Here is a 56,110-nt window from a genome sequence, read left to right as displayed (position 1 = left end):
AGACCGCATCGGTCGGGTGCGCACCGTTGCCTTGGGTGTCGGTGTCACCGGTCTCGCCAGCCTCGCCGTGGCGTTCTCCGGCGGCATCGAGACGTTCTCCGCCTTCCGCTTCCTGCAGGGACTCGGTATCGGCGGGGTCGTCCCGGTCGCGGCCACGTACATCAACGAGATCGCCCGGTCCGACAAGCGGGGCCGCTTCGTCCTGCTGTACGAGATGATCTTCCCGGCCGGACTCGCGGCCGCCACGCTCCTCGCGGTCTGGGTGGTCCCCGCTTTCGGCTGGCGCGCGATGTTCCTCGTGGGCGCCCTGCCGGTGGCGATCGCCGCGATGCTGCCGCGCCACGTCGAGGAGTCCCCGCGCTGGCTGCTGTCCCGTGGCCGTACGGCCGAGGCCGAGGCGGCCATCGCCCGGATCGAGGCGGAGGTCGCCCGCGCGACCGCCGAGGAGCTTCCCGCGCCGGCTCCGTCCGTGGACACGCCGAACGAACCCAGGGGCACCCTGAAGGACCTGTTCCGCGGCCGCTACCTGCGGCGCACGGCGGTGCTGTCCGGGCTGTGGTTCGTGGCGTACTACGTGAACCACGGCATCTCCACCTGGCTGCCGTCGCTCTACACGAAGGAGTTCGGCCTGGATCTCACGACGGCGCTGGTCTTCACCCTGCTCAGCAACGTCACCGGGCTGTTCGGCACCTTCATCATGGCCATGCTGATCGACCGTATCGGCCGCAGGCCCGCCCTCATCGGCGCGTTCGTCGGGACCACGCTCTCGCTCGCCGTCCTGGCGGTCGCGGGCGCGACCTCGGGCGGCCAGGTCGCCGTCTTCGCCTCCTGCACGACCTTCTTCCTCTATGCGATCAACGCGGGCCTCTACCTGTACTCCCCCGAGCTGTACCCCACCTCCAACCGGGCCAGGGGCGCGGCGTTCGGCGGCCTGTGGAACAGGCTCGGCGTCATTCTCGGCCCGGTGGCCGTCGGCGCGGTCATCGGAGCAGGCGGCGGCCTGGCCCTGGTGTTCGCACAGCTCGCCGTGATCGCCACCGTGGGTGCGCTGATCGCCTGGTTCGCCGTCGAGACCAAAGGCAGGACGCTGGAGGAGCTCAACGCCTGACCGTGCCGGTTCGGGGCCGGTGGCCGGGAGCAGCGCTCAGTGCTCCGGGCCCTCGGCCCCGAGCGTGTGCGCCAGGGTCCCGAGGAGCGCGGTGAGCCGCCGGCGTTCCGCGGGGCCCAGTCCCGCGAGCAGTTCCCGCTCCTGGCCGGAGCGAGCGGCCGAGACGCGATCGGTCAGATCGACTCCTCCGGGCGTGAGGCACAGCCGCACGATCCTGCGGTCGTCGGTGTCGCGCTCCCTGCGGATCAGACCGGCCTCCGCCAGCCGGTCCGCCTGCTGGGTGAGCCCGCCGGCCCGGACCGGGCCCGCCGCCGCCACCTCGCCCATCGTCAGCCGGTACGGGGAACCCGCCTCGCGCAGGGTGGCCAGTACGTCGTAGGCGGGCAGGCTGATGCCGTAGGCGCGCACGGCCCTTCCGACGACGAGCCGACGGCGCGCGGCGCACTCGTCGAGCAGGGCGAACAGGGACCCGGGAGAGTCGTCGGCCGGGGCAACCGTCTCCTCCCGTGCGCGCCGAGGCGAGGGTTCCGTCGGTTGCGACCCGTCTTCACCGGGCTCACTCGCACAGCGCGGGGACTCACCGAACGCCGTGGCGAGCACGTCGCTCAGCGCCGGGGCGAGCTCCTCGGTCGGCACCGACGCCGCCGGTTCGTGCGCGAACACGTAACGCTCCATGATCACGCCGAAGAGGACGCTGCGGATCACCGCGGCTCGCACCTCGGCACCGGCGCCGGTGCCGAGCACCTGGGCGAGGGGTTCCCCCACCTGCGCGTCGAGGATCGTGCGCAGCAGGTCCGCGCTCGGCGGATGGCTCACCGCCGAGCGGATCAGCGCCGGCCAGGGGTCGTCGGCGGGCAGCCGGTCCCACCGGTCGAGATACGCGCGGGCGAGCGCCCCCGGGAGGTCGCCCGCATCGCCCACGGAAGCCGCGAGCACATCACCGCTGACACCGGCTCCGCTGCCGACCGCCGCGCGGAAGAGGCCGTCCTTGGTACCGAAGTACGCCATCACCAGCCCCGGAGTCACCCCGGCCTCGGCCGCGATGGCGCGCACCCCCACCCCCTTGTAGCCATGCGCGCCGAAGAGGCGGCGCGCCGCGTCCAGGACCGCCCTGCGGTTCCCCTCGGGGTCGTGCGAGCCGGGGCGGCGGGGCGCGGCCGGCTGTGGCACGGCTGCGCCGTCCGCCTGTCGTCGGCGGCTCGTGTTCGTGCTGTTCGGGTCCACGTGATCCAGATTAAACGGGCGTTCATAAAAACAGGCGTTCAAAAAAGGTCACGTGTTGTGCACCGGTCCCCTGCCGGCGGTGAGCGGCGCACCGCTGCCACCGCGTCGTACGGCGATGATCTCGGCCAGCACCGAGAGGGCGGTCTCCTCGGGCCCCCGGCCGCCCAGGTCGAGACCGATCGGCGACCGCAGACGGCTGAGCCGCGCCTCGGTCACGCCCGCCTCCCGCAGCCGCGCCACCCGGTCCTCGTGCGTGCGGCGGCTGCCCATGGCGCCCACATACCCCGCCGCACCGCCCAGGGCGCGGGCGAGGACCGGGACGTCGAAGCGGGGTTCATGGGTCAGGACGCAGACCGCGGTCGTCGGGCCGACCAGCTCCTCATGGTCACGGAACCAGCGGTCCGGCCGGTCGACGACCACCTCGTCGGCGCCCGGGAAGCGCGCGGGATCCGCGAACGCGGGCCTGGCGTCGCAGACGGTCACGTGGTGACCGAGGGCCGAGCCGAAGGCCACCAGCGGCCGGGCGAATTCGGCGGCTCCGAAGATCAGCAGTCTCGGCCGGGCGGCGAAGGACTGCACCAGCAGCTCGCGTTCCGGGGCGCAGTCCGGTCCGCCGGACCCCGGCTCCCCCACGGTCACCGGCCCGCTCTCGCCACGGCCGAGCATGCCCTCGGCCGCCAGGCCGGCCATCCGGTCGAGGGCCGCTCCGCCCAGTGTCCCGCTCACCGCTCCCCGACCCACGGCCAGCTGGCCGTGCCCGTCCAGCGGCGTGACCAGCGCGACCGGGATCCCGGCCGCCAGGTCCGCCGCGACCCGGCCGAGCGGCTCCCCGGCGCCCACTTCACGGATCAGCACCTCGATCGTCCCGCCGCAGGTCAGCCCCACGGCGAAGGCGTCCTCGTCACCGGTCCCCCAGCGCTCCACGACCGGCGGGCCACCCGCGAACACCTCCTCCGCGGCCGCGATCACGGCGGCCTCCACGCATCCGCCGGACACGCTGCCGACGATGCGGCCGTCCAGCGTCACCAGCATGGAGGCACCGGGTCCGTGCGGAGCGGAGCCCCAGGTCCGCACCACCGTCGCCATGACACAGCGGATTCCGGATCTCTGCCAGGCAGCCGCCTGGTCGATGACGTGTCCCATGTCGCTCACCTCGGGCCGAAAAATCTGCGGAGACTCTTGCCAACGAGAAACTTTAGTGTAAATCATTTCAGCTACTAGATACATCTGTTCGTATCGATCGCACGCGGGGCGTCCCGAGCGCCACCGCGTGACGACCGTCCGAGAGGCCCGGTGGCAGCAGATTGAAACCCACACCCTTCGACTACACCGCTCCCCGAACCGTCGCCGAGGCGGTCACGCTCCTCGCCGATCCCGCCCGGGACGCCAAGGTCGTGGCGGGCGGCCAGTCCCTGATCCCGATGCTGAACATGCGCCTGGCGCGCCCGGAACTCCTCGTGGACATCACCCGCATCCCCGAGCTGGCCCGACTGGCGGTCGACGGCTCCGGCGCTCTGCGCATCGGCGCCGCGGTCCGGCAGGCGAGGGCGGCGGCCGATCCCGCCCTCCGGCGCGGATGGCCGCTGCTGGCCGCGGCGATCACCCGCATCGGCCACCCGCAGATCCGCAACCGCGGCACCGTCTGCGGCAGCCTCGCCCACCACGATCCGGCTGCCGAACTGCCCACCGCGGCACGGGCCCTGGACGCGCGCTTCGTCATCACGGGGCCGCGCGGCACCCGTACGGTCCCCGCCGAGGACTTCTTCGTCGCCACGTTCTCGACGGCGGTCGAGCCCGACGAGCTCCTCTGCGAGGTCGTCGTCCCCCCGCCCCCGGACCGGTCGGGCTGGGCCTTCGAAGAGCTCACCCGCAGGCACGGCGACTTCGCCACCGTCGGGGTGGCCGTGCTGCTGGAGCGGGACGCGGCGACGGGCACCGTCCGCGGCGCCCGCGTCGTCTTCAGCGGGGCCGGCCCCGCCCCCGTACGCCTGCCCGCCGCGGAGGAGGCGCTCGTCGGCACCGAGGTGGGCGCGGAGGCGCTGGCTGCCGCGCGGCTCGCCGCCCTCTCCGGCCTCACCCCCTCCGACGACGTCCACGCGAGCGCCGCCCACCGGCGCGAGACCGCCGCCCACCTTCTCGTCCACGCCTGCACCACCGCCTGGGAGCGCTGCTGATGACCCCCTCCGCACCTGTCCCCCTCCCCGTCCGCACCCCGCCGCTCGCCGAACCCTCAGGCTGGCACCGGGTCGCACTCACCGTGAACGGGGAGCGGATCACCGCCGAGGTCGAGTCCCGGCTGCTGCTCAGCGACTTCCTGCGCGACCGGCTCGGTCTCACCGGCACCCATGTCGGCTGCGAGCACGGTGTGTGCGGCGCGTGCACGGTGCTGCTCGACGACGAACCGGCCCGCACCTGCCTGACCCTTGCGGTGCAGTGCGACGGCGTCGCGATCCGCACGGTCGAGAGCCTCGCCCCCGACGACGCCCCGCTGACACCCGTCCAGCGGGCGTTCCACGAGTGCCACGGCATGCAGTGCGGATTCTGCACCCCCGGATTCGTCATGACCGCGACCGCCCTGACCGAACTGCCCGAGCGCCCCGGTACGGAGGACGTCGCCGACGCGCTCAGCGGCCACCTCTGCCGGTGCACCGGCTACCGCAACATCCGCCGTGCCGTCTGCCAGGCACTCGACGAGCGCTTCGGGGAGTGACCCGTATGTCCCACGATTCCGACCGGAGCCCGCAGGACGGGGGCGGCTGGACAGGCCGGTCCGTCCCCCGCGTCGAGGACGACCGGCTGCTGCGTGGCAGGGGCCGCTACGTCGACGACATCGCCCTGCCCGGTGGCGTCGAGGCCGCGTTCCTGCGCAGCCCGCACGCCCACGCACGCATCGAGTCCGTCGACGTGAAGGCGGCGCTCGAAGCACCCGGTGTCGTCGCCGTGTGGACCGGCGAGGACGTCGCGGACCTGCCGCCGCTGCTCAACAAGGAGGAGCTGCGCACTCCTGCGGGCCTCGCCGAACTCCTGGACCCGACGGTCCGGATGACGCCCATGCCGCTGCTCGCGGGCGGCACGGTGCTCTACGTCGGCCAGCCCGTCGCCGTCGTCCTGGCCGAGAACCGGTATCTCGCCGAGGACGCGCTCGAACTCGTCGATGTCCGCTACGCCCCGCTGCCCGTGCTGGTGGATCCCGAGGACGCCCTCTCGGAGGGCGCGCCCCTGCTGCACGAGGACCTGCCGGACAACCTCGCGGTGGACGTGGCGACACGCGTCGGCGACCCGGACGCGGCCTTCGCCTCCGCGCACACCGTGGTCTCCGAGCGGTTCGAGGCGCACCGATACGTGGCCTCACCGATCGAGACGCGCGCGGTCTCCGCCCAGGTGGATCCCTACAGCGGCCGGCTGACCGTCTGGTCGGGGACCCAGACTCCCCACCGGCTTCGGGACGCTGTCGCGCACACGCTCGGACTCGCGGCCGGCTCGGTCCGCGTCATCGCGGCCGACGTGGGCGGCGGCTTCGGGCAGAAGGGCATCCTCTACGTCGAGGAGCTCCTGGTCCCGCACGCCGCCCGCAGGCTCGGCCGGCCCGTGCTGTGGCGCGAGGACCGCAACGAGAATCTCACCGCCTCCTCGCACGCCCGCGAGCAGATCCACCGCATCGAGCTGGCCGCGGACGCCGAGGGACGCATCCTCGGCGTGCGCGACCGGATCACGGTGAACTTCGGCGCCTACAACATGACCGGCCTCGTCGTGCCCTACAACTCGCTCTGCCATCTGCTCGGTCCGTACCGCATCCCCCATGTGGAGATCGGCGTCACGGGGGTCCTCACCAACACCACGTTCGCCACGCCGTACCGCGGGGCGGGCCGGCCGGAGACGGTGTTCGCGATGGAGCGCGCGATGGACCGGCTGGCCGCCGATCTGGGCATCGCCCCGGAGGAGCTGAGGGCACGCAACCTCGTCGGGCCGGACGAGATGCCGTACGCGACGGGACTGGTGGACCGCTCCGGCAGCCCGCAGTCCTACGACTCCGGCGACTTCCCCGAACTCCTGCGCCGCGCCGTGGCGAAGGCCGACGTGGAGGGCGTGCGTGCCCGGCAGCGCGAGGGGGCGCGTGACGGCAGGCACCTCGGCGTCGGCTTCGCGATGTACATCGAGGCGACCGGCCTCGGACCGTTCGAGACGGCCCGCGTCGACATCGCCCCCAGCGGGCGCGTACGGCTCGCCATAGGCGCGCCCTCCCAGGGCCAGGGGCACCGCACGTCCATGGCCCAGATCGCCGCGGACGCGATCGGGGTACCGCTCGGCATCATCGACGTGACCGGGGGCGACACCGACGCCACCCCGTTCGGCTTGGGCACCATCGCCAGCCGCGCCCTGGTCAACGCGGGCAACGCCACCCACCGGGCCGGCAAGCTGGTCCGCGAGAAGATCATCGAAGCGGCGGCGCGCCGCCTCGGCGTACCGGCGGACCGTCTCGGCCTGAGTGACGGGGTGGTCTCCGCCGGGGAACCGGGCGGGCCTTCGATCGGCCTGGCGGAACTGGCGGGCGGTGCCCCCATGCCCGGGACACCGGAACCCACCGACGGCCGGCACGGCACCGAGCTGAGCGAGACCGTGCACTTCCGTCCGCCCGGATTCGCCGTCGCGAGCGGGGCGCACGCTGCCGTCGTCGAGGTGGACGAGCACACCGGCGCCGTCGAGATCCTGCACTACGTCGTCGTCCACGACGCCGGCGTCATCGTCAACCCGATGATCGCGGAGGGCCAGGTCACCGGCGGCATCGCGCAGGGCATCGGCGGTGCGCTGTACGAGGAGATGGTCTACGGGCCCGACGGGCAGCCCCGGACCGGCACCTACATGGACTACCTGGTGCCGACCTCCTCGGAGATCCCCGACCTCGACATGGACGAGCTCCACACCCCGAGCCCCATGAACGACCTCGGCGTCAAGGGGCTCGGGGAGGGCGGCGCGATCGCCCCGCAGGCGGTCCTCGCCAACGCCGTGGAGGACGCGCTGCGCCCCTTCGGCGTCGTCGTACGCCGCGGCCCCCTCTCCCCGAGCCGGGTACGCGACCTGATCCGCCCGGCGCCCGGCCGCGACTGACCGGCCGGACGTCCACCTCCGAACCCAGGATGGGAAACCCATGCAGCTCGACCACACCTTCTCCGTTCCGGCCGGCCCCGACGACGCGTGGAAGCTCTTCCACGACCTCGGCCGGGTCGCGCCCTGTATGCCCGGCGCCGTCCTCGACACGCTCGACGGCGACGTGTTCACCGGGCGGGTCAAGGTCAAGATCGGCGCGGTGCAGATGAGTTACCGGGGCGAGGGCACCGTCACCCGTGACGAGGCCGCCCGCTCCATGCGCCTCGCCCTCAGCGGCAGTGAGACCCGGGGCGCGGGAACCGCCTCGGCCACGGTCACCGCGACGCTGAGCCCGGGTGCCGACGGCACCCGGGTGCACGTGCACACCGACCTCGACATCACCGGCCGTCCGGCGCAGTTCGGCCGCGGGATCATGACCGAGGTCGGGGACCGGCTGGTGCGGCAGTTCGCGGGCCGCCTCGAGAACCTGCTGCGGGAGACGGGCACCGGTGCCTCCGCCCCCACCGCGCCGGCCGAGCCGGAGGCCGTGGACCTCGGCGCGGCAGCACTGCCCGTGCTGCTCAGGAGGGCGGCCGTCCCCGCGGCCGCCGTACTGTTCGCCCTCGTACTGGCCGGGGTGGTGAGGCGAAGGTCCCGCGGCTGAGCCACCCGTCGCCTCAGCGGTAAGATTCTCAGTGCCGTGAGAAGCCGGGGGGACGCCGGCGCGAGCCGTACGGAGGGGATGAGGATGGCAGCATCAAGGCCCGCTGACCACGATGCCGTGGCGAAGGTGGTCGAGGACTGGGCGCGTGAGCGCCCGGAGCTGGACACCAGTCCCCTGGAGGTCCTCGCCCGGCTGCACCGCTCCTTCCTGCGCTACAGCACCGGGCTCACCGAGTCCATCGAGCGGCACGGTCTGTCCGTGGCGGGCTTCGACGTCCTGACCGCGCTGCGCAGGTCGGGCGCGCCCTACCGGCTGACGGCCGGGCAGCTCGCCGACTCCGGGCTGGTGTCGTCCGCGGGGGTGACCCTGCGGATCGACCGCTTGGAGAAGGACGGGCTCATCGTCCGCGAGCGGGACACCCAGGACCGCAGGGTCGTCTACTCACGCCTCACGGACAAGGGACTCGCCACGGTGGACACGGCGTTCACCGAACACCTCGACAACGAGAACCGGATGCTCGGAGGGCTGTCCCCCTCGGAGCGCCGGCAGCTCGCGCGGCTGCTGCGCAAGCTGGAGATCTCGATCCTCGACGCCGACGGGGACGGGAACGCGCAGTAGCCGCCCGCGGGGGTCCACTCCCTTCGGGCGGGCCCCGGTTCCGCCCGGCGCCGGCCTATCGGCTCATCGGACGCCCGGGCGGGAACGGTTCGGACCGTCCGCTCAGGAGACGGCCCCCGGAAGAGTCCCCAGGTGGCAGGGTCCGGCCGTCATTCGCTCGTATGCGGGCACCGCGCGCCCTCGGCCTGCCTCGGGACCCGCATCCGGCGCAGGAGATCGCGCGTCACACGGCGATCGAGCGTGGTGTGCCAGACAATTCCCGGATACCGGGCTCGCAGGTGGGAGAGGGCCCTGGTCCCGAGCCCGCTGCGATGGAACCGCTTCTCGATCATCACATCGGTGATGACTGCCTCCTCACAGGAAGCGCAGAGGCGGAACTCCACGTGGCCGACCACCTTGCGCACAAGCACCAGGAGTAGGCACCGTTCACCGGTGCCCCGCCCCGGAGCCTGCACCAACTCGACCTGGCTGTAGGCGAGTACACGCCGGTGCCAGGCACCCTTGCGGTGCCGGCGCAGTCGATGGCGGCCTCCGCCGCCGTGGTGCGCGGGGGCATCCGCGGTGGCCCCGGCACGAAGAGGCGGAGTGCCGAGTGTGTACGTCACGGGTTGTGCGTAGCTTCCCTGCATGTCTCGCGACTGCCCGCCCTGCGGCGGCCGATGCCTCCCCGACCCGCCGGGCCCGGGGCGCCGCAGGGCGGGCAGTCGCGGCCCGAAGCCGCGGCGCATACCGGTCGCCGGCCAGGGCACACGGCAGGTCACATCGACCTCGGGAGTACTTCATGATAATCGTCGGCATCGTCGCCGTCTGTGTCGTTCTGGCCGTCCTCGCGTTCTTCGTGCCCCGCCTGTCCCGCCATCCCGAACGTGGCACCCAGCGGACCCTCGGGGTCGGATCGCGCGTCGGCGGCAAGGCTCCCGGCGTGCTCGGCCGGGTCTTCAGCAAGCCGTTCCGCAGCAGCTCCAAGGCCGTGGGCAGCAGCGGCTCCGCCGGCCGTCGGGCCCGCAGCCGCTTTCCGTTCTGACCTCCGGTCCACCGAACCGGGGTACACACGCCAGGCGTTGTGGCGGACCGATCCGCGTCCGGACGTAGCGGCACGGTCCGCCGATGCCGGGGCCGGGCGAGGCGGCGCGCGGGTTCCGCTGCCCGCCCCTCACCCCCGCCCTTCACCCCCCGGCCTCCCGCTCGATGGTCGCCAAGGGCCCCCTGAAGAGCGGGTTCAGCACGATCGTGCCGGCCGCCACCGGCAGCGCGGCCGTCCCGGCAAGCGGGCTGACGATGCGTTCGGGATCGCCGCATACGTGGCAGACGCCGACCGCGGCTCCACGGATCTCCTCCAGGAACTCGGAATCGAGCAGGCCGGCGTGTTCCGTGACCACGACCAGGTCGGGGTCGAGGACGTCGAGGAACAGGGCCCCCGCTCTGCCTACCGCGCTCGCCCGCTCACGCAGCAGCCCGTCCGCGTAACGGTCCCCGGCCGCCGCCGCGTGCACCACCAGAAGGACATCCGCTCGGGCACGATGCCACGGCGCACCGCGGCCAGCGCGATCACCGTGTTCGACGCCGTCGCCTCCAGGCGTCCTGATCTCCCGCAGGGGCAGGGGACCGTGGAGCCCGGCACAGGCAGATGGGCCACGTCACCGGCGCCGGACCCGGGCCCCTGGGCCACGGCCCGGGCGTGGTTGTCGATCCGCAACCGCGAGTCCGCCCGGATCGAGCACCGTACGCAACGCCGTGGCGGCGTTCGCCCCACGGCGGCCGTCACCGGCCGTACGGGAGAACTGTGGGGCGCCTGTCATGGGGACATCCTCCGGTCCTGCGACGCGGTCGCGACATTAAGGCGGCATGAAATGAGTCCGGCCCTCGTGGCCGGCTTCCCGGCAGGGTGCGCGGCCTGCCCGCGAACGTAGGGAGAACCGCAGGCCAGGGGCAGTTTTCCGGGCCGTCACCAGGGGCGGGGGAAGCGTCGCGCGAGCGCCGGTTCGACCACCGCCGGGCGCCCTTCGAAGGGCTGGTGGGTGCTTGACGTCCCCGGCGGGGCGCTGGAAGTCTCCGGGACATGTTCGCGACGGCCGCCTCCTCCGCCCGGCCCGCACCCGCCGGCCGCCCCACCACGCCGATGGCGTGTCCGGGCCGCTGTCCCGCTGCCTGAACCGGCACCTCCGGCCCGTGCCGCAGGCGGCTCCGCACCGCGGTTCAGCCACTCCCCCGCGCTCCACGCCTCTCTCGCGCCCATCGCTCGGCTGATTGATTCCTCTCCCGGGATTGATCAATCCCGGTCCTGGACGATCCCGCATCCCGAAGGGAATCCCTCATGTCCTCAGCAACCACCGCCCCCGCCTCCACCGTCACCGTCCGGAAGATCGGTGGCCGGATCGGCGCCGTCATCTCCGGCGTACGCCTCGGCGGGGACCTCGCCCCCGCCACCGTGGCGGAGATCCGGGGCGCGCTCCTGGCCAACAAGGTCGTGTTCTTCCGCGGCCAGGACCACCTGGACGAGGACAGCCACGAGGCGTTCGGCCGGCTGCTCGGCACCCCGGTCGCCCACCCCACCGTCCCGTCCGCCGACGGCCGCTACTCGCTCGGCATCGACTCCGACCACGGCGGCCGGGCCAACCAGTGGCACACGGACGTGACCTTCGTACCTGCCTATCCGGCCTTCTCCATCCTGCGCGCCGTCGTCATCCCGCCGTACGGCGGCAACACCCTGTGGTCCAGCACCGGCGCGGCGTACGCCGACCTGCCCGAGCCCCTGCGCGTACTCGCCGACAGCCTGCGCGCGGTGCACTCCAACGACTACGACTACGTGGCGCTGCGCCCCGAGGCCAGGCCCGAGGCCCTCGCCCAGTACCGGAAGGTGTTCACCTCGACGAAGTTCCTCACCGAGCACCCGGTGGTGCGCGTCCACCCCGAGACCGGCGAACGCGTCCTGCTCCTCGGCAACTTCGTCCAGCGCATCAGTGGCCTGACCGGCCGCGACTCCCGCGCGCTGCTCGACCTGTTCCAGTCCCACATCGAGCGCCCGGAGAACACCGTGCGCTGGCAGTGGCAGACCGGCGACGTCGCCATCTGGGACAACCGTGCCACCCAGCACTACGGCGTGGACGACTCGGACGCCCACGAGCGCAAGCTGCGTCGCGTCACCATCGACGGCGACATCCCGGTCGGCGTCGACGGCCGCTCCTCGACGCTGATCAGCCCCGAGGAGGTGCCCGACCCCTCGTTCGGCATCGCCTCGGGAGCCTCGGCCGCGGAGGTGGCGGAGGCCGCCGGGAAGTCCCTCGTCTGAGTCGGTGGGTGACACAGCGCCCCGGCGGTCGGTGCCCGTGCGGCACCGGCGCCGGGGCGCGCCCGCGCTGCGGCGTGCGGGAGACCTCGGCGTTCTTCGCGGGGTGAGGCCGCGGGGTGCGCGAGGCGAGGACGCGGTGAAGGGCGGTGACGCCGCGGTGGCGGGCGGTGACGCCGCGTGGAGGCGGTGTTGTCGTCGGCACAGGCACCGGCACCGGCACCGGCACCGGCTGCACGGTCGGAATCCAGTGCGGTTAACATATGAGCACCGCCTAGCTCGAAAGATGGACTTGTGACTTTCACCGAGGACTCGTTCACCAATTGGAAGACCCGCGAGGAGATCGCGGAGTCGATGATCCCGATCATCGGGAAGCTGCACCGGGAGCAGGACGTCACGATCCTGATCCACAGCCGCTCCCTGGTGAACAAGTCGGTGGTCAGCATCCTCAAGACCCACCGGTTCGCCCGGCAGATAGCCGGCGAGGAGCTCTCGGTCACCGAGACCCTCCCGTTCCTGCGCGCTCTCGCCGCACTCGACCTCGGCCCGTCGCAGATCGACCTCGGCATGCTCGCCGCGACCTACCGCAACGACGACCGCGGACTGTCCGTCGACGCCTTCACCGCCGAGGCCGTGGCCGGCGCGACGGGCGACAACAAGACCGAGCGCCGCGAGGCGCGCGACGTCGTCCTCTACGGCTTCGGCCGCATCGGCCGCCTCCTGGCCCGGCTGCTGATCGAGAAGACCGGTTCCGGCAACGGCCTCCGGCTGCGCGCCATCGTCGTGCGCCAGGGCGCCGGCCAGGACATCGTGAAGCGCGCCTCCCTGCTGCGCCGTGACTCCATCCACGGCCAGTTCCAGGGCACGATCACTGTCGACGAGGCGAACAGCAGGATCATCGCCAACGGCAACGAGATCCAGGTGATCTACTCCGACGACCCCACGGCGGTGGACTACACGGCGCACGGCATCAAGGACGCCATCCTCATCGACAACACGGGCCGCTGGCGCGACCGTGAAGGTCTCTCCAGGCACCTGCGCCCCGGCATCGCGAAGGTGGTCCTGACCGCGCCCGGCAAGGGTGACGTCCCCAACATCGTGCACGGCGTCAACCACGACACGATCAAGCCGGACGAGCAGATCATCTCGTGCGCCTCCTGCACGACCAACGCGATCGTCCCGCCGCTGAAGGCGATGGCGGACGAGTACGGTGTGCTGCGCGGACACGTGGAGACCGTCCACTCGTTCACGAACGACCAGAACCTGCTGGACAACTACCACAACTCGGACCGTCGTGGCCGTTCGGCGCCGCTCAACATGGTCATCACCGAGACGGGTGCCGCCTCCGCCGTCACCAAGGCGCTGCCGGACCTCCAGGCGAAGATCACCGGCAGCTCGATCCGCGTTCCGGTCCCGGACGTCTCCATCGCGATCCTCAACCTGCAGCTCGCGCGCGGCACCAGCCGCGAGGAGGTCCTCGACTACCTCCGCAACGTGTCGCTGACCTCGCCGCTCAGGCGCCAGATCGACTTCATCACGGCTCCCGACGCGGTCTCGAGCGACTTCATCGGCTCCCGTCACGCGTCGATCGTCGACGCCGGCGCCACCAAGGTCGAGGGTGACAACGCCATCCTCTACCTCTGGTACGACAACGAGTTCGGCTACTCCTCCCAGGTCATCCGGGTGGTGCAGCACGTCTCCGGCGTCGAGTACCCCACGTACCCGGCCCCCGCCGTCTGACCGCCCCGCGTCCGGCGGCTCCCGGTACCACCCGGAGCCGCCGGACGCGGGCGCCCGGTGCGCGCCCCACCGCCGCCGTCCCGCCGCGCGGTGCCAGGGGCCGGCGCCGTGACAGACACCGTTGCCGGTGCAGGACGACACCGTCCGGGCATGAGCGACGGATCCTTCGTCCGGGCAGAGTTCCCGCCTCGTCGGCAGAGGACACCATGCGCCGGGTGTACCCCGCGGGGCTCTGCCGGATCAGGCCACCGGGCGGCCACCGCCCCGAAACCGGCTCGACCTGGCGCCTTCGCGAAGGGATGCTCCGGGTATGGAGTTTCTCTGCTATCACCGCGACCGTCCCGGCTCGATGCCGCTGCGTGACGAGCTCCTGGAGGAGCACTGGTCCTACATGGACCGATACGCGAAGGAGTTGATCGCCCGCGGCCCGACCCTCGCCGGCGACACACCCACCGGCAGCCTGCACATCGTCGACCTGCCCGATCCCGTCGCCGCCCGGGCGTTCGCCTTCGCCGAACCGAACTACCAGGCAGGCGTCTACCGGGACGTGCTGCTGCGACGGTGGCACAACACCCTGGGGCGCACCATGTGGGACTTCCCCGGCGGTGGGACCGAGGGCAGCCGGTACCTGGTGCTCGGCCTCGGCGCCGGGGAAGCCGCCGACCTCGCGGTGCCGCCCGAGCGGGACGAACTGATCGCCTACGGCCCGTTGCTGTCCGACGACGGCGCCGCGTGGCTGGGTACTGCGGCGCTGGTCCGGGCGCCCGACCCGGACACGGCACGCGGCATCCTGACCCCGGACCGGTACGCCGACATCGAGGTGCACAACTGGCAGTTCGGAGGACGCCGGTCATGAGGACGACCGGCCCGCCGGCCGGTCGAAGAGGAGCAGGAGTCCTCGTGTCCACCACCTGCGGCGCACATCCGCCTGCTCGTGTCATCTGCCCCTCAGGGCGCGGAAGTCGACGTACATGCGGATGAGGGACTCGCGGCTGTTCCTCACGTCGAGGAAGTCGAGACACGGGTGAACACGTGGTCCAGGGCCCGCTGATCCTGCTCCGGTGTCAGGGGTCCGCGCCATGCACGCAGATCCACCTCGGGAACGGCTTCGCGGAAGGTCTCCTTGTACCAGGCGAAACCGGAGAGCTCCTGCCTCTGGGCACAGAGCCACTCCTCGAAGCCACGGAAAAGTCCTCGGGACCTGGCGGCGCAAGGGTCCCCTACTGTGTCACGTCATGAGGATCCTGATCATCGGCGGCAGCGGTTTCCTGGGCGCTGAGCTGGTCCGCCGGGCGGCAGCGGCCGGGCACGCGACGGCCGCGACCTTCGCCAGCAGGCCCGGAAGCACTGCGGGCGTCCAGTGGCACGCCCTGGACCTGCGGGATCCCGTGCGTGTCGACACGGTCCTGGCCGAGGCCGCCCCGTGCCTGGTCGTCAACGCGACGAGCGGCGGATCCGACTGGGCGGTCACGGCCGAAGGCCCTGTCCGCCTCGCGATGGCGACGGCGAGGTACGGCCTCCGCATGGTCCACGTCTCCAGCGACGCGGTGTTCTCCGGCGCACGCGTCCACTACGACGAATCCTGCCCACCCGATCCCGTCACCCCGTACGGCGCGGCCAAGGCCGCAGCGGAGACGGGCATTCGCTTCGTACATCCGGATGCCGTGATCGCTCGCACCTCACTGATCATCGGCGACCAGCGGTCCACACACGTACGCGCGGTGCACGACCTCGCGGCCGGTACCCGGGACGGTGTCCTCTTCACCGACGACGTCCGCTGTCCCGTGCACGTCGCCGACCTGGCCGCCGCCCTGCTGGAACTCGCGTCCGGCGAGGCGAGGGGCGTGCATCATCTGGCAGGGGCCGACGCCGTGAGCCGTCATGAACTCGGATGCCTCATCGCCGGGCGGGACGGGCTCGACGCCTCCCGTCTGCCTGCGGGTCTGCGGGCCGGCAGTGCGCTCCCCGGAGCGCTCGACGTCCGCCTCGACAGCCGCGCCACCCAGCGCAAGCTGCGCACCACACTGCGCGGCGCCCGCCAGTTCCTCGTCCCGAGTGTTTGAGCCCGGTCCACAGGTCGACGGTCCACGCGGGCCGCCCCGAAACGACGGGATGCCGGGAGCCGGTGCAGTCCGGCGGCTGGTCCCTGCCCCGAACCGGCGGCTCCCACCGGATCGCCTCACGCCCTGCCGGCGCGCACCATCAGATCATCAGCCGGTGGATCCGGGGGCGGACCCGGCCGCGCGTTCATCGATGAGCGGCCAGCACTGCCGCGAGACCTGCCTGCAGATCCTTGACGAAGTACTCGGGAACCTCCAGCGACGGGAAATGCCCTCCGGCCTCGGGCGACCTCCATCGGACGATCTGCCGGTACCGCTCCTGCGCCCAGGCGCGCGGACACTTCTCGATGTCGCGGGGATACATGCTGATGGCCGAGGGGACGTCGACCCGGAGTTCGGGGTCGAGCGACTGATGGCTCTCGTAGTAGATGCGGGCCGCCGATGCCCCGGTCCGCGTCAGCCAGTACAGGGTGACGTCGTCGAGGATCCTGTCCCTGGAGATCGTCTCGAACGGGCTGTCCTCGGTGTCTGTCCACTCGGCGAACTTGTCGAGGATCCAGGCGAGAAGCCCGACCGGTGAGTCGACGAGGGAGTAGCCGATGGTCTGCGGCCGGGTCGCCTGCTGCTTCGCGTACGCCGCGCGATGGCTCCAGAAATCGCGGGTGTCCTCGGCCCATGTGCGCTCGGCCGCCGTCAGCCCGTCCGTCGTCAACCCGGGCGGTGCCTCCGCGAACGTCGTGTGGATGCCGAGAACGTGTGCCGGGAACCTGCCCCCCAGGACCGTGGTGATCACACCTCCCCAGTCACCCCCGTGGGCCAGGAACTGGTGGTAGCCGAGCCTTCCCATCAGTTCCACCCACGCGGCGGCGATCTTCTCGATTCCCCATCCGGTGGTGGCCGGCTTGTCGCTGTAGCCGAAGCCCGGCAACGACGGGACCACGACGTGGAACGCCGGCGTGTCCGCGTCCTGCGGATCTGCCAGCTCGTCCACCACATCGACGAACTCGGCAACGCTGCCCGGCCAGCCGTGCGTCAAGATCAGAGGAGTGGCATCCGCGCGCGTGGACCGGCGGTGCAGGAAGTGGATTCCCAGACCGTCGACGGTCGTGCGGAACTGGCCGATCCGGTTGAGACGCGCTTCGAACGACCGCCAGTCGTACCCGGTGCGCCAGTAGTTCACGACATCGACGAGGTCGGTGAGGGGAACGCCCTGTTCCCATCGGCTGGGGCCGGGCGCGGCGCGATGGACCGTCTCAGCTTCCGGCAGCCGCGCCGCGGCCAGTCGCGCACGCAGATCGTCGAGGTCCGCGTCCGTCGCGTGGGCTTCAAACTCTTGCACGCCTCTGGGCATGAGACCTCCTGGTCATCGTGGAACCGGCTTGGCCGTTCGAGAACCGGCTAAGACGGTTCTAGCGCGCCGCGATGCCGGCGCGCAACCCGCTAAGGTGGTTCCATGCATGTCCGGTTCCCCGACTTCCGCCTCGGCAAGGTGCTGGCGACCAGCTTCACGGCGACCCTGACGGAGCGTCGCGGCGACGCCGTGGAACGCATTCCCGTGCCGCAGCGCCTCGTCGACTGGCTGGCGGTGAACGGCCTCACCGTGGAGTCCTGCACGACCGCTCAGCTCGAACTCGCCCGGGAACTGAGGGAATCGATTCACGCCGCCCTGACAGCGGCCGCGATCCTGGAATCTCCTCCCGCGACTGCTGTCCAGGTCATCAATGACCGCAGCACTCAGGGTCGGGCCGCGGCCGTCCTGACGCCCGAGAGCCATCGGCAATGGCGCCTCAGCCCGGATTCCCGCGTGGAGGACGCGCTGAGTGTCGTCGCCGCCGACTCGATCAGCATCATCGCGGGCGAACGAGACGGAAAACTGGCCTTGTGCGCATCGCCGACCTGCCGGGCCGCCTTCTTCGACACCAGCCAGAGCCGCACCCGTAAATGGTGCGACATGAACACGTGCGGGAATCGCCAGAAGAAGGCACGCTTCAATGCCAACAAGCACAAGGACCCCGGATGAGCACGTAGGCGCACGGTGGCCCAGGCCCTGGGCCCGCGGCAGCCGGACGTCGGGGTCGCGTCACGCGGGACGTCGGCACTGATCGTGCTCGCGGAGCCTCACCCACCGCAGCCGTACGGCCTCGGACTCACCCACACGGGACATGATCGCCGTTTGCGGCTGGTGACAGCGCTATTGCCGGCACCCCGCAGATGGGCTGAACGGACCAACGATCTCGGCCGCATCTGCCGGTCTGCCTCGGCAGGTCAGCTGACCGGGCGGTCCAGCGGGTTCGCCCGGACGCGCTCGGCGAGGCCACCCCGGACGGCCGCGGCCGGCGAGCTCTCCGGCTTGCGGGCGGCCTGGTCGTGGAAGCAGGCCAGGAACTCGTCCGAGAGTCCTGCGCGCGGATAGCATGCCAGCACCTTCGCCTGGAACCCGGCGGTGAAATCGTCCAGGTTCCGGCCCGAGATGTCCACGCCCGTGGCCCGCTCCAGCAAGTGGCCCTCCGGGTCCTCCCGCACGTCTACCGCGTCCCACATATGCCGGACGATGACCTCCGACAGCCGCTGTCGGCGTTCTGTCGGCCACCCGGCACCCGCCGCGAACACCCAGGCCACGTGCCCGCCAGCCACGTCGAAGTCAGTCGTGTGGCTATCGAACTCTGCCACCAGGCCGATGTCGTGGAGCAGCGCGGACACGTACAGCAACTCGGCGTCGTGCTCGATGCCGCGCTGCGCTGCATACGCGGAGGCCCACACGTAGGACCGCACCGAATGGTTCAGCAGCGCGGGAGAGCAGTAGGCGGTGGCGACTTCGAGAGCGGCGGCGCAAGCAGCCGTGTCGGGGGCGGCGGGTACAGTCGAGGTTCCGTGGCCGCTGTGAACAGTCATGCTGCTGATTATCCCTCCCCGTCCCGATCACCCTCCAGCCGCCATCGGCGACTTCTGGACGCGCTGGGACCACTCTTCACCGCCGTGCGCGCCCGGTGCGGGCATGCCAAGATCGCGTGCCCCGGACAAGATCCGCCGGACAGGCCCCAGACCTTTCCTCTTAATCACCTCCCGCAGGGGCTGGTGTCAGTGCGGCATGGGAAAGTCCTGGGCGTGACGATGCCGGAGAACCTTGAGCGAATGCTGCCCGAGGTCGGACGTGACTTGTTCGACGTGGTCGTCATCAGGACCGACTTCAGCGACGACGAGTCGTGGAACGCGGCGGTGGTTGGGGAGTTGGGACGGCCGTGGGGGCCAGGTGGTGAGTTTCCCGCGAGAGTGCAGCTGGTCGATGCGTCTGCTTGGTCAGGGGCAACCGCTGTCCAGGTTCTGGCCGCTGCGGTGAATGAGGATCTGAGTGTCCTCTTCCTCGCTGACCGCGAGACGATGCGGTCGCCGGAGCGGGCGTTGCCGGCTCTGTCGACCAACTGGGAGGACGAGAGCGAGCTCGACCCCGTCTACTACCAGGTACTCATCGAGTCAGGTGCTGCGGCCCATCTGACCGGACCAGCGAGCGGCACGCGGCCGGTGCCCGCGAAAGGGGGCCCTCGTCGAGGAGCCGGACCATCATGCGCTCGACCCGCTTGACGGGCGCTCAGCGCCTCGTCTCGTACCTGGTCAGGATCACGCCGCAGGGAAGCGTCCGCGTCTCCACCAGGTTCAGGTTCACCCAGTTGTCCAGCACGGTGAAGAACGGCGTGCCGCTGCCCACCAGGACCGGCGCGGTGGCCAGCACGTACTCGTCGATCAGCCCGGCCCGCATGGCCGCCCCGGCGAGCGTCGCGCCGCCGATGTCCATCGGGCCACCGTCCTCGGTCTTGAGCCGGGTGATCTCGGCGACCACGTCGCCAGTGACCAGGCGGGTGTTCCAGTCGACCGTGTCGGTCGTCGAGGAGAACACCACCTTCGACATGTCCCGCCAGCGACGGGCGAACTCGATCTCGGCCCGGGTGGCGTCGGGCTGCTGGTCTGCGGTGGGCCAGTAGGAGCTCATCGTCTGCCACAGCTTGCGCCCGTACAGCGACAGGTCGGTCGCCTCCAACTGGTCGGACCAGAACTGGAACAGCTCGTCGCTCGGCACGCTCCAGCCGATGTCGTCGCCGGGCGCGGCGATGTAGCCGTCCAGAGTCAGGTTCATGCCGTAGATCAGTTTCCGCATGGTGCCAGCCTTCCGTGGATCGGTCTCCAGTGTGCAGACCGGCGCGCCGCAGGAATCTCATCGGTGCGCGATCCGAGCCCGCATGTTCGGCCGGGCCTGCTTCCGTCTCCAGCGCAGTCGCGTCCTGCTGAGCCGGAACCCGAGTTGCGACGGCATCCTGCGGGAGCTGTGCGTCGGCGTGCGTACTTCTCCCGGCGGCGACCTCCGGCCGAGCTCGACGGATACCCAACCCAGCGGAGCAGCCGTCATCCGTCCGACGACTGCCTCAGCTGGCCAGGTACGGCACAGATCTCGACCGTGGCCTCAGGCCAGGTCCGCCTCCTCCGCTCCCGGCAGAGGCTGTTCGGCCCAGATGGTCTTGCCCGTGCCGGTGTAGCGGGTGCCCCAGCGCCCGGTGAGGCTCGCGACGAGCAGCAGGCCGCGTCCGCCCTCGTCGAAGATCCGGGCGCGGCGCAGATGGGGGGCTGTGCTGCTGCCGTCCGTGACCTCGCAGATGAGCGCGGTGTCCCGGATGAGCCGGAGCCGGATGGGGTCCCCGCCGTAGCGGATGGCGTTGGTGACCAGCTCGCTGACGACCAGCTCCGTGGTGAACACCGCGTCGTCCAGGCCCCATGCCACGAGTTGCGCCGAGGCCCGCTTGCGGGCGTTCGAGACGACGGCCGGATCCGCGGCGAGGTCCCACGAGGCGTAGTGGCCCGCGTCGAGCCGCCGTGTGCGGGCCAGGAGGAGGGCGACGTCGTCGTCCGGCTGCTCGGGGACGAGTGCGTCCATGACGGTGTCGCAGGCTTCTTCGAGCGTGCTCGCGGGACGGCCGAGAAGGTCGCGCAGCTCGGCGAGTGCGGCGTCGATGTCCCCGCCGGCCGTCTCGATCAGGCCGTCCGTGTACAGGGCGAGCCGGCTGCCCTCGGGCAGTTCGAACTCGGCCGCTTCGAAGGCGATGCCGCCCACTCCGAGCGGCGGCCCGGCGGGCAGCGGCAGTTGCTCGACCGTGCCGTCCGGGCGTGCCACCACCGGCTCCGGGTGGCCCGCCCTGGCCATCGTGCAGTGTCCCGTCGCCGGGTCGTACACGGCGTAGAGGCAGGTCGCGCCGGCGACGGGTGCGTTCTCGGAGCTGTCGGCCGGCTGTTCGCGGTCGAGCGTGAGCACCAGGTCGTCGAGCTGGGTGAGCAGTTCCTCGGGTGCGAGGTCGACGTCGGCGAGCGTCCGTACGGCGGTGCGGAGCCTGCCCATGGTGGCCGAGGCGTGGAGGCCGTGGCCGACGACGTCGCCCACCACCAGGGCGACCCGGGCGCCGGAGAGCGGGATGACGTCGAACCAGTCCCCTCCGATGCCGGCCCCGCTGGTGTTCGGGAGGTAGCGCGCGGTGACCTCGACGGCCTTCTGCCGGGCGGCCCGGCGGGGCAGCAGGCTGCGCTGAAGGGCGAGTGCGGTGGCCCGCTCGCGGGTGTAGCGACGGGCGTTGTCCACACAGACGGCCGCCCGTGAGACGAGCTCGGCGGCGAGCTGCAGATCGGCGGCACCGAATGCCCCGGGCATCCGGTGCCGGCAGAACAGCGTGGTGCCGAGCGTCACGCCACGGGCCCGCAGCGGCACCACCATCACCGAATGGATCCTGTTCTCACGCATGCTCTGCGACCGGTCGGGCTCGTCCGCCGCCCAGTGCCGCAGAGCCTCGTCGTCGACGGCGACACGCACCGGCTCCCCGAGGACCAGAGCGCGGCCCACCACGGAGTCCCGGTCGTAGGAATGGATCTCGCCGAGGGGCACGACCGACTCGGGGCAGCCTTCGAGCACGGACCGCTGGGCCACCCGGTGGAAGCTGATCGTGTCCCTGTGGAGCACGGAACGTGCCTCGTCACCCGTCAGCACCTCGGAGAGGAGGTCGACCGTGACGAAGTCGGCGAAGTCCTCGATGGCGAGCTCCGCCAGTTCCTCGGCGGTACGGCCCACGTCCAGGGTGCTGCCGATCCGCTTGCTGGCCTTGTTCAGCACGGCCAGGCGTCTCCGCGCCCAGAACTGGTCGGTCGTATCGAGTGTCACGACGGATACGCCCTCGACCTCACCGGCGGCGTCGCGTACCGGCGACATCGCCGCCTGCCAGACGTGCTCGCTGCCCTCCACCATGAGGTGCGACTCGTACGGCTCGCCCTCGCCCGTCCGCAGCACGCGGGCGATCGCTTCGGCGAGCCCGGCCCCGCCCTCCAGGAACAGTCCTGGCTCCACCTCACCGGGTCTCAGTCCGAGCATCGACGCCTCGGTCCTGCTGACGGAATCGGCCGCCGCCCCGTTGGCCATGGAAAGGAGCTGGTCCCGGCCGAAATAGGCCACCGGCACAGGCAGCTGGGCCAGGATCCGACAGCGCGCCTCGTCGGACGGCACGCCGGCGGGTTGCCTGACGCCGACCGCTTCCGGGGTGGGCCCGGCCGTGTCCGAAGGCGTGTCTGCGGGGCCCGTCTCGCCCGTGTTCATGGGCCCATCACTCGTCCTCCCCGCCTCGGCAGGCCGCTCACGAGCACGCATGTACGGCCTCTGTCCAAGAATGCTCTTGTACGTCCGGGCTCTCAACCGCCCCTCGGCCGGTCCCGGCGCGTTCGACCGGGCTCCGCCCGTGCCCGGCGCCCCTGCGCACCGGGCACGAACCGCGACCACGGGCGGCCCGGCCGTCGTAGGCACGCCCGTGGACACCTCTGCGCGCGGAACGGGTCAGCGGCGTGGTCCGTCCGCTCCGAGCGGGCCGTCGGCGCGGAACGCCAGTCGCGCGAAGCGTTCGCCGATCCGGCGGTGCGTGGCCGCGTCGGGGTGCAGGGCGTCGGGAAGCGGCAGCTCGGCGGAGTCCGCCTCGCCGTAGAGTGCGCGGCCGTCGAGGTAGTACAGGTTCGGGTCCTCGGAGGCCCGCTGCTCGACGATACGGGCGAGCTCGCGCCTGATGACGTTCAGCGTCAGCTTGCCGGCAGCGGTTTCAGCAGGGTCCCCCGCGGCCCGGAAGCTCAGCCTCCCCTCGCTCATGGCGCTGTGGTCCGGCGCGCTGGGACCCGGGGTGTCCTCGTGGATGGGGCACAGGATGGGCGAGACGACCAGCAGCGGCGTGTCGGGGTGGCCCTCGCGGATGGTGTCGAGGAAGCCGTGGACGGCCGGGGTGAAGGCCCGCAGGCGCATCACGTCGGTGTTGACCAGGTTGATGCCGGCCTTGACGCTTATCCTGTCCGCCGGCGTGTCACGCAGGGCGCGCGCGGTGAACGGATCGAGCAGGGCGCCGCCGCCGTAACTCAGGTTGACCAGTTCGACCCCGCCGAGTGCCGCGGCCAGCGCCGGCCAGGTCGTGGTGGGGCTCGCGGCGTCGGAACCGTGGCTGATGGAGCTGCCGTGATGCAGCCACACCGGCCGCCCCCGGTCCGGGACGGCTTCGACCGGGGCATCGGTGCGCAGGGCGACCAGTTCGGTGGTCTCGTTGTGCGGCAGCCAGATCTCGACGTCCTTCGGCTCGGCCGGCAGACCGCTGAAGCGGACGGTGCCCACCGGCCCCGGCCTGACCTCCGCGGATCCCGCGGCCATGTCGATGATGAGGGTGTTGCCACCGTCGGCGCAGGCCCGGCCGGCCGGGTGGCCGTCCACGAGCAGCTCGTAGACACCGTCCGGGCGGGGCGGGGCTCCCACGTACGTCCGCTTGGTGGGCAGCGTGTCCAGCTCCACGAGGGTGGCCCGGGTCCGGAGGAGGAGCCGCACCCCGGAGGGCTGGGCCTCCGCCATGGCCAGCTGCCCGTCGGTGTTCTGGGCGCGGGCGCGGGCGGGCAGCCGGTGGGGCAGCAGCCCGTGCTCGGTGCGCTCCAGGTCGAGGGCGCCGCGCAGCAGGTCCTCGGTGAGGGGGGTGGTCATCAGCTGGGGCTGGGGGCTCATCGTCTCCGCCGTCCGTACGGGTGTGTGTATCCGGTCCGTGGCGCCGGCCCGGTCAGGGCGCGGGCCAGTTGCGCAGCAGGGCGTCGAGTGCGTCCAGGACCCGCGACCAGGTCTCCTGCGTGCCGGGGGCGCTGTGGCTGAAGCTTCCGCCCGACTCCAGGCTGATGTAGCCGTGGAACACGCTGCCCAGCAGCCGGACCGCGTGCGTCTGGTCCGGCTCCGTCAGGTCGTAGCCGCGCAGGATCGCCCGCGTCATCTGGGCGTGCCTGCCTCCGGCACTGGCGGCAGCCGCGTCCGGGTCCAGCCTGAGCTGCGCGGCGGCGTAACGGCCCGGGTGCTCCCTGGCGTAGTCGCGGTAGGCGTTCGCGAACGCCTCCAGCGCGTCCTTCCCCGCTCGCCCGGCCAGTGCCGCGGCGACGCGGTCGGCGAGTTCGGCCAGGGCCAGCAGGGCGATCCTGGTCTTGAGGTCGTGCGAGCTCTTCACGTGCGAGTAGAGACTCGCGTCCTTCACACCGAACTGCCGGGCGAGTGCCGCGACGGTCACCTTGTCGAAGCCGACCTCGTCGGCCAGCACCGCTCCGGCCTGCGTGAGGCGTTCTGCGGTCAGTCCTGCTCTTGCCATGGCCACCATCCCCTCGGGCAGGTTCGATTATGCATTTTCCTAACCCTACTAGGCAAATACCGAAACCAATAAGGTCGAAGCCCACTCCGGGCGGGTCTCGGCCTACGGTCGGCGACCGTCGGCCTTCCACCTCAGCCACATCGGCGATCGGAACGGTGCGGGCCCCGGCCCGGTGGCCGCACCGGACCGCTCGCCCGGCACGGCGCCTCGTCGGCACGCGCCCGACGAGGCGCCCTTAAGGTGGGGCTTCCTCGTCAGCTGTCGCGGGAAGCGGGAAGCTGGAAGCGGGAAGCTGGAAGGGCGTGCAACAGATGGCCTCCGGCTGGGAATGGGACGACACACTCTTCTCCGGCGCGGCCGCCCACTACCGCCGCGGACGGCTTCCGTACGCCCCCGGGCTGGCGGATGTTCTCGACCGCGCGCTGCGCCCGGACGGGCAGGGACGCCTCATCGACGTGGGATGCGGGCCGGGCACAGTCGCTCTGAGGCTGGCGCACCTGTTCCGCGAAGTCGTCGGAGTGGACCCGGACGGCGGGATGATCACCGAAGCCGAACGTGCGGCGGACCTGGCGGGTGTCGCCGGGAAGGCACGGTGGGTCCGGGCCAGGGCCGAGGAACTCCCGGCGGACCTCGGGAAGTTCGCCGTCGCGGTCTTCGCCCAGTCCTTCCACTGGATGGATCGTGATCTGGTGGCGGCAACGGTCAGGGGCATGCTCCTGCCCGGCGGCTCACTGGTGCACATCTCGGACCTGAAGACGGAGACCCGGTCCGTCGACGGCCTGCCGCATCCGGCGGTGCCCCACGCCGCGATGGGCGACGTGGTCAGGCGTTACCTGGGACCGGTGCGTCGCGCGGGGCGCGGCGTACTGCCGCAGGGGACTCCGGGCGGCGAGGCGGTGGTGCTCTCGCGGGCAGGCTTCTCGGGGCCCCGGCGTCACGTCGTCCCCGGCGGCCAGGCGCTGGAGCGTACGTGTGACGACGTGGTCGCCGGAGTCTTCTCGCTCTCGTCCTCGGCCCCGCACCTGTTCGGCTCGCGCCGTGAGGACTTCGAGGCGGATCTGAGGGCCCTCCTGCGGGCGGCGTCGCCCTTGGGCCGGTTCTCCGAACGCGTGCCAAGCACCGAGGTGTTCATCTGGGGAAAGGACGGGCCCACCGATCCGTGACCATCCGGGCGGATACGCCCGGTGAGGTGCGCGACCACGGTTTCCGCCCGGCCCGCGGCTGCCGGCGCCCGCCCGTCAGGGACCTGTATGGACAGGGCCGTCGGGCGTCAAGGTGCCGTCAGGGGCCGGGCCGGGAGACGCCCTCGCGGGGATAGCTTCGGTGTCACGCCCCGGACCGCCTTCCCGCTCCCGGGGCGCCACCGGTCGCCGTAGAACCCCTGGAGGGCCCCATGTGTCTGTTCCGGTACGAAAGTGATCCCGAGCCCGAGGAACCGCTCCCGGCCGGGCGTCTGTACGTGCCCGTCCGGCCGGGAGACGGAGCGCGGACGGCGATCAGGCTGTTCCGCACTCCCCTGGGCACACGCACGGCCGTCGGATTCACGACCTCGGAGCGGCTGGCCCGGACCCTGGGCGGGAAACAGGCGTACGTCCAGTTGTCGGAGGGCCTGCTGCGCGCCCTCTGCGCACCGCTCGGCGCGCATCTGCTGACGGTCGACCCGGCCCTGTCGGCGCACCCCGTCACCGCGTCGGAGCCCCTCCCGGGCCGCCTCCCGGTCCGGGCCCTGTGAACGGGGACGGGGTCATGACCACGGCTCTCGTCCCGGGCCGGGCCGCCGACGACGCCGACGGCCTTGCCGTGTGGCCCGCCTCCGCCCGCCGGCTGCCGGACGGGGACGTCCTCGTCGGCGGGGTGCCCCTGGCCCAGGTCGCCCACCGTTTCGGCACACCGGTCTACGTACTGGACGAGGCGGAGGTCCGGACCCGCTGCCGCATGTACCGGGAGACCTTCCCGGACGCCGACGTCATGTACGCCGCCAAGGCACTGCTGTGCCGGGCCGTCATCCACTGGGTGCGCGACGAGGGCCTCGGGCTGGACGTGTGCTCGGCGGGCGAACTGGAGCTCGCGGTCACCAGCGGCTTCCCGCCGGAGCGGATCGTCATGCACGGCAACGCGAAGTCGCCGCGCGACCTGGAGACGGCGCTGCGGCTGGGGGTCGGCCGACTCGTCATCGACAGCCCCTCGGAGATCGCACGGCTCGCCGCGGCCGTGGGACCGCACGGTCATCAACGCGTGATGCTCAGGGTGACGCCCGGTGTCTCCGCCGGCGGCCACGAGAAGATCCGTACCGGTACGGACGGGCAGAAGTTCGGGCTCTCCCTGGCCGACGGGTCGGCGGAGCACGCGGTCGCCCGCATCCTGAGCCAGCCGCAGCTCCGGCTGACCGGCCTGCACTGCCACATCGGCTCGCAGATCACGGACGTCGAGCCGTACGTCGCCTCCCTGCGCCGCATGGTGGGGCTGATGGCCCGGATCCGGGACGTCCACGGCATCGCACTGCCCGAGCTCGACATGGGCGGCGGCCACGGCGTCCCCTACCGGCCCGGCGAGCCCGGACTCGACCTCACGGCCCTCGCCCGCGCGCTGCGCGGAGAGCTCTCCGCGAGCTGCGCGGCCGCCGGACTGGATGTCCCCCGGCTCGTCGTCGAACCGGGCCGGGCGGTCACGGGGCCGGCCGGGGTGGCGCTCTACCGGGTCCTGGCCGTCAAACGCACGGGCGGCCAGGTCTTCGTGGCGGTGGACGGGGGCATGAGCGACAACCCCCGGCCCGCCCTGTACGGCGCCCGCTACGCGCCGCGCCTGATCGGCCGGCGCTCCCCCGCCGCGCCGACGACGGCGACGGTGGTGGGCCGGCACTGCGAGGCGGGCGACGTCCTCGCCGCAGACGTGGAACTCCCCGGCGACATCCGCCCCGGTGACCTCGTCGCCGTACCCGTGGCAGGCGCTTACCACCTGTCCATGGCCTCCGGGTACAACCTGGTCGGCAGGCCCCCTGTGGTGGCGGTCCGGAACGGCTCCGCCCGTCTGCTGGTACGCCGGGAGACCCTCGACGATTTCCGCAGCCGGGACGTCGGGGAGTAGATCCGGCCCGGATTTCCGTATGACGCCACCCCTTTCCGAACAGCGCTTCCGCAGGTGATGCGCGAAACGGAAAGGGGTGGCGTACGCCTGCCCGAAAACACTCCCGTACGGACGGCGTCAAGAATTCCGCCGCGCCCGTATGGAGCCCGTCAAAGGGGATCACCGCACGGCTGACCATACGGTTTGCTTTTGATCGGCCGCACCGGTCGATTCCATTTCATTCACTTCATTCAGGAGCTCACGATGGCCGACCTGGCCTTCGTCGTCACCACGATCGCGGTTTTCGCCCTGGTGGCTCTCGTCGCGAGGGGGGTGACGAAGCTGTGACCGCGGAGAACATCGCCGGCCTGGTCGTGGCCGTCTCCCTGCTGGTGTACCTCGTCCTTGCGCTCGTGTACCCGGAGAGGTTCTGAAGCCCGATATGAGCCCCGTAACAGCTGGTGTGCTCCAACTGCTCGCGCTGATCGCCGCGCTGGCACTCGCATACCGTCCGCTCGGTGACTACATGGCCCGGGTCTACTCCTCCGAAAAGCATTTCAAGCCGGAGAAGTGGATCTACCGCGCCATCGGAGCCAATCCGTCGGCCTCGATGCACTGGCCCGCCTATCTGCGCGGCGTCCTCGCTTTCTCCGCGGTGAGCGTCCTCTTCCTCTACGCTCTCCAGCGCCTCCAGGGGGCACTGCCCGGTTCGCTCGGCTTCACCTCGATCGACCCGGACCAGGCGTTCAACACCGCGGCATCCTTCGTGGCGAACACCAACTGGCAGTCGTACTACGGCGAACAGGCCATGGGCCACGTCGTGCAGACCGGCGGTCTCGCGGTGCAGAACTTCGTCTCGGCCGCGGTCGGCATGGCCGTGGCAGTGGCGCTCGTCCGCGGCTTCTCACGCGCCCGCACGGGCGAGCTCGGCAACTTCTGGACGGACCTGGTGCGCGGCACGATCAGGATCCTGCTGCCGATCGCGGTGGTCGGCGCGATCGTGCTGGTGGCGTGCGGTGTCATCCAGAACTTCTCCGGCATCCACGAGGTCGGACAGTTCTCCGGCTCCACCCAGCAGTGGAACGGCGGCGCGGTCGCCTCGCAGGAGGCCATCAAGGAGCTGGGGACGAACGGCGGCGGCTACTTCAACGCCAACTCCGCCCACCCCTTCGAGAATCCGACGCCGTTCTCCAACCTCTTCGAGATCTTCCTGATCCTGCTGATCCCGTCCGCGCTGACCCGCACGTTCGGCCGTATGGTCGGCAACCTGCGGCAGGGCTACACGATCCTCGCCACGATGGCCACGATCTGGATCGGCTTCACGGCCCTGATGATGTGGACCGAGTTCGCCCACCACGGTCCGGCTCTCGAGATCGCCGGCGGAGCGATGGAGGGCAAGGAGACCCGCTTCGGCATCGGCGGATCGTCGATCTTCGCCGTGGCGACCACCCTGACCTCGACCGGCGCGGTCAACTCCTTCCACTCCTCGTACACGGGGCTCGGCGGCGGTATCACCATGCTGGGCATGCAGCTGGGCGAGATCGCCCCCGGCGGCGTCGGCTCCGGCCTCTACGGCATGCTCATCATGGCGGTCATCGCGGTGTTCATCGCGGGCCTCATGGTCGGCCGTACGCCCGAGTACCTGGGCAAGAAGATCGGGACCCGCCAGATCAAGTTCGCGGCGTGCTACATCCTGATCACCCCGGCGCTGGTGCTCTGCTTCACCGCGGTCGCGATGGCTCTGCCCACTCCACCCGACTCGATGACCAACAGCGGCGCGCACGGATTCTCCGAGATCCTCTACGCCTACACCTCCGGCGCCAACAACAACGGCTCCGCCTTCGCCGGACTCAACGCCGACACGCAGTGGTTCAACACCACCATCGGCATCGCGATGCTGCTCGGCCGCTTCCTGCCGATCGTGTTCGTCCTGGCCCTGGCGGGCTCACTCGCCGAGCAGCGGCCGGTCCCGGCCACGGCCGGCACCCTCCGGACGGACAAGCCCCTCTACGCGGGCCTGCTCGTCGGCACGATCCTCATCATCACCGGTCTGACCTACTTCCCGGCCCTGGCGCTGGGTCCGCTCGCCGAAGGACTCACCTCATGAGCACCGCCGCCCCCACCCGTGCCCCGCACGAAGACCTCTCCGGCGGCGCCGGGCCAGGCCGTGCCGGCGGGGGTCTGTTCGACCCGAAGCAGTTGCTCAGGTCCTTCCCGGACGCGGTGCGGAAGCTCGACCCGCGCGTCATGATCAAGTCCCCGGTCATGTTCGTGGTGCTCGTGGGCTCGGTGGTCACCACACTGCTGGCTCTGCGGGATCCGGGTGACTGGTTCGGCTGGGCCATCACCGCCTGGCTGTGGCTGACCACGGTCTTCGCCAACCTCGCCGAGGCGGTCGCCGAAGGCCGCGGCAAGGCCCAGGCGGACACCCTGCGCAAGGCCAGGACGGACACGGTCGCCCGTCGCCTGAACGGCCGCGACGAGGTGGAGGTGTCCGGCACGGAACTGCGCGTCGGCGACCTGGTCGTCTGCGAGGCCGGGGACATCGTCCCGGGCGACGGTGACGTCGTCGAGGGCGTCGCGTCCGTCGACGAGTCCGCCATCACGGGCGAATCCGCTCCGGTGATCCGGGAGTCCGGCGGCGACCGCAGTGCCGTCACGGGCGGCACGAAGGTGCTCTCCGACCGGATCGTCGTCAGGATCACCACCAAGCCTGGCGAGACCTTCATCGACCGGATGATCGCCCTGGTGGAGGGCGCGGCCCGGCAGAAGACCCCCAACGAGATCGCGCTCAACATCCTGCTGGCCTCGCTGACCATCGTCTTCCTCCTCGCCGTCGTGACGCTCCAGCCGTTCGCGATCTACGCCGGCGCCAGGCAGTCGTTGATCGTCCTCACGGCCCTGCTGGTCTGTCTGATCCCGACGACCATCGGCGCGCTCCTCTCCGCGATCGGCATCGCCGGCATGGACCGCCTGGTCCAGCGCAACGTCCTGGCCATGTCAGGGCGGGCCGTGGAGGCGGCGGGTGATGTCTCGACCCTGCTGCTCGACAAGACCGGCACCATCACGCTGGGCAATCGGCAGGCCGCGGAATTCGTACCGGTGAGGGGCACGAGCGAGGCGGAGCTGGCCGACGCCGCGCAGTTGTCGTCGCTGGCCGACGAGACTCCCGAGGGCCGCTCCGTCGTGGTGCTCGCGAAGGAGAGGTACGGCCTGCGCGAACGCCATCAGGGCGAGCTCGCCCACGCCACGTGGGTCGCCTTCACGGCACAGACCCGTATGTCGGGGGTGGACGTGGACGGCCTCAGGGCCCGCAAGGGTGCGGCCGGTTCGGTCGTGGCATGGGTGAAGGAGCGGGGCGGCCGGGTGGCCGACGACGCCGGCGCCCTCGCCGACCGGATCTCCGAGGCGGGCGGCACACCGCTGCTGGTCGCCGTGGAGGACGCGAAGGGCGCCCGCGTCCTGGGGGTCATCCACCTGAAGGACGTCGTCAAGGACGGCATGCGGGAGCGCTTCGCCGAGCTTCGCCGGATGGGCATCAGGACCGTCATGATCACGGGTGACAACCCGCTGACGGCCAAGGCGATCGCCGAGGAGGCGGGAGTCGACGACTTCCTCGCCGAGGCCACGCCCGAGGACAAGATGGCCCTCATCAAGCGGGAGCAGGCGGGCGGCAAACTCGTCGCGATGACGGGGGACGGCACCAACGACGCCCCCGCCCTCGCCCAGGCGGACGTGGGCGTGGCGATGAACACCGGCACCTCGGCCGCCAAGGAGGCCGGGAACATGGTGGACCTGGACTCCAATCCCACCAAGCTGATCGAGATCGTCGAGATCGGCAAGCAGCTCCTCATCACGCGGGGCGCCCTCACCACGTTCTCCATCGCCAACGACGTCGCGAAGTACTTCGCGATCATCCCGGCCATGTTCGCGGTGGCCTATCCGGGCCTCGACAAGCTCAACGTGATGGGCCTCGCGTCACCGGAGTCCGCGATCCTGTCGGCCGTCATCTTCAACGCGCTGATCATCGTCGCCCTCGTCCCGCTCGCCCTCAAGGGCGTCCGGTACCGGCCGACCGGCGCGGACCGGATGCTCCGCCGCAATCTCGGGATCTACGGGCTCGGCGGCCTGGTGGCCCCGTTCATCGGCATCAAGATCATCGACCTGCTCATCTCCCTCATTCCCGGGCTCTCCTGAACCAGAACGGCTGATCAGCCATGAACACCTCCCTCAAGAACACCGTCAGGCTGCTCGGGGCGGGGCTGCGCGCCCTTCTCGTGCTGAGCGTCGTCTGCGGCGTCCTCTACCCGCTCACCGTCACGGGCGTCGCGCAGGCGCTCTTCAGCGGCAAGGCGAACGGATCCGAGATCAGTGACGAAAGCGGACACACCGTCGGGTCCTCGTTGATCGGACAGACCTACGACCTGCCGAAGCGGAACCCCGACGACCCGGACGAGGCGGCGAAGCCGGACCTGAGGTGGTTCCAGCCCCGCCCCTCGAACGGCCTGGGCAGCAACAGCGTCAACCTCCGGTACTCACTGATCCTCTCCGGAGCCACCAACCGTGCCGCGGACAACGCCGACCTGGTCAAGTGGGTCACCGAGGCGAAGGCCGCCGTCGTGGCGGACAACTCCACCCCTGACCACACGGTGCGGCCGGAGGACGTCCCGGCCGACGCCGTCACGTCCTCCGGCTCGGGTCTCGATCCCGACATCTCCCCGGCGTACGCGAAGCTCCAGGTCAACCGTGTCGCCGAGCGGAACGCCCTTCCCGTGCGGCAGGTGGCCGAACTCGTGGCCGAGCACACCGAGGGCCGCACGCTCGGCTTCATGGGCGAGCCCCGCGTCAACGTGCTGGAGCTCAACAGCGCGCTCAAGGCGGTGAGCAAGGCCTGATCCCCCGGCGCCGGGCCGCGGTTCCGGACGGGATCGCGGCCCGGCGCCGATCCGGCTCCGACGGCGGCGCGGGCTCTCCCGCTCCGCGCGACCCGGTACGCGGCTCTCCCACGCCGGGCTCTCCGGCAGCACTCACCGAAAACGGCCCGGATCCGCGATCCGGGCCGTCCGCGTGCCCGGACCCACCGCGCCGGGGAGTCGTCACCGTACTCGTCCACCCGCGTCGCAACAAGACTCGAAAGGCTTCGAAACTTTCGATGTCCTCAGCGAGATTTCCTGAGTCGAAACTTTCGACGCAACAGAAGCACAATTCGTTTCGATCGATTGGCATGGCCTATGAACTGCATAAACAAGCACGCGACGGCCCATCCGGCCATTCGACGCTTTCGTAATTCATGCCGAAACTATTGACACCTGACAGGCCCAGTTCAACACTGTTCGCCGTTGGCAGACCTCAACCACTGCCGATCCGGGTCCACCCCGACCCGGCGCTCAGGCCGGTCGCCCAACGCGACGACCGGCCCGAGGCCCGGCCGGGCCGCGCGGCACCGACGCACGGTTCACCGTCTCCGCCTGCTCCACCGACACCCCCACAGAGGGCGTCTCGCGCTGCCCGGCCCCCCACCCGGCCTCACGAGGACGAGGAGGAAAGCACGCACATGAACGACGCACCCGCACAGTCGACGAGCCGCACGCCCGGCCGGCTCAGACGGTTCATCCGCAACGCCTTCGCCACGGCGACGGCAGCCGTGGCCGTCCTGGCCCTGCCCGGCGCCGCCAGCGCCGACACGGTCATCAACTCGAACCAGACCGGCACCAACAACGGCTACTACTACTCCTTCTGGACCGACAGCCCCGGCTCCGTCTCGATGAACCTGGCGTCCGGCGGCGGCTACGGCACCTCGTGGAGCAATACCGGCAACTTCGTCGCGGGCAAGGGCTGGAGCACGGGCGGACGCAGGAGTGTGACCTACTCGGGCACCTTCAACCCGTCCGGCAACGCGTACCTGACCCTCTACGGATGGTCGACGAACCCCCTCGTGGAGTACTACATCGTCGACAACTGGGGCACCTACCGCCCGACGGGCACGTTCAAGGGCACGGTCACCAGCGACGGCGGAACGTACGACATCTACGAGACGACCCGCGTCAACGCACCCTCCATCGAGGGCACTCGCACGTTCAAGCAGTTCTGGAGCGTCCGTCAGTCGAAGCGCACCGGTGGAACCATCACGACCGGCAACCACTTCGACGCGTGGGCCCGGAACGGCATGAACCTGGGCACCTTCAACTACATGATCATGGCCACCGAGGGCTACCAGAGCAGCGGCAACTCCAACATCACCGTGGGCGGCACCTCGGACGGTGGCGGCGGCACGGGCGGCGGTGGCGGTGGAGGGTGCACCGCCACCGTCACCGCGGGCGACAAATGGAGCGACCGCTACAACCTCAACGTCTCGGTCTCCGGCTCCAGCAACTGGACCGTCACGATGAACATCCCCTCCCCCGCCAAAGTCCTCTCCACCTGGAACACCACCGCCGCCTACCCCAGCGCACAGGTCCTGACCGCCAGATCCAACGGCAGCGGCAACACCTGGGGCGCCACCATCCAGGCCAACGGCAACTGGACCTGGCCGACCGTCTCCTGCAACACCGGCTGACCGGCACATCGCACAGGCGGGGCGGCGGTCCATGCCCGCCGCCCCGCACCCGCCCCCCATTCACCGGACGCGAAGGACACCCGCATGCGAATCACTCCACGCCTGTCCCTACGGCCCGTGACCACGGCACTGGCAGTCGCCGCGATGGCCGCGACCGCCGCGGTCGCCGTAGACACCACTCCCTCGCACGCCGCCTCGTCCGCCGCGTGCAACGGGTACGTCGGCCTCACCTTCGACGACGGCCCGTCGGGCAGCACACCCGGCCTGCTCAACGCCCTGAAGCAGAACGGGCTGCGGGCCACGATGTTCAACCAGGGGCAGTACGCCGCGTCCAACCCGGCCCAGGTCCGTGCACAGGTCGACGCCGGCATGTGGGTCGGCAACCACAGCTACACCCACCCGCACCTGATCCAGCAGAGCCAGGCTCAGGTCGACTCCGAGCTCTCCCGCACCCAGCAGGCCATCGCCGCCGGCGGCGGGGGCACGCCGAAGCTGTTCCGCCCTCCGTACGGTGAGACCAACGCGACGGTGCGGGCGGCCGCGGCCAAGTACGGCCTCACCCAGATCATCTGGGACGTCGACTCGCAGGACTGGAACAGCGCGAGCACCGACGCGATCGTGGCGGCGAACGCCCGGCTCACCAACGGCCAGATCATCCTCATGCACGACTGGCCGGCCAACACGCTCGCCGCCATCCCCCGCATCGCGCAGGGCCTGGCGAGCCGGGGGCTGTGCGCCGGCATGATCTCACCGCAGACAGGCCGCGCCGTGGCACCCGACGGCGGCGGCACGGGCGGCGGTGGCGGTGGAGGGTGCACCGCCACCGTCACCGCGGGCGACAAATGGAGCGACCGCTACAACCTCAACGTCTCGGTCTCCGGCTCCAGCAACTGGACCGTCACGATGAACATCCCCTCCCCCGCCAAAGTCCTCTCCACCTGGAACACCACCGCCGCCTACCCCAGCGCACAGGTCCTGACCGCCAGATCCAACGGCAGCGGCAACACCTGGGGCGCCACCATCCAGGCCAACGGCAACTGGACCTGGCCGACCGTCTCCTGCAACACCGGCTGACCGGCACGGGCCGTCGAACGGAGCGGTGGGGGCGGCCCTGGCAGGCCGTCCCCACCGGCTCGTCCCGGCCGGGGCCACCATCCGGTACGTAGCCGACAAGCCCGGCGAAGTCACCAGCGACAGCGCATGAGTTGGCCGACGGGCGACGTGACCGGCGCTCGCGTTCCCTATTCTGTTCGCAAGCTGATCATCCGCTGCCGCGCCCCACCAGGAGTTCGCCATGTCCCGACCGGAGAACGATGCCCCCGCCCTGCGCATCGACACCAGCAGACCTCATCCCGCCCGGATGTACGACTGGTTCCTCGGGGGCAAGGACAACTACCCCGTGGACGAGGCCATGGGCCGGCAGATGCTCGCCGTGGAACCCGGGGTCCCGGTCATGGCGAAGGTGAACCGGGCGTTCATGCACCGCGCCACCCGATGGCTGACGGCCAACGGAATCCGGCAGTTCCTCGACATCGGCACCGGGATACCGACGGAGCCCAACCTCCACCAGGTGGCGCAGCAGGCCGCCCCGGACGCGCGAGTCGTCTACTGCGACAACGATCCGATCGTCCTGGCGCACGCCGAGGCCCTGCTCAAGGGCAGCGGGGAGGGCGCCATCGACTACGTGCAGGCGGACGCCCGGGACGTGGACGTCATTCTCGAACACGCGGGCAGGACACTGGACTTCAGCCGCCCGGTCGCGCTCTCGCTGATCTCGCTGCTGCACTTCGTGAGCGACGAGGACGGCGCCTACGCGCTGGTGGACCGGCTGACCCGTGTGCTCGCGCCGGGCAGCCATGTGGTGATCTCACACCTCACGGCCGACTTCCACCCGGCCGAGGCCCGCAAGGTCGACGAGATGTACAAGGCGAACACGCTCACCCTGGCGCCCCGCACCCGTGATCAGTTCTCCCGCTTCTTCGACGGACTCGACATCGTCGAGCCGGGCATCGTGGCGGCCGAGGCGTGGCACCCCGAGCTGGGTGATCCGGTACCCGGCCAGGACGACGTCATCAGCGCCGGCTACGTGGCGGTGGGCCGCAAGCCGTAGTCCGGCACCGCGCCGCCCTCGGTGGCCCTCCGGGGCGGGTCCACCGAGGTCAGCCCCGGCCGGCCCGCGGGTAGGGGAACCACGTCCCGGGGCGGAGCGGCCCGCAGCCCCGGGGACTCATGCCGGCTGCCCTTCGCCGTCGGTGTGCCGGAAGCAGGAGACGGCCACGACGAGCGGCCAGAACGACTGCGCGAACGTGATGACGCGCTCGGCCGCTCCCGCGGTGTCGAGGACGAACAGGGCGAGCAGGAACCAGGCCCCGCCGAGCCACATCAGCGCGGTCGCCGTGACGGACGGCACGGGCCGCAGCCCCCAAGGCGCCGTCATCGCCGGGGCCTGCGGCGTAGCAGGACGCGGCCACGGGTCCGCTCCGCGGGCCGGCGTGGCCCGCCGGAGAGAGGTGCTCCGGCGCACGGCGAGGACCGGCCACACCGCGAGCAGCAGGAACCCCACGGCCACCACCACGCCGTGGTCGAACGAGCCGCCGCTGCTCGGCGCCGGGAACAGGGCCAGCAGCATCGCCGAGAGCCCACCGCCGGCCAGCGCCACCCGTCCGGACAGTGCGGCGGGGCGCAGTCCCCAGGCGGTGACGAGATGGCAGGCTCCCAGAGCGAGCAGAGCCGACGTCATCACCCAGTACCCGGCGGCGCCGTCGGAGGCGAGGATGCTGATCGTCGCCGACGCGGGGTCGTAACCGGGTCCCTGGAGCTCCGCGGAGACCGCCCAGCCGCCGACGAGGAGGACCGGGGCGCTCACCGAGGAGAACAGCACCCACCAGGGGACAGATCGCATCGGTGAACGGTAGAACGCCGACGGCGGCAACCGTCGGTGCACACGCTGGCAGCGGAGCGTACTCCGCTCGCCAGGGGGTAGACGTGTGACGCCGGATCACATGACGGTGTGCGACCCGCCGCCCCGGACATGGACCGAACCCAGAGGAGAACCCGCTGTGCTGACACCCAGTCCCCAGGACCTGAGAGTGGCCTTGGCCCGCTACGCCGACGCGCGGATCGAGGATGCCCGCCGCTCCACCGAGGCGAGCGCACGGGTCGTGGAGGACGCCGCCTACACCCTGTGCGTGATGACCGGAACCCAGGCCGTCCGGCAGGCCCTCCACGTCGCGGACTCGATGCTCGGCATGCGGGCCACGGTCTCCCCCGGTCTTCGCCGGCCGGACGACAGCCTCCGGGCGGCCTGACCCGGCGGCCTGACCCGGAGGCCGGACCTCCGGGAAACCGGCACCGAAATACCGGGCCGGGCCGCTCTCTCCGGCCGGCGCGCGGCATGCCCGCCGTCGGCCTAATCCCGCCCGGTACCGCCTCGGCCCCTGGACGCTGGGCGGGTGGACGAGAGCCGGGCGGGAACGGGTGACGAGAAGACCACGGAGCGGCTCACCGCCCTGTCCGACGGCATCTTCGCGATCGCCATGACGCTGCTGGTGCTCGATGTCCGTGTGCCGCCGGGCCTGACCGCCGAGGATTTCCGGGATGCCGTCCGCGACGTCCTGCCGGACCTCGGCGCCTACGTCCTGAGCTTCATGATCCTGGCTGCCTTCTGGCGCGACCACCGCCGGATCATGGAGCTGGTCCCGCGGTTCGACGGGCCGGCGCTGAGGTTCGCGCTCATCTGGCTGGGGGCGATCGCGCTCATCCCCTTCCCGACCTCGCTGCTCTCGGAATACGCCTCCGAGCCCCTGGCCGTCGCGGTCTACGCGGGTGCCGTGAGCATCACCAACCTGCTGGAACTGGCTGTGCTGAGGACCGGACTGCGCGGGTCGTGGCCGCAGGGCCGGGCCACGGAACGGACAGCCCGCTCCATCGCCGCCGACCTGGGGGGCACAGCCGTGGTCTTCGGAGCCACCGTGCCGCTCGCCTATGCCCTCTCCCCCGCGGCCGCCATGTGGTCGTGGCTGGCGCTCGTCCCGGTCAAGGCCGTGCTCGGCCACAGAACCCGTCGCGCGCGGCCCTTCTGACGCGGGGCGGACGGCGCGGGCCGACGCCACGGAGTGCGGTGGCGCCGGCTTCCGCCGTCACTCAGGAGTGGTGGCCAGGGTCTCGTAGTACGCGCCGAGCCCCCGCAGATAGAAGAGATCGCCGGTGTCCTGATCGCGCTCGAAGCGTGGGGCGTCCATGATCTGGTCCTTGGTGCACCCGACCTGGATCACCCGTTCAACGTCGTCGACGGCGGTCACCAGTCCGGCCGGCACGACGACGCTTCTCCCGAACTTCCAGACCCCCGCGTCGATCACCAGGTGGTCGAAGCCCGCCACCGGCGAGAGCCTGATGACGGTGCCCAGGCTCCCGTCCGCGGCCTCCACGCCGTAACCGATCACATCGTCGCCCGGCGAACGGTCCAGCTGTGTCTGCCAGGTCCACACCGTGTTCATGGTCTCCTCCTCCTGGCAGCCGGCCGGATCCGGCTGCCGGACCTTCCATATGCCCCCGCGAGCGCCGACGAAGCGGTCCGGCCCCGGCCTTGTACCCGGTCGGCGCTACTCCGCCATCTCGTAGGCCCCGGACAGAGCCTCGACGCGGTCCCAGACCCGCGCCGAGCGGGCGTCGTCGACGACCGGACGCCGGACGGCCGCGAGGGCCCAGGCCTGCTGTTCCGCGGTGGCGGAGTCCTTGCCGTGCAGCTCGACCGCGTTGGCGGAGAAGTCGCGGACGAGAACCGAGAACAGCTCGTCCAGCACGTCCTCGTCCAGGCCGGTCAGCCGGGCCTGCTCCAGGATCAGCTGACCGTGGACCACCAGCGCGAAGAGCTGGCCGACGGACAGCAGGAAGTCGAGGTCCCGGCTCTGCTGTTCGTCGGGTGCGGACTCCGCCACGAAGGCGCACAGGGCGTCCGCCTGCTCCCGGAAGCGGGCGACGTTGGGAACGGCGGCGTACGCGTCGTAGGCCGGGCGCCAGTCGTGGAAGCGCACCGAGCCGAGACCGCGGGCCGGGCCCTGCCGGAAGAGGAACGCGTCGTCCGCGGCGTCCAGGCGGGTCGTCACGGGCTCGTACGCGGCCGGCTCCAGCAGGTGGTTGCGCATGAACTTCAGGATGAGGGCGAGGTTGACGTGGACCGTTCCCTCGAGCTTGGGCAGACTGCGGATCTCCACCGCCGCCTGGGCGAAGTAGGTGTCCTTCTCGAAGCCCTTGGCGGCGATCACGTCCCACATCAGGTCGATGACCTTCTCGCCCTCGGTGGTCACCTTCATCTTCGTCATGGGGTTGAACAGCAGGTAACGGCGGTCGTCGGGTCCGGCCGAGCGGAAGTAGTCGACGGCGCGGTCGCTGAAGAGCTTCATGCCGACGAGCCGGACGTACGCGTCGGCCAGCTCGCGGCGGACGTGCGGGAAGGCGGTCACGGGGCGGCCGTAGAGCATCCGGTTGTGCGCGTGGGTCACGGCCTCGTACATCGCGTGCTCGCAGATGCCGATCGAGGCGGTGCAGAGGTTGAACTTGCCCACGTTGACGGTGTTGAGCGCCGCGTCGAAGGCGGCGCGCCCGGTGTGCAGGACGTCGTCGGGGCCGACCGGGTAGCCGTCGAGGCGGAACTCACTGACGTACTTGGAGGAGTCGACGACGTTCTTCACCAGGTGGTAGGCGGGGTGGCGGCTGTCGGCCGCGAAGAAGACGTAGCCGTCGGGGCCCTCGACGTCGGTGCGGCGGCCGAAGACGGAGACGAGGCCGGCCGCGTTGCCGTTGCCTATGTAGTACTTCGAACCGGTGGCCAGGAAGGCGCCGTCACCGTCCGGCTCCAGGAGCATGTCGGTGGAGTAGATGTCGGCGCCGTGCGCCTTCTCCGACAGCCCGAAGGCGAACACCTCGCCCTCGGAGAGGAGCTGTGCCGCGCGGCTGCGGGCGGCGGCGTTGCCGCTCTGCCACACCGGGCCGAGACCGAGGATGGTCACCTGCCAGGCGTACCAGTAGTCGAGGCCGTAGAAGCCGAAGATCTCGTTGAGCGCGGCGATCCTGGCGGTGTCCCAGCGCTGGTCCTCCCGCTCCGCGGCGGAGGCGGGGGTGAGGAAGGTGGCGAACAGGCCTTCCTTGGAGGCGAAGTCCAGGAAGTCGCCCAGCCAGGCGCGGGACCGGTAGTCCTCGACGAGACGGCGCTTGCCGCGGGCCTCGAACCAGTCGACGGTGGCGCGCAGCAGCCTGCGGGTCTCGGGGTCGAAGTGCGACGGGTCGTAGGTGCGCGGGTTGAACAGCAGCGTGTCGGCCATGGTGATACGCCTTCCGGGGCGGTGTGGGCGAGAGGGTGCGGGACGGTTCAGGTACGGGGCCCGGCCGCGCCGAGCCTGTGGAGGGTGGCGAGCACGTCGTCGAGCCAGGCGACCGTCATCCGCTCGTACGCGATGCCGCCCCGCAGCACGACGTGCTGCAGCTCCTGACCCGCGTCGAGCGGTGCGGGCGCGCCGGGCCCGGTGAAGTCGCGCAGCTCCCCGGCGAGGTAGTGCGCGAGCCGGTCGCTGTGCACCCGGTGGTGCCGCTCGACCTCGTGGAGCAGCGCGGCCGGGTCGTCGAAGGCGGCGCCCCGGATCTTCACGGCGAGGTCGTGGCGGAGGCTCTCGGGTTCGATCGGTTCGTGAAGCCAGTCGGCGAGGGCGGCGCGGCCGGGGCTCGCGACGGAGTACTCCTTCTTGTCCGGCCGGCGCTCCTGCGGGACGTCGCGGACATCGAGCAGGCCGTCGTTCTCCATGCGCTTGAGGACGCGGTAGATCTGCTGGTGCGTGGCCGTCCAGAAGTATCCGATGGACCGCTCGAACCTCCGGGCCAGCTCGTAGCCGGAGCCTGGCTGCTCCAGCAGGGAGACGAGGATCGCGTGTTCGAGCGCCATGCCCCGATCGTTCTATGCAACTGGTTGCATAGCAAGCGACGGCGGCCGGGTGAGACGCGCCTCACCCGGCCGCCGCTCCCCGGCGCCCCTCAGTGCTCACCCCAGGGCGAGTCGTACTTCTCGCCCAGCACGCTCGCCTCTTCGGACGTCAGCAGGCGTGGGGACCTCTCCCCCAGGGCCAGGAGCAGGGCGGACACCTCCTCGAGTTCCACGGCCGCGTCGACGGCCCGGGCCATCGTGGTCCCCGCCAGGACGGGCCCGTGGTTCTGGAGCAGCGCGGCGCGGAACGGGAAGGGCAGCCGCGCCAGGTCCTCGGCCTGGGCCGCGTCGCCGGGCGGGGCGTAGGGGACGAGGGGCGCCTGGCCGACCCGCATGACGAAGTAGGGGGTCAGCGGCGGCACCGCGCTCCGCCGCGACCACGGGGGGAGGCAGGACACGGCGGTGGCGTGCCGGGCGTGCAGGTGGACGACGGCCCGGGTGCCCGCGTCCCGCCGGTAGAAGGCGCTGTGCAGCGGGAACTCCTTCGACGGACGTGGCCCGTCGAGGTGGGCGCCGGCGAGATCGAGCGCGCTGAGCCCGTCGGGGTCGATCTCGGCGAGATCGGCGCCGGTCGGGGTGATCAGGACGCGGTCGCCGATCCGGACGCTGAGGTTGCCGGAGGATCCGGGGCTGAGCCCGAGGGCCGCCAGCCGGGCTCCCGCGGCGGCGAGTTCGGTACGGGGGTCGCTCATGCCAGGGCGCTCCAGGCTTCGGTGAAGATGGCGGTGCCGCCGAAGTTGCCCGACTTGAGGGCGAGGTCCACGGTGTGGTCCCTGCCGTGCGCCCGGCCCTCGGCCCGGGCCCAGGTGACGCCCGGGGCGATGGGCGAGCCGATGGACAGGGTGCGGACCCCGAGGGCGGTGACGACCGCGCCCGAGGTCTCGCCGCCGGCCACCAGGAGACGCCGTGCGCCCGCGGCGACCAGGTCGGTGGCGCAGGCAGCGAGGGCCCGCTCGACCAGTTCCGGGCCTGCCGTGGTGCCGTCGGGCGCCGACTGTTCGAGGTCGGCGAGGTCGTCGACCGCGTAGATGAGCGGAGGCTTCGCCGGGTCGTCGTCCCAGGCGCGGCGCGCGAACGCGACGAGCCCGGCGACCGTGCCCGCGAAGTCGGCGCGCAGGGCGGCCAGATCGAGCTTGCGGTGCGGCAGACGGGTACGCGCGTGGGCGACCTGGGCCCGGGTGGCGGAGGACGCGCTTCCGGAGAGGACGATGCCCGGGTCGCCGGGGCGGGAGGCGGGCTCGGCGCGAGCGGCCTCCGCGCGCGGGCCGGTGAGGCCCAGGGCGAGGCCCGCGGCGCCGGTGACCAGGGTGAGATGCCCGGCGGCCTCGCAGATGGTGACCAGGTCCTCGTCGCTCACGGCGTCCACGACGGCCAGGGCGTCGGCGAGCTCAGGGGCGTCGAGCGCCGCACGCAGCGCCTCGCGGCCCGCCCGGACGGTGTCGAGTCCGACGAGCGCGACCGGGTGGCCGGTCTGCGGAGTGAGCAGCCCAGTCAGACGGGAGTCCCGCATCGGCGTGAGCGGGTGGTGCCGCATCGGGCTCTCGTCGAGGGGTTCGCCGTGGACGAAGAGGCGGCCCTCGTGGACGGTGCGCCCGGTGGCGGGGAAGGAGGGGACGACGACCGTGCGGTGTTCGCCCAGCGCGTCGAGGAGCGCGTCGGTCACCGGCCCGATGTTGCCGCGCGGGGTGGAGTCGAAGGTCGAGCAGTACTTGAAGTAGAAGCGCTCGCAGCCGGCGTCGCGCAGGGCACGCAGGGCCGCGAGGGACGATCCGACGGCCTCCGCCACGGGCGCGGTGCGCGACTTGAGGGCCACCACCACCGCGTCGGCGTGCCGCACGGCCGCCGCCCCCGGCCCCTCGGAGAGGGCGTCCGGGCCCACGGCCACCACGGTCCGGTGGCCCCGGGCGACGAGCATGGTGGCGAGATCGGTTGCTCCGGTGAAGTCGTCGGCGATGGCCCCGAGGGTCGGCATCGGACCTCCTTGCGTTGGGGGGTGCGGTGCCGGGTGGTGTTCCCCGGCACCCTCATGTGAAAAAATGTTAACAGACTTTACGCAGACGGGATCTGCTGATACATCTTGTTAACACGCTCCCCTGTGGTGCTCGTGCCGTAGCCGAGACCGCCTCTGCCGGAGCCGTTGAACCGAGACTTGCGCCCGTCTAGGAGAGCCAATGAACCTGCATCACCTGTTCGCCGGAACCGGCGACCGGACCGTGCGCTACGCACTGTCCGGCGCCGGCGGCGGCTTCGCCCGGACCTTGCTGGCGCAGACCCCGCGCATCGGGCGTCTGGCCCCCGCGGTCCTGTGCGACCGTGACGTGGAGCGGCTCCGCGGCATGCTCGTCGAGCTCGGTTACCCGGCGGAGCGCCTGGCCGTCTGCGCGGACCGCGACGAGGTCGCCCGGGCCTCGCAGGAGGGGGCCGTCGCCCTCGTCGCGGACGGCTCGCTGCTGTCCGCGGCCCCCTGGGACATCCTGGTCGAGGCGACCGGAAGCCCGGCCGACGGATACGCGATGGCCCGCGAGGCGCTGACCGGCGGCCGTCATGTCGCCATGGTCAGCAAGGAGGTCGACTCCGTCGCCGGGCTTCACCTCGCCGACCTGGCACGCGACAACGGCGTCGTCTACACCACGGCCGACGGCGACCAGCCCGCCAATCTCATCGCCCTGGTGACCTGGGCCGAGCTGCTCGGCCTGGACATCGTGGCGATCGGCAAGTCCAGCGAGTACGACCTCGTCTTCGACCCGGAGACCGGCTCGGTGACCCAGCTCGACACCACGGTCCCCGCCCCGGAGCTGGCCGGGCTGCTCGGTCTCGGCTCCGACGTGCGTGCCACGCTCGCCGCCCGGGCGGCCGCCGTGACCGCCCTGCCCACCGGTGCCACCGCCGACTACTGCGAGATGGCGGTCGTGGCGACCGGCACCGGCTTCCGGCCGGATGTCGAGCTCCTCCACTACCCGGTCGCCCGGATCGCCGAGCTCGCCGACGTCTACGCCCTGCGCGAGGACGGCGGCCTGCTGCACCGCGCCGGCGCCGTCGACGTCTTCAGCGCCCTGCGGCTGCCGGACGAGGCCTCGTTCGCGGGGGGCGTCTTCGTCGTCGTGCGCACCCGTGACTCCGTCACCTGGGAGACGCTGCGCGGCAAGGGACACGTCGTCAGCCGGGACGGGCGCTACGCCGCGATCTACCTGCCGTACCACCTCATGGGCGTCGAGACACCGGTCTCGCTGCTCTCCGCGGTGCTCCACGGGCGTCCCTCCGGCGGCACCGACCCGCGTGCCCACGCCGTGCTCGCCGGCCGGGCCCGGCGGGACCTCCCCGCAGGCACCGTGCTGGACATGGGCGGCCACCACCACGACGTCACGGGCGTGCGGGCCGTCCTGCTCCGCGACGAGGACGCTCCCGCCGACGCGGCCCCCCTGTACCTCGCCGCGCACGCCACCCTCGGGCGCGATGTCCGGGCCGGGGAGCTGATCGCCCTCGGCGACCTCGCTGACCCGGACCCGGACCTGCTCCACGCCTGGACGTCGGGGCGCGCGTCGCGCGCCACCGGTGCCACCGTCCCCCTCGCGAGCCGATGATGAGCAGCGACCTCCAACACCTCCTGCTGGGCGCCGCCGCGGTCGTCGTCCTGATCCTGCTGATCACCAAGGCCAAGCTCCACCCCTTCCTGGCGCTGGCGCTGTCCGCGCTCGGTCTGGGGCTCGCGGCGGGCATCGGTCCCGGCGCCACCGTCGAGCACTTCCAGGACGGTTTCGGCGACGCGCTGAAGAGCACCGGGCCCACGATCGGGCTGGGCACCATACTCGGCGGCATCCTTCTCGGCTCGGGCGGCGCCGACCGCATAGCCACCGCCTTCATCGGCGCGCGTCCGGTCAAGTGGATCCCGACGGCGATCACCGCGGCCGCCCTGCTCATCGGGATGCCGCACCTGTTCGACGTCAGCTTCGTGATGCTGGTGCCGCTGGTGTACGCCGTCGCCAAACGCACCGGGACGCACCTGCTCTACGTGGGACTCCCGCTCGCCGCGGGTCTCTACATATCCCACGGGCTGCTCCCGCCGCACCCCTCCCCCACGCTGGCCGTCTCGGCGTACGGGGCGAACACCGGCCTGACCATCATGTACGGACTGATCATCGGCATCCCGATCGCGGTGATCAGCGGACCGCTGCTGACGAAGTTCGCCTCGCGGTGGTTCGGCCCGGCCCCGGACCTGGACAAGGGCCCCATCCCGGAGACGAGCCCCGAGCCGGAGAACCGCAAGCGGCCCGCCTCCCTCGTCCTCGCCCTGATCACCGTGCTGCTGCCGCCCGTGCTGATGCTCATAGGCACCGTCGGCACGGCGAACACCGCCGAGGGGTCTCTGCCCTACGCGTTCTTCGAGGCGTGCGACTCCTCGGTCATGTCCCTGCTCGCCGCGGTGGTCTTCGCCTTCTTCGCGCTGGGTCTGCGCTCCGGCTTCGGCCTCGGCCAGCTCCAGAAGATGGCGGGCAAGGGCCTCGGACCGGTCGGCGGCATCGTGCTCATCCTCGGTGCCGGCGGCGGGCTCAAGGCGATGCTCACCGCGACCGGCATCGACCAGCTGATCTCGGACTACGCGGTCGACTGGTCCATCCCCCCGCTGCTGCTGGCCTGGCTGGTCGCGGCCCTGCTGCGGATCTGCCTCGGCTCGGCGACGGTGGCCACCGCGGCCGCCACCGGGATCGTCGCTCCGCTGATCGGCGCCTACCCGGGCCTCTCCCCCGAACTGCTGGTGCTGGCCACGGCATCGGGCGCGGTCATGCTGTCGCACGTCAACGACTCGGGGTTCTGGCTGTTCAAGGAGTACTACCAGCTGTCGGTGGCCCAGACGTTCCGCACCTGGACGCTGATGCTGTCCCTCCAGTCGCTGCTCAGCCTCGGCGGAGTGCTCCTGCTCAGCACGTTCGTCGGCTCCTGAACGCCGCGTCCGGTTGGGACGGCGCGCGCCGGGACGGCACAATCGAGCAGCGACCGCGGTGGTCGCGTGAGGAAAGGTAAGAAGCAGTGGCCGACGAAGAGCAGTTGCCCCTGATCCCCGATCAACGGCGCGAGCTCCTGTTGAAGCATCTGCGGCGCGACGGCGTACTGAGCGTCCAGCAGATCACGCAACTCCTCGGCGTCTCCCACATGACCGTCCGCCGCGACATCGCCGAACTGGAGCGCCAAGGGCTGGTGTTCTCGGTACCGGGCGGCGCTCGGATCGCCAGTCACCTCCAGAGCGAGCCCAGTTTCCAGGCCAAGACCGGGATGGAACAGCCCGAGAAGCAGGCCATGGCCACGGCCGCCGCCGGGCTGGTGCGGGAGGGGATGACGGTCTACCTCGACGCGGGCACGACCCTGCTGGCCATGGTGCCGCTGCTGGCGCGGCACGAGTCGCTGACGGTCGTCACCAACGACTTCACGACCGTCGACCGCCTGATGGCCTCGCCCCATCTCGACGTCATACACATCGGCGGCCAGGTGGACCCGTCCAACCGGTCGAGCGTGGGCCGGCTCGCGGCCACGACCCTGCGTCAGCTCGCCCTGGACATCGCGTTCATCAGCACCAGTTCCTGGGACCTGCTGCGCGGGGTCACGACCCCCTCGGCAGCCAAGGTGGAGGTCAAGCAGGCGGCCATGGAGTGCACCGGTTCGAGCGTGCTGGTCGCCGGGTCGTCGAAGTACGGGACGTTCGGCAAGTTCCGGGTGGCCCCGCTCAGCGCCTTCGACACCATCGTCACCGACAGCTCCCTGGCGGAGGCCGCCGCCGAGGGGCTGCGCGCCGGCGGCGCCGACCTGCGGCTGGCGGCCGTCTGATCCCGCACCGCCCGCCCTCGCCCTCCCCCACCGGGGAGGGCGAGGGCGCTGTCGCGTTCAGATGGCGTCGGCGTCCGTCCCGGTGAGGCGCGCCGATACGTCCCACAGGGCGCGGGCCGTGTCCATGTCCTGTGCGCGGGCCGACATGCGGGCGGGTGCGGGTCCTCCCCTGGTCTCGCCGAGCAGCCGGGGGCCGTAGTAGCTTCCGCCGAGCGCGCCGGGCAGGGTGGCCGCGTACAGCGTGGGGAGCGCGCCCGCGGACGGGGGCTGCGTGTAGAGGCGCGTCGCTCGTTCCAGCTTCGCGGCCCAGGGCCGTCCGGCCAGCCGCGGGCCCGCCTGTCCGAGCTCCGTCGCGGAGAGGCCGGGGTGAGCGGCCAGCGAGAGGATCGGCCTGCCGGCCGCGTCGGCACGGCGCTGGAGCTCCGCGGTGAACAGCAGGTTGGCGAGCTTGGACTGCGCGTAGGCGCGCCACTTGTTGTAGCCGTCCTCCGCATCGAGGCCGTCGAGGCCGGCGAAGTCGATACGCCCCATGCGGTGCGCCAGGGACGACACGGTGACGACCCGCGAGGGTGCGTCCGTCCCGAGGAGGGGCAGCAGATGGTGCGTCAGCGCGAAGTGGCCGAGATGGTTGGTGCCGAACTGCATCTCGAATCCGTCGGCCGTCCGCAGCAGGGGCAGGGCCATCACCCCCGCGTTGTTGACCAGAAGGTCGAGCCTGCCGTCGGTCTCCTTCGTGATGCGGCCTGCGGCCTCGGCCACGGAGGAGAGGTCCGCCAGGTCGAGAGCGACGAGCCGGGTGTCCGAACCGGGCGCGGCACGGCGTACGGCGTCCAGGGCGCGCCCGCCGCGCTCGGGGTCGCGGCAGGCGAGGATCGTCCGCGCGCCGGAGCGCGCCAGTACGAGCGCCGTCACCGCTCCGATCCCGCTGTTGGCGCCCGTGACCACCGCGGTGGTGCCGGAGAGGTCGGGCATGTCGTCGAGAGTCCATGAGTGCATGCGTCACGCCTCCCCGGCGAGAGCCGTCGCACACCCGTGACCGCCGTGACGTACGGGTGAGGCGTGACTCGTCCGACGTGGCCCGGTGCGCTTGACCGGCGGGCAGGGCCCGCCTCGGCGGGCCCTGCCGCGTGGCGCCGGACGGAGGGGGCGCACGGTGCGTGGCGGTCGTGCTCAGCCGCCGCCTCCCCCGCGGCTCCCTCCCGGTGGCGCGGGCGTCTCCGCGAGGATGTCTCCGGTCACCCGTGTCCCCGGGTGCAGGTGCGCGCACACGTAGGCGATGGCGAGCGCGATGGCCATGCCGTAGAACACCCACTGGTTCGCCTCGGCGAAGTCCAGCCGGAGCGCGTCCATCGAGTCCCGCATCAGGGTGGCGATCCGGCCGTCGCCGGTCGGTTCCTGGGCGTCCGGGTTCCCCGTGACGGCCTCGGAGACCGATCTGGCGGCATCGCCCGCGACGCCCGCCGGCACGCCCCTGGACGTGAGGGTCTCCACGACCTTGTCGGTGGTGACATGGGTGAGGACCGTGCCGAAGACGGCGATCCCGATGCTGGCCGCGTAGTTGCGCACGGTCTGGGTGATGCCGGTGACCTCCCCGTACGAGGCACCGATCGACCGGTTGACCGCGTCCGTGGACGCGGGCGCGAGGAGGAAGCCGATCCCCGCACCGGCGAGTGCGGCGTACGGCCACTGGTCGTGCATCGAGAGGTCCGTCAGCTTGTGCGCCCAGAGGGCGAACCCCGCGGCGCCGAGCGCCGTTCCGAGCTTCATCGCCGGCCGCGCACCGTGCCGGTCCAGGATGCGTCCGCCCCACTGGGAGGCGATTCCGAAGCCGATGAAGAAGTACAGGAGGTACAGCGCGGCCTGGTTCGGCGAGGCGCTCAGCGAGACCTGTGCGTACACGGAGGCGAAGAAGAACACCGGGACGAAGGCCAGCATGGCGAAGAAGAGGACGAGCATGTCGACGGTGAACGCCCGGTCGCGGAAGACCTTCAGTGTGATGAGCGGTTCGGCGACTCCGAGTTCGTAGCGGCAGAACAGCGCCAGGACCCCGAGCCCGCCGACGATACAGGCCCAGGTGGCGACGCTGCTCCAGCCCCACGCGGACGCCTGCTGGAAGCCGAGCACGCTCAGCCCCATGCCGACGGCGACCAGGACAGCGCCGGGCACGTCCAGCTTCTCCCGCCGCCGGTGTTCGGGAATGTGGGCCATGGCCGCCAGGACCAGCGCGATGACGGCGACCGGGACGTTCACCCAGAAGATGGCCCGCCAGGTCCAGGCGGTCAGCCAGCCGCCGAGCAACGGCCCGACCGCCGTGAGCGCGCCGGACAGGCCGAAGAACAGCGCCAGTGCCCGGCCGCGCTTCTCCACCGGGAAGACGGCGACGACGACGGCCAGCGCGGCGGGGAACATCAGCGCCGCGCCGAGGCCTTGTGCGGCACGGAAGACGATGAGCCAGGTCTGTGCGAAGTCACCGGCCGGGACACACCCGCAGAGCACGGACGAGACCACGAACAGGAGGGTGCCGATCAGCATCACCCGTTTGTGGCCGATGATGTCGGACAGCCGTCCCCCGAGGGCGAAGAAGGCGGCGAGGGAAAGCAGGTACGCGTTGACCACCCACTGCATCCCGGACGACGAGAGGCCGAGCTCGTCGACGATGCTCGGAGCGGCGATGGAGACGATCGTCTGATCGATGAACGTCATCGACACGGCGAAGAGCATCGCCGCGAGGGCCAGCGTCTGGTTGGCGGCGCCCCGTCCGGCAGGGAGGTCTGCCGCGCCGGGGCCCTGAGGGACCTTGTCGGTGCGCATGATCCGAGTGTGGACGGGATGGGAACCGCGCGCACGTCAAGGCCGGGCCCCGCGCGGCGGATGGCGGTGTCTCAGCCCCTCCTGACGAGCAGGCCCGCCGCGACGAGTCCGGCCAGGCCCACGTCCGCGTCCGTGTACTCACCGCCGAGGAGATGGTCCACGTAGGCGTCCTGGGCCAGGACGACCGGATCGACGAACTCCTCCGCGTCGGGCGTGGGTTCGGCGACCTTGCGGCAGCCCTTGGCCAGCACCGCGTATCTGACGTGTGTCGCGTAGGACGCGAGGAACGTCCTCATGACGACTTCGGCCGTCCCCGCCCGGTAGCCGGTCTCCTCGAGCAGCTCCCGTGCCGCCGCGTGCAGGACGTCCTCCCCGGGCTCGATCATGCCGCCCGGGAGCTCCGCGAGCACCTTGCCGGGGCCGGGGCGGTACTGCCGTACGAGGATGCCCCCGCCGTCCTCCGTGAACGCCACGACGGCGACCGTGGGGGAGCCGTCGAGGATGTCCCAGTCCGAGTCCTTGCCGTCGGGCTGTACGTAGGTCCGGCACCGCACCGTCAGATAACCGGCCGGCTCAGGACGCTCGCTCTTCAGCTTCCACGTCATCGCGTCACCACTCTCCGTCACGGACGGATCATGTCCACCGTGCGGCCCGGCAAACGGTCCGCGACCGGCGCCGCCCTCCGGCGGCGTGTCAGCCGGAGGGCGGGGCGGGGTGGTCGGGCCCGGAGGCCGGAGCGGGCGGGTCCGGCGGAGTGGACGCGTGTCCGTCACGGCCGCGGTGCAGGGCCAGCATGGCCTGGTCGTCCTGGGGCCGGCCGTCCGCGTGGCGGCGGACGTCCTGGATCAGCAGGTCCAGGATCTGGCCCGGCTCGACGCGGGCGCCCGTACGCAACCTCCTGCCGAGCACGAGCGGGAGGCGGGAGACGGGGTCGTAGAAGCGCCCGGCGGCGTTCCGGGACTCGGTGACGCCGTCGGTGTAGCAGAGCAGGGTGGAGCCCGCGGGGAAGGCGAAGCTGTCGACCGGGGCGGACCACGCGCCCAGGTCGCTCATGCCCAGCGGGGGCGCCTCCTCGGACGACCCGAGGAGTGTGGCACCGCCCTGCGCGTCGATCAGCACGGGAGGCGGATGGCCACGGTTGATGAGGCGCACGGTCTCCAGGCCGGGGGAGAACTCCGCGATGAGAGCCGTCGTGAAGCCCTCCTCCTGCTCCCGGCCGCCGCGCCGGCCGCCTTCGAGCAGGAGGGCCCGCTCCAGCCGTGTCACGAGTTGCGGCAGGTCCTCGGCCTCGTCCGCCGCGTACCGGAAGGCGCCCAGGTCGGCGCTGACGGCGCTGACCGCCCCGAGCCCCTTCCCCCGTACGTCACCGACCATCACCCGGATTCCGTACGGGGTGTCCTGCACCACGTACAGGTCACCGCCGATCAGGGCCTCGCTCTCGGCGGGTACGTACCGGGCGTCGATGCGCAGGGCCCCGAGGCGTGTCGGGGGCCTGGGCAGCACGGCCCGCTGGGCGACGGCCGCGACCTGCTGCGCGCGGCGGGCGCGGGCGTCCTGCCTGCGCAGCGTGCGGTGGATCAGGACGGCGAGCGCGGTGACGGCCGCGAGGGTGATCTGGTTGGCCACCCCCGCCCGCCAGCCGAAGGTTCCGTCGACCTGCGCGAGGAAGGCGTGGACGATCATCGCGGTGATGCCCACGCCGATGATCCCGCGGACCCCGAGGAGCGGCGCGGCGGCGACCGGTGCGGCCATGAGCAGCGGCGCGGACGTCACGTCGTGCGGCGTGATCACGTCGACCACCACGGCCAGCACGATGAGGCCTACGGGGATCCACTGGGTTCTCAGCAGGTGCGGCACTCCCCCACGCTGCCCTCAAGCACGCCCCTCCGCATCCCCGGCGACCACGATCCGGCGCACGCGGCAGGACTTCTGACGGGCAGGAGCCTCTCGTGACCGTGGGGCTGTTCCCCACGCAATGATCTTCTGCCCGGCCCGCGGCTCTCCGCCGAACCATCGCGTGCATGGCCCACCCACGTGCGCGAACGGAGCAGCCCGCGCCTCCCCGCCCCTCTCGCTCCGCTCCCCGCAGCACGTGCACCCGGTGGGCTCGGGCACACGAGAACGCCGGGATTCCGGGGACGTCGGCTGTTAGGGTCCCCTCGGACACTGATCTCTCGGTGAGGAGACCGGACGTGGTGGGAGACGACGACATCTCCGGGTGACACCCGGATGTGATCGGCCTTCGGCCGGTGCGTGACAGCACCGTGGCCGCGATGCCCCATGTCATCCCCTCCTCCCCATGTCCGCCTGCGGCAGAGGTCCGTCTGCCCGCATGTCACACGAGGTCACACGCATGCCCGACCCCTCAGCCCCCCTGCTCGCACACGACGTCGTCCGTTCCTTCGGCAGCGGGCGGGTGGTCGACGGCTTCTCCCTCACCGCGTCACCCGGCCACCGCATCGGCCTGATCGGGGAGAACGGCGTCGGCAAGTCGACGCTGCTCCGTCTGCTCGCCGGGGTGGACGAACCCGACGCGGGCAGCATCACCCGCCCGGCCGATCTGGGTTTCCTGCACCAGGAGATGCCGTTCGACTCCGCGGCCACGATCGCCGACGTGCTGGACGAGGCTCTGCGCGAGGTCCGCGACACGCTCGACGACCTCGAACGTCTCTCCGGACGACTCGCCGGCGCCCAGGAGGACTCACCCGGCTACGCCGCACTGCTCGACACATACGGCCGACGGCTCGACGCCGCCCAGGAACAGGCGGCGTGGGACGCGGACCGGCGCGCCGCGATCGTGCTCGAAGGCCTCGGCCTCGGAGGGATCGGGCACCAGCGGGCACTCGGCTCACTGTCCGGCGGCCAGCGCGGCCGCCTGGCGCTGGCCTCGCTGCTGGTCAGGAGGCCGTCCGCGCTGTTGCTGGACGAGCCGACCAACCACCTCGACGACAGCGCCGCCGCGTTCCTGGAGGAGCAGGTGCGCGCGCTGCCCGGAGCCGTCGTCGTGGCCAGCCATGACCGGGCCTTCCTCGACGCCGTGTGCACGGACGTGATCGACCTCGATCCCGCCGTGGACGGCCCGGTGCGGTACGGCGGCAACTACACCGCCTACCAGGCCGAGAAGCGCGCCGAACGGGAGCGCTGGGAGCGGCGCTTCGCCGAGGAGCAGGAGGAGCTGGAGGTCCTGCGCCGGTCGATCGGCACGACCACGCACCGCGTCGCCCCGGACCGCGGGCCCCGCGACAACGAGAAGATGGGTTACGGCCTCCGGGCCGGGCGGGTGCAGAGCCAGATCTCCCGGCGGGTCCGCAACGCCGCCCGCAGGCTGGGCGACCTGGAGCGCAACCGGACGGCGGAGCCGCCGCAGCCGCTGCGCTTCCGCCGTACCGCGCTGAGCGGACCGTCGGCGGAGGGAACCCTCGTCTCGCTGCGCGACGTGCGGGTGAAGGACCGGCTCACCGTCGACCGGCTCGACGTGTCGGCGACCGAGCGTCTGCTCGTGACGGGTGGCAACGGAGCGGGGAAGTCGACGCTGCTGGCCGTGCTGGCCGGCCGTCTCGTGGCGGACGGCGACGTACGGCGAAAGGGCGGGGTCTCGGTGGGGCTGCTGGCGCAGGACACCGTGTTCGAGCGACCGGAACGCACGGTCCGGGACACCTACGCGCGGACACTCGGCCCCGAGCGCGCGGAAGCGGTGCCGCTGAGTTCGCTGGGGCTGATGAGCGAGGCGGACCTGGGCAAGGAGGTCGGGCGCCTGTCCGTCGGTCAGCGCCGCAGGCTCGCGCTGGCCCTCCTGGTGGCGCACCCGCCCGAGCTGCTGCTGCTGGACGAGCCCACGAACCACCTGTCCCCGCGGCTCTGCGACGAGTTGGAGGCCGCCATGGGCGCGGGTCCGGGGGCGATCGTCCTGGCCGGACACGACCGCTGGCTGCGGAGGCGCTGGCAGGGGCGTGAGCTGCGCCTGTGACCCTGCGGGCGAACCCTCCCCATCGTGAACACATTTTGGACACATTGTCCGCATAGTGAGACGCGTTTGCGGGGGCCCACGCCTGCGGCGTCTCATCGCGCCTGTGCAAACCGAACAGATAACCCCTGATCAACCGGCATCCGACGACAAGGCGGCGCGGCGCGCCGTCACCGTGTTCCCCGTCCTCGTGCTCGTGGCGGGCGTTGCCGGTCTCGTCACCCCCGGCACGTTCGACGGCTGGACGGAGTCGGTCCCGTACCTGCTGGGAATCGTCATGTTCTGCATGGGACTGACGATGACCCCGCTCGACTTCAGGGGTGTCGCGAAGCGTCCGTGGGCCGTGGCCATCGGCCTGGTCGCGCACTACGTGATCATGCCGGGGCTCGGCTGGGCCATCGCCCATCTGCTCGGTCTGCCGCCGCAGCTGGCGGCCGGACTCATCCTGGTCGGCTGCGCGCCGAGCGGGACGGCGTCGAACGTCGTGACGTTCCTCGCCCGCGGCGACGTGGCGCTGTCTGTCTCCGTGGCGACCGTCTCCACCCTGGTCGCACCGCTGGTGACACCGCCGCTCACGCTGCTCCTCGCCGGCGCGTACCTGCCGGTGGACGCGGGTTCGATGATCACGGACATCCTGAAGACCGTCCTGCTCCCGGTCCTCGGAGGACTGGTGGTGCGGCTGGTCGCGGGCAGGTTCGTCGACCGCGTGCTGGGCTTCATGCCCTGGCTGTCGTCGCTGGCCATCGCCGCGATCGTCTGCGCTGTCGTGGCGGGCAGCGCCGGCGCCATCAAGTCGGCCGCCGTGACCGTGCTGTTCGCCGTCGTGCTGCACAACGGCCTCGGACTCGCCCTCGGCTACGGCGCGGGCAAGATCTCGGGGCTCGGCCGGCCCGCGAGCCGCGCCATGGCCTTCGAGGTGGGCATGCAGAACTCGGGTCTCGCGGCCTCGTTGGCGACGGCCCACTTCAGCCCGCTGGCCGCTCTGCCGGCCGCGGTCTTCTCCGTGTGGCACAACATCTCGGGCGCCCTGGTCGCCGCGTGGATGTCCCACCGGTCCCGGCGCGACGAGCTCACGCCCGGGGTGGCGGGGGCGGTACCGGAGACGGCGACCGCCGGGGAATCCTGACCCGGCCAGACCCCTCCTCCGGCACTCTCCACGACTCGAAGGCGTTCGTTCCGGGGTTTCCCGGGGCGAACGCCTCGTGCGCTCCCCGCGCGGCCGGTCCGCGCCAGGACGACCCGTGGGCCGGAGCGGCCCGTCGGGTCCGCCCGGCCGGCGACCCCGGTCATCGCCCGGCGCAGTCGTCGGCGGCGTCGGCGAAGCGACGGGCCAGGTGCGCGAAGGCGTCCGTGAGCTCGGGCGGGCCCACGACCTGGATGCCGGCGTCGAACCTGCCGATGTCGGCGGCCAGTCCGGGCCAGGACCACGCGCCGAGGACGAGCCGGCAGCGGTCGGGGCCGAGTGCTTCGACGACCCCGTCACGGGCGTACACGGATACGGCGGCGGCCGGCAGATCGAGTATCACTTCGCCACGGCAGGGCCATTCGCCCGCGCCGTCGGAGCCCCGGAACCTGCCGGCCACGAAAGCGGCCACGCTCCCCCCGGGCACGTCACGCGGGGTGAAGCGGGGCCCCGCCGGGACGCGCGGAGTGATCCGGTCCGCGCGGAAGGTGCGCCAGTCGTCGCGCTCCAGGTCCCAGGCCACGAGATACCAGCGGCCGCCCCAGGTGACGAGATGGTGCGGCTGGACCCGGCGCGGCCCTTCCGCCGCCGTCGGGGCGTCGTCGGCTGCCGGGGACGCCGGGCGGTAGTCGAAGCGCAGCACCTCGCGGGCACGGACGGCAGCGCCGAGTGCCAGGAGAACGCGGGGGTCGGCCTGCGGATTCCGCTGCGCGCCCACGCGCTCGACCGCGGTGACGTGGAGGGCGTCGACGCGGTGGCGCAGCCGTGCGGGCATGACCTGCCGGACGGTGGTCAGGGCGCGTTCCGCGGCTTCCTCGATTCCGGCACCGGTCGTGACGGCGGTCCGGAGCGCGACAGCCAGGGCGACGGCCTGGTCGTCGTCGAACAGCAGCGGCGGCAGCTCAGCTCCGGCGTCGAGCCGGTAACCACCGTCCGGGCCCCTGGTGGCCACCACCGGGTAGCCGAGCTCACGCAGGCGGTCGACATCACGGCGCACGGTACGGGGACTGACCTCCAGCCGCTCCGCCAGCAGCTGCCCCGGCCAGTCCCTGCGCGCCTGGAGAAGGGAGAGCAGCGACAGCAGGCGTGCGGACGTCTTCGGCATGGCTTCAGTATCACCGGGAGAAGCGGACAGATCCTGGCCTCTACCCCTGCGACGCTGATCCTGCACGACACCGGGAACGACCAGAAGGACTGATCACGATGACCACCCCCTCCACACACCTGGACGACGAGCGGGCCGACCTGCTCGCCGCCCTCGCGACCGCCCGGGCCGCGCTGACGAAAGCGGT

Annotated in this window: 53 protein-coding genes (2 of these 53 only partly in view); 32 read left to right on the top strand and 21 right to left on the bottom strand. The window is 71.6% G+C overall.

Going from position 1 to position 56,110, the window contains the following annotated elements; translation table 11 throughout:
• Positions 1-1,108, top strand: the 3' portion of a protein-coding gene (locus ACFUNE_RS10125) for an MFS transporter (RefSeq protein WP_383564665.1). Its footprint begins 260 nt before the window's first position; only the last 1,108 of its 1,368 coding nucleotides appear in the window; its start codon lies off the left edge, out of view; its stop codon occupies positions 1,106-1,108.
• 36 nt (positions 1,109-1,144) lie between these two features.
• Here the strand turns inward: ACFUNE_RS10125 and ACFUNE_RS10120 are convergent, their stop codons facing one another.
• The gene (locus tag ACFUNE_RS10120) at positions 1,145-2,332 is read right to left on the bottom strand and encodes a TetR family transcriptional regulator (RefSeq protein ID WP_383564663.1); all 1,188 of its coding nucleotides are present in this window, start codon (positions 2,330-2,332) and stop codon (positions 1,145-1,147) included.
• Between the two features lie 48 nt (positions 2,333-2,380).
• Positions 2,381-3,475, bottom strand: coding sequence for an XdhC family protein (locus ACFUNE_RS10115; protein WP_383564661.1), 1,095 nt, complete (start codon positions 3,473-3,475; stop codon positions 2,381-2,383).
• Between the two features lie 161 nt (positions 3,476-3,636).
• Between ACFUNE_RS10115 and ACFUNE_RS10110 the strand changes: the two genes are divergently transcribed.
• The 5 genes from ACFUNE_RS10110 to ACFUNE_RS10090 all read left to right on the top strand — a co-directional run bounded on the left by ACFUNE_RS10110 (position 3,637) and on the right by ACFUNE_RS10090 (position 8,699).
• Entirely contained in the window at positions 3,637-4,506 is an 870-nt protein-coding gene (locus ACFUNE_RS10110) for an FAD binding domain-containing protein (protein WP_383564659.1), read from the top strand.
• Positions 4,506-5,042: a (2Fe-2S)-binding protein gene (locus ACFUNE_RS10105; protein WP_383564657.1), complete on the top strand. Its 537-nt coding sequence runs from the start codon at positions 4,506-4,508 to the stop codon at positions 5,040-5,042. The genes ACFUNE_RS10110 and ACFUNE_RS10105 overlap by 1 nt, the downstream gene beginning before the upstream one ends.
• A gap of 5 nt (positions 5,043-5,047) precedes the next feature.
• Positions 5,048-7,438 carry a xanthine dehydrogenase family protein molybdopterin-binding subunit gene (locus ACFUNE_RS10100; protein WP_383564655.1) on the top strand — a complete coding sequence of 797 codons (2,391 nt, stop codon included), beginning with the start codon at positions 5,048-5,050 and terminating at the stop codon, positions 7,436-7,438.
• A gap of 40 nt (positions 7,439-7,478) precedes the next feature.
• On the top strand, positions 7,479-8,081 hold the full coding sequence (locus tag ACFUNE_RS10095) for an SRPBCC family protein (RefSeq protein WP_383564653.1): 603 nt from the start codon (positions 7,479-7,481) through the stop codon (positions 8,079-8,081).
• Between the two features lie 78 nt (positions 8,082-8,159).
• On the top strand, positions 8,160-8,699 hold the full coding sequence (locus tag ACFUNE_RS10090; protein ID WP_383564651.1) for a MarR family winged helix-turn-helix transcriptional regulator: 540 nt from the start codon (positions 8,160-8,162) through the stop codon (positions 8,697-8,699).
• A gap of 149 nt (positions 8,700-8,848) precedes the next feature.
• Here ACFUNE_RS10090 and ACFUNE_RS10085 read toward each other — a convergent pair whose 3' ends face one another.
• Entirely contained in the window at positions 8,849-9,304 is a 456-nt protein-coding gene (locus ACFUNE_RS10085; RefSeq protein ID WP_383564649.1) for a hypothetical protein, read from the bottom strand.
• A gap of 176 nt (positions 9,305-9,480) precedes the next feature.
• Between ACFUNE_RS10085 and ACFUNE_RS10080 the strand changes: the two genes are divergently transcribed.
• Positions 9,481-9,723, top strand: a complete 243-nt coding sequence (locus ACFUNE_RS10080) for a DUF6411 family protein (protein ID WP_383564647.1) — start codon at positions 9,481-9,483, stop codon at positions 9,721-9,723.
• A gap of 142 nt (positions 9,724-9,865) precedes the next feature.
• Here ACFUNE_RS10080 and ACFUNE_RS10075 read toward each other — a convergent pair whose 3' ends face one another.
• Complete coding sequence (locus tag ACFUNE_RS10075) at positions 9,866-10,195, bottom strand: hypothetical protein (RefSeq protein WP_383564645.1); 330 nt, start codon at positions 10,193-10,195, stop codon at positions 9,866-9,868.
• An 818-nt stretch (positions 10,196-11,013) separates the two neighbouring features.
• Here ACFUNE_RS10075 and ACFUNE_RS10070 point away from each other — a divergent pair.
• The 4 genes from ACFUNE_RS10070 (at position 11,014) to ACFUNE_RS10055 (ending at position 15,788) form a co-directional block, all read left to right on the top strand.
• Positions 11,014-11,988, top strand: coding sequence for a TauD/TfdA dioxygenase family protein (locus ACFUNE_RS10070; RefSeq protein WP_383564643.1), 975 nt, complete (start codon positions 11,014-11,016; stop codon positions 11,986-11,988).
• Between the two features lie 291 nt (positions 11,989-12,279).
• Entirely contained in the window at positions 12,280-13,725 is a 1,446-nt protein-coding gene (locus tag ACFUNE_RS10065; RefSeq protein ID WP_383564641.1) for a glyceraldehyde-3-phosphate dehydrogenase, read from the top strand.
• 310 nt (positions 13,726-14,035) lie between these two features.
• Positions 14,036-14,581 (top strand): YciI family protein, encoded by a 546-nt coding sequence (locus ACFUNE_RS10060; protein WP_383564639.1) that lies wholly within the window; start codon positions 14,036-14,038, stop codon positions 14,579-14,581.
• Positions 14,582-14,960: 379 nt separating this feature from the next.
• On the top strand, positions 14,961-15,788 hold the full coding sequence (locus tag ACFUNE_RS10055; protein ID WP_383564635.1) for an SDR family oxidoreductase: 828 nt from the start codon (positions 14,961-14,963) through the stop codon (positions 15,786-15,788).
• Positions 15,789-15,972: 184 nt separating this feature from the next.
• On the opposite strand, the gene ACFUNE_RS10050 is transcribed toward ACFUNE_RS10055, so the two are convergent.
• A complete protein-coding gene (locus tag ACFUNE_RS10050) occupies positions 15,973-17,136 on the bottom strand; it encodes an epoxide hydrolase family protein (RefSeq protein WP_383564633.1) in 1,164 nt (387 codons plus the stop codon).
• A 102-nt stretch (positions 17,137-17,238) separates the two neighbouring features.
• On the opposite strand from ACFUNE_RS10050, the gene ACFUNE_RS10045 reads away from it, so the two are divergent.
• The gene (locus tag ACFUNE_RS10045; protein WP_383564631.1) at positions 17,239-17,805 is read left to right on the top strand and encodes a CGNR zinc finger domain-containing protein; all 567 of its coding nucleotides are present in this window, start codon (positions 17,239-17,241) and stop codon (positions 17,803-17,805) included.
• Positions 17,806-18,050: 245 nt separating this feature from the next.
• On the opposite strand, the gene ACFUNE_RS10040 is transcribed toward ACFUNE_RS10045, so the two are convergent.
• On the bottom strand, positions 18,051-18,677 hold the full coding sequence (locus tag ACFUNE_RS10040) for an HD domain-containing protein (RefSeq protein ID WP_383564629.1): 627 nt from the start codon (positions 18,675-18,677) through the stop codon (positions 18,051-18,053).
• 219 nt (positions 18,678-18,896) lie between these two features.
• On the opposite strand from ACFUNE_RS10040, the gene ACFUNE_RS10035 reads away from it, so the two are divergent.
• A complete protein-coding gene (locus ACFUNE_RS10035) occupies positions 18,897-19,364 on the top strand; it encodes a DUF6924 domain-containing protein (RefSeq protein WP_383564984.1) in 468 nt (155 codons plus the stop codon).
• Between the two features lie 7 nt (positions 19,365-19,371).
• Here ACFUNE_RS10035 and ACFUNE_RS10030 read toward each other — a convergent pair whose 3' ends face one another.
• From ACFUNE_RS10030 to ACFUNE_RS10015, 4 genes are all read right to left on the bottom strand, one after another.
• A complete protein-coding gene (locus tag ACFUNE_RS10030) occupies positions 19,372-19,935 on the bottom strand; it encodes a dihydrofolate reductase family protein (RefSeq protein ID WP_383564627.1) in 564 nt (187 codons plus the stop codon).
• 303 nt (positions 19,936-20,238) lie between these two features.
• The gene (locus ACFUNE_RS10025) at positions 20,239-22,404 is read right to left on the bottom strand and encodes a SpoIIE family protein phosphatase (RefSeq protein WP_383564625.1); all 2,166 of its coding nucleotides are present in this window, start codon (positions 22,402-22,404) and stop codon (positions 20,239-20,241) included.
• Between the two features lie 234 nt (positions 22,405-22,638).
• On the bottom strand, positions 22,639-23,829 hold the full coding sequence (locus ACFUNE_RS10020; protein WP_383564623.1) for a GDSL-type esterase/lipase family protein: 1,191 nt from the start codon (positions 23,827-23,829) through the stop codon (positions 22,639-22,641).
• Between the two features lie 52 nt (positions 23,830-23,881).
• Positions 23,882-24,451 carry a TetR/AcrR family transcriptional regulator gene (locus ACFUNE_RS10015; RefSeq protein ID WP_383564621.1) on the bottom strand — a complete coding sequence of 190 codons (570 nt, stop codon included), beginning with the start codon at positions 24,449-24,451 and terminating at the stop codon, positions 23,882-23,884.
• Positions 24,452-24,762: 311 nt separating this feature from the next.
• Here ACFUNE_RS10015 and ACFUNE_RS10010 point away from each other — a divergent pair, with 311 nt between their 5' ends.
• The 11 genes from ACFUNE_RS10010 to ACFUNE_RS09960 all read left to right on the top strand — a co-directional run bounded on the left by ACFUNE_RS10010 (position 24,763) and on the right by ACFUNE_RS09960 (position 36,180).
• On the top strand, positions 24,763-25,614 hold the full coding sequence (locus tag ACFUNE_RS10010; protein WP_383564983.1) for a class I SAM-dependent methyltransferase: 852 nt from the start codon (positions 24,763-24,765) through the stop codon (positions 25,612-25,614).
• Positions 25,615-25,844: 230 nt separating this feature from the next.
• Entirely contained in the window at positions 25,845-26,183 is a 339-nt protein-coding gene (locus ACFUNE_RS10005) for an SAV_915 family protein (protein ID WP_383564619.1), read from the top strand.
• Positions 26,184-26,197: 14 nt separating this feature from the next.
• Positions 26,198-27,535, top strand: a complete 1,338-nt coding sequence (gene lysA, locus ACFUNE_RS10000; protein WP_383564617.1) for a diaminopimelate decarboxylase — start codon at positions 26,198-26,200, stop codon at positions 27,533-27,535.
• A gap of 189 nt (positions 27,536-27,724) precedes the next feature.
• Positions 27,725-27,862 carry a hypothetical protein gene (locus ACFUNE_RS09995; protein ID WP_383564615.1) on the top strand — a complete coding sequence of 46 codons (138 nt, stop codon included), beginning with the start codon at positions 27,725-27,727 and terminating at the stop codon, positions 27,860-27,862.
• A complete protein-coding gene (kdpF, locus tag ACFUNE_RS09990; protein ID WP_033304754.1) occupies positions 27,859-27,948 on the top strand; it encodes a K(+)-transporting ATPase subunit F in 90 nt (29 codons plus the stop codon). The genes ACFUNE_RS09995 and kdpF overlap by 4 nt, the downstream gene beginning before the upstream one ends.
• 8 nt (positions 27,949-27,956) lie before the next feature.
• Positions 27,957-29,621: a potassium-transporting ATPase subunit KdpA gene (gene kdpA, locus ACFUNE_RS09985; protein ID WP_383564612.1), complete on the top strand. Its 1,665-nt coding sequence runs from the start codon at positions 27,957-27,959 to the stop codon at positions 29,619-29,621.
• On the top strand, positions 29,618-31,711 hold the full coding sequence (gene kdpB / locus ACFUNE_RS09980) for a potassium-transporting ATPase subunit KdpB (protein ID WP_383564610.1): 2,094 nt from the start codon (positions 29,618-29,620) through the stop codon (positions 31,709-31,711). Before kdpA ends, kdpB begins: the two co-directional genes overlap by 4 nt.
• 20 nt (positions 31,712-31,731) lie before the next feature.
• A complete protein-coding gene (locus ACFUNE_RS09975; RefSeq protein WP_383564608.1) occupies positions 31,732-32,409 on the top strand; it encodes a potassium-transporting ATPase subunit C in 678 nt (225 codons plus the stop codon).
• 659 nt (positions 32,410-33,068) lie between these two features.
• The gene (locus ACFUNE_RS09970) at positions 33,069-34,070 is read left to right on the top strand and encodes a glycoside hydrolase family 11 protein (RefSeq protein WP_383564606.1); all 1,002 of its coding nucleotides are present in this window, start codon (positions 33,069-33,071) and stop codon (positions 34,068-34,070) included.
• Between the two features lie 84 nt (positions 34,071-34,154).
• Entirely contained in the window at positions 34,155-35,144 is a 990-nt protein-coding gene (locus tag ACFUNE_RS09965) for a polysaccharide deacetylase family protein (protein WP_383564604.1), read from the top strand.
• 220 nt (positions 35,145-35,364) lie between these two features.
• The gene (locus tag ACFUNE_RS09960; protein ID WP_383564602.1) at positions 35,365-36,180 is read left to right on the top strand and encodes an SAM-dependent methyltransferase; all 816 of its coding nucleotides are present in this window, start codon (positions 35,365-35,367) and stop codon (positions 36,178-36,180) included.
• 117 nt (positions 36,181-36,297) lie between these two features.
• Here the strand turns inward: ACFUNE_RS09960 and ACFUNE_RS09955 are convergent, their stop codons facing one another.
• Positions 36,298-36,972 carry a DUF998 domain-containing protein gene (locus tag ACFUNE_RS09955; protein WP_383564600.1) on the bottom strand — a complete coding sequence of 225 codons (675 nt, stop codon included), beginning with the start codon at positions 36,970-36,972 and terminating at the stop codon, positions 36,298-36,300.
• 157 nt (positions 36,973-37,129) lie between these two features.
• On the opposite strand from ACFUNE_RS09955, the gene ACFUNE_RS09950 reads away from it, so the two are divergent.
• Positions 37,130-37,378 carry a DUF5133 domain-containing protein gene (locus tag ACFUNE_RS09950; RefSeq protein ID WP_383564598.1) on the top strand — a complete coding sequence of 83 codons (249 nt, stop codon included), beginning with the start codon at positions 37,130-37,132 and terminating at the stop codon, positions 37,376-37,378.
• Positions 37,379-37,522: 144 nt separating this feature from the next.
• The gene (locus ACFUNE_RS09945) at positions 37,523-38,152 is read left to right on the top strand and encodes a TMEM175 family protein (RefSeq protein WP_383564596.1); all 630 of its coding nucleotides are present in this window, start codon (positions 37,523-37,525) and stop codon (positions 38,150-38,152) included.
• Between the two features lie 57 nt (positions 38,153-38,209).
• Here ACFUNE_RS09945 and ACFUNE_RS09940 read toward each other — a convergent pair whose 3' ends face one another.
• The 5 genes from ACFUNE_RS09940 to otnK form a co-directional block, all read right to left on the bottom strand.
• Positions 38,210-38,566 (bottom strand): hypothetical protein, encoded by a 357-nt coding sequence (locus ACFUNE_RS09940; RefSeq protein WP_383564594.1) that lies wholly within the window; start codon positions 38,564-38,566, stop codon positions 38,210-38,212.
• Positions 38,567-38,671: 105 nt separating this feature from the next.
• The gene (locus tag ACFUNE_RS09935) at positions 38,672-40,390 is read right to left on the bottom strand and encodes an acyl-CoA dehydrogenase family protein (protein WP_383564592.1); all 1,719 of its coding nucleotides are present in this window, start codon (positions 40,388-40,390) and stop codon (positions 38,672-38,674) included.
• A 47-nt stretch (positions 40,391-40,437) separates the two neighbouring features.
• Positions 40,438-41,004 carry a PadR family transcriptional regulator gene (locus ACFUNE_RS09930; RefSeq protein ID WP_383564590.1) on the bottom strand — a complete coding sequence of 189 codons (567 nt, stop codon included), beginning with the start codon at positions 41,002-41,004 and terminating at the stop codon, positions 40,438-40,440.
• Positions 41,005-41,093: 89 nt separating this feature from the next.
• Entirely contained in the window at positions 41,094-41,735 is a 642-nt protein-coding gene (locus ACFUNE_RS09925; protein ID WP_383564588.1) for a class II aldolase/adducin family protein, read from the bottom strand.
• Positions 41,732-43,015, bottom strand: a complete 1,284-nt coding sequence (otnK, locus tag ACFUNE_RS09920) for a 3-oxo-tetronate kinase (RefSeq protein WP_383564586.1) — start codon at positions 43,013-43,015, stop codon at positions 41,732-41,734. The genes ACFUNE_RS09925 and otnK overlap by 4 nt, the downstream gene beginning before the upstream one ends.
• A gap of 199 nt (positions 43,016-43,214) precedes the next feature.
• On the opposite strand from otnK, the gene ACFUNE_RS09915 reads away from it, so the two are divergent.
• The 3 genes from ACFUNE_RS09915 to ACFUNE_RS09905 all read left to right on the top strand — a co-directional run bounded on the left by ACFUNE_RS09915 (position 43,215) and on the right by ACFUNE_RS09905 (position 46,860).
• A complete protein-coding gene (locus tag ACFUNE_RS09915) occupies positions 43,215-44,624 on the top strand; it encodes a homoserine dehydrogenase (RefSeq protein WP_383564584.1) in 1,410 nt (469 codons plus the stop codon).
• Positions 44,624-45,982 carry a gluconate:H+ symporter gene (locus ACFUNE_RS09910; RefSeq protein ID WP_383564582.1) on the top strand — a complete coding sequence of 453 codons (1,359 nt, stop codon included), beginning with the start codon at positions 44,624-44,626 and terminating at the stop codon, positions 45,980-45,982. The genes ACFUNE_RS09915 and ACFUNE_RS09910 overlap by 1 nt, the downstream gene beginning before the upstream one ends.
• A gap of 86 nt (positions 45,983-46,068) precedes the next feature.
• A complete protein-coding gene (locus tag ACFUNE_RS09905; RefSeq protein WP_383564580.1) occupies positions 46,069-46,860 on the top strand; it encodes a DeoR/GlpR family DNA-binding transcription regulator in 792 nt (263 codons plus the stop codon).
• Between the two features lie 57 nt (positions 46,861-46,917).
• Here ACFUNE_RS09905 and ACFUNE_RS09900 read toward each other — a convergent pair whose 3' ends face one another.
• From ACFUNE_RS09900 to ACFUNE_RS09885, 4 genes are all read right to left on the bottom strand, one after another.
• Complete coding sequence (locus tag ACFUNE_RS09900) at positions 46,918-47,856, bottom strand: oxidoreductase (RefSeq protein ID WP_383564578.1); 939 nt, start codon at positions 47,854-47,856, stop codon at positions 46,918-46,920.
• Between the two features lie 174 nt (positions 47,857-48,030).
• Entirely contained in the window at positions 48,031-49,671 is a 1,641-nt protein-coding gene (locus tag ACFUNE_RS09895; RefSeq protein WP_383564576.1) for an MFS transporter, read from the bottom strand.
• A gap of 71 nt (positions 49,672-49,742) precedes the next feature.
• Positions 49,743-50,297: an NUDIX hydrolase gene (locus ACFUNE_RS09890; RefSeq protein WP_383564574.1), complete on the bottom strand. Its 555-nt coding sequence runs from the start codon at positions 50,295-50,297 to the stop codon at positions 49,743-49,745.
• A 67-nt stretch (positions 50,298-50,364) separates the two neighbouring features.
• Positions 50,365-51,528, bottom strand: coding sequence for a PP2C family protein-serine/threonine phosphatase (locus ACFUNE_RS09885; RefSeq protein ID WP_383564572.1), 1,164 nt, complete (start codon positions 51,526-51,528; stop codon positions 50,365-50,367).
• Between the two features lie 496 nt (positions 51,529-52,024).
• On the opposite strand from ACFUNE_RS09885, the gene ACFUNE_RS09880 reads away from it, so the two are divergent.
• Together ACFUNE_RS09880 and ACFUNE_RS09875 are read left to right on the top strand one after the other, a co-directional pair.
• Positions 52,025-53,638 carry an ABC-F family ATP-binding cassette domain-containing protein gene (locus tag ACFUNE_RS09880; RefSeq protein ID WP_383564570.1) on the top strand — a complete coding sequence of 538 codons (1,614 nt, stop codon included), beginning with the start codon at positions 52,025-52,027 and terminating at the stop codon, positions 53,636-53,638.
• A 103-nt stretch (positions 53,639-53,741) separates the two neighbouring features.
• Positions 53,742-54,761: a bile acid:sodium symporter family protein gene (locus ACFUNE_RS09875; protein WP_383564568.1), complete on the top strand. Its 1,020-nt coding sequence runs from the start codon at positions 53,742-53,744 to the stop codon at positions 54,759-54,761.
• Positions 54,762-54,921: 160 nt separating this feature from the next.
• Here ACFUNE_RS09875 and ACFUNE_RS09870 read toward each other — a convergent pair whose 3' ends face one another.
• Positions 54,922-55,923 carry a helix-turn-helix transcriptional regulator gene (locus tag ACFUNE_RS09870; RefSeq protein ID WP_383564566.1) on the bottom strand — a complete coding sequence of 334 codons (1,002 nt, stop codon included), beginning with the start codon at positions 55,921-55,923 and terminating at the stop codon, positions 54,922-54,924.
• A gap of 98 nt (positions 55,924-56,021) precedes the next feature.
• On the opposite strand from ACFUNE_RS09870, the gene ACFUNE_RS09865 reads away from it, so the two are divergent.
• On the top strand, positions 56,022-56,110 hold the 5' portion of the coding sequence (locus ACFUNE_RS09865) for a DinB family protein (RefSeq protein ID WP_383564564.1). Its footprint extends 481 nt past the window's final position; 89 of the gene's 570 nt are visible here — the first part of the coding sequence; it begins with the start codon at positions 56,022-56,024; the stop codon falls past the right edge of the window.

Source organism: Streptomyces sp. NPDC057287, from assembly GCF_042667905.1.
Lineage (GTDB): Bacteria > Actinomycetota > Actinomycetes > Streptomycetales > Streptomycetaceae > Streptomyces.
Note: the sequence above shows the minus strand (reverse complement) of the source record. Positions and strands in the feature narration are given on the sequence as shown.

Excerpts from the sequence above, each read along its gene's own strand:
- ACFUNE_RS10115 (WP_383564661.1), bottom strand. The coding sequence starts at position 3,475 with ATGGGACACGTCATCGACCAGGCGGCTGCCTGGCAGAGATCCGGAATC.
- ACFUNE_RS10105 (WP_383564657.1), top strand. The coding sequence starts at position 4,506 with ATGACCCCCTCCGCACCTGTCCCCCTCCCCGTCCGCACCCCGCCGCTC.
- ACFUNE_RS10100 (WP_383564655.1), top strand. The coding sequence starts at position 5,048 with ATGTCCCACGATTCCGACCGGAGCCCGCAGGACGGGGGCGGCTGGACA.
- ACFUNE_RS10095 (WP_383564653.1), top strand. The coding sequence starts at position 7,479 with ATGCAGCTCGACCACACCTTCTCCGTTCCGGCCGGCCCCGACGACGCG.
- ACFUNE_RS10090 (WP_383564651.1), top strand. The coding sequence starts at position 8,160 with ATGAGGATGGCAGCATCAAGGCCCGCTGACCACGATGCCGTGGCGAAG.
- ACFUNE_RS10080 (WP_383564647.1), top strand. The coding sequence starts at position 9,481 with ATGATAATCGTCGGCATCGTCGCCGTCTGTGTCGTTCTGGCCGTCCTC.
- ACFUNE_RS10070 (WP_383564643.1), top strand. The coding sequence starts at position 11,014 with ATGTCCTCAGCAACCACCGCCCCCGCCTCCACCGTCACCGTCCGGAAG.
- ACFUNE_RS10060 (WP_383564639.1), top strand. The coding sequence starts at position 14,036 with ATGGAGTTTCTCTGCTATCACCGCGACCGTCCCGGCTCGATGCCGCTG.
- ACFUNE_RS10055 (WP_383564635.1), top strand. The coding sequence starts at position 14,961 with ATGAGGATCCTGATCATCGGCGGCAGCGGTTTCCTGGGCGCTGAGCTG.
- ACFUNE_RS10050 (WP_383564633.1), bottom strand. The coding sequence starts at position 17,136 with ATGCCCAGAGGCGTGCAAGAGTTTGAAGCCCACGCGACGGACGCGGAC.
- ACFUNE_RS10045 (WP_383564631.1), top strand. The coding sequence starts at position 17,239 with ATGCATGTCCGGTTCCCCGACTTCCGCCTCGGCAAGGTGCTGGCGACC.
- ACFUNE_RS10040 (WP_383564629.1), bottom strand. The coding sequence starts at position 18,677 with ATGACTGTTCACAGCGGCCACGGAACCTCGACTGTACCCGCCGCCCCC.
- ACFUNE_RS10035 (WP_383564984.1), top strand. The coding sequence starts at position 18,897 with ATGCCGGAGAACCTTGAGCGAATGCTGCCCGAGGTCGGACGTGACTTG.
- ACFUNE_RS10030 (WP_383564627.1), bottom strand. The coding sequence starts at position 19,935 with ATGCGGAAACTGATCTACGGCATGAACCTGACTCTGGACGGCTACATC.
- ACFUNE_RS10025 (WP_383564625.1), bottom strand. The coding sequence starts at position 22,404 with ATGAACACGGGCGAGACGGGCCCCGCAGACACGCCTTCGGACACGGCC.
- ACFUNE_RS10020 (WP_383564623.1), bottom strand. The coding sequence starts at position 23,829 with ATGAGCCCCCAGCCCCAGCTGATGACCACCCCCCTCACCGAGGACCTG.
- ACFUNE_RS10015 (WP_383564621.1), bottom strand. The coding sequence starts at position 24,451 with ATGGCAAGAGCAGGACTGACCGCAGAACGCCTCACGCAGGCCGGAGCG.
- ACFUNE_RS10010 (WP_383564983.1), top strand. The coding sequence starts at position 24,763 with ATGGCCTCCGGCTGGGAATGGGACGACACACTCTTCTCCGGCGCGGCC.
- ACFUNE_RS10005 (WP_383564619.1), top strand. The coding sequence starts at position 25,845 with ATGTGTCTGTTCCGGTACGAAAGTGATCCCGAGCCCGAGGAACCGCTC.
- lysA (WP_383564617.1), top strand. The coding sequence starts at position 26,198 with ATGACCACGGCTCTCGTCCCGGGCCGGGCCGCCGACGACGCCGACGGC.
- kdpA (WP_383564612.1), top strand. The coding sequence starts at position 27,957 with ATGAGCCCCGTAACAGCTGGTGTGCTCCAACTGCTCGCGCTGATCGCC.
- kdpB (WP_383564610.1), top strand. The coding sequence starts at position 29,618 with ATGAGCACCGCCGCCCCCACCCGTGCCCCGCACGAAGACCTCTCCGGC.
- ACFUNE_RS09975 (WP_383564608.1), top strand. The coding sequence starts at position 31,732 with ATGAACACCTCCCTCAAGAACACCGTCAGGCTGCTCGGGGCGGGGCTG.
- ACFUNE_RS09970 (WP_383564606.1), top strand. The coding sequence starts at position 33,069 with ATGAACGACGCACCCGCACAGTCGACGAGCCGCACGCCCGGCCGGCTC.
- ACFUNE_RS09965 (WP_383564604.1), top strand. The coding sequence starts at position 34,155 with ATGCGAATCACTCCACGCCTGTCCCTACGGCCCGTGACCACGGCACTG.
- ACFUNE_RS09960 (WP_383564602.1), top strand. The coding sequence starts at position 35,365 with ATGTCCCGACCGGAGAACGATGCCCCCGCCCTGCGCATCGACACCAGC.
- ACFUNE_RS09955 (WP_383564600.1), bottom strand. The coding sequence starts at position 36,972 with ATGCGATCTGTCCCCTGGTGGGTGCTGTTCTCCTCGGTGAGCGCCCCG.
- ACFUNE_RS09940 (WP_383564594.1), bottom strand. The coding sequence starts at position 38,566 with ATGAACACGGTGTGGACCTGGCAGACACAGCTGGACCGTTCGCCGGGC.
- ACFUNE_RS09935 (WP_383564592.1), bottom strand. The coding sequence starts at position 40,390 with ATGGCCGACACGCTGCTGTTCAACCCGCGCACCTACGACCCGTCGCAC.
- ACFUNE_RS09930 (WP_383564590.1), bottom strand. The coding sequence starts at position 41,004 with ATGGCGCTCGAACACGCGATCCTCGTCTCCCTGCTGGAGCAGCCAGGC.
- ACFUNE_RS09925 (WP_383564588.1), bottom strand. The coding sequence starts at position 41,735 with ATGAGCGACCCCCGTACCGAACTCGCCGCCGCGGGAGCCCGGCTGGCG.
- otnK (WP_383564586.1), bottom strand. The coding sequence starts at position 43,015 with ATGCCGACCCTCGGGGCCATCGCCGACGACTTCACCGGAGCAACCGAT.
- ACFUNE_RS09915 (WP_383564584.1), top strand. The coding sequence starts at position 43,215 with ATGAACCTGCATCACCTGTTCGCCGGAACCGGCGACCGGACCGTGCGC.
- ACFUNE_RS09910 (WP_383564582.1), top strand. The coding sequence starts at position 44,624 with ATGAGCAGCGACCTCCAACACCTCCTGCTGGGCGCCGCCGCGGTCGTC.
- ACFUNE_RS09900 (WP_383564578.1), bottom strand. The coding sequence starts at position 47,856 with ATGCACTCATGGACTCTCGACGACATGCCCGACCTCTCCGGCACCACC.
- ACFUNE_RS09895 (WP_383564576.1), bottom strand. The coding sequence starts at position 49,671 with ATGCGCACCGACAAGGTCCCTCAGGGCCCCGGCGCGGCAGACCTCCCT.
- ACFUNE_RS09880 (WP_383564570.1), top strand. The coding sequence starts at position 52,025 with ATGCCCGACCCCTCAGCCCCCCTGCTCGCACACGACGTCGTCCGTTCC.
- ACFUNE_RS09870 (WP_383564566.1), bottom strand. The coding sequence starts at position 55,923 with ATGCCGAAGACGTCCGCACGCCTGCTGTCGCTGCTCTCCCTTCTCCAG.